General features: G+C 58.4%; 52 protein-coding genes and 1 pseudogene (2 of these 53 running past the window's edge). 25 read left to right on the top strand and 28 right to left on the bottom strand.

The annotated features are described in order from the left end of the window. Window positions 1-168, top strand: partial view of a YgiW/YdeI family stress tolerance OB fold protein gene (locus tag ACN28Q_RS19220; protein ID WP_095847814.1) — the 3' end only. Its footprint begins 231 nt before the window's first position; 168 of the gene's 399 nt are visible here — the last part of the coding sequence; its start codon lies beyond the left edge, outside the window; its stop codon occupies window positions 166-168. A gap of 43 nt (window positions 169-211) precedes the next feature. Here the strand turns inward: ACN28Q_RS19220 and ACN28Q_RS19215 are convergent, their stop codons facing one another. The 8 genes from ACN28Q_RS19215 to ACN28Q_RS19180 form a co-directional block, all read right to left on the bottom strand. Beyond that, a complete protein-coding gene (locus ACN28Q_RS19215; protein ID WP_230469423.1) occupies window positions 212-1,393 on the bottom strand; it encodes an amino acid deaminase in 1,182 nt (393 codons plus the stop codon). Window positions 1,394-1,445: 52 nt separating this feature from the next. Continuing rightward, a complete protein-coding gene (locus tag ACN28Q_RS19210) occupies window positions 1,446-2,222 on the bottom strand; it encodes an IclR family transcriptional regulator (RefSeq protein WP_230469422.1) in 777 nt (258 codons plus the stop codon). Window positions 2,223-2,256: 34 nt separating this feature from the next. Next, on the bottom strand, window positions 2,257-2,640 hold the full coding sequence (locus tag ACN28Q_RS19205) for a RidA family protein (protein ID WP_095847812.1): 384 nt from the start codon (window positions 2,638-2,640) through the stop codon (window positions 2,257-2,259). A gap of 25 nt (window positions 2,641-2,665) precedes the next feature. Then, window positions 2,666-3,445, bottom strand: coding sequence for an amino acid ABC transporter ATP-binding protein (locus ACN28Q_RS19200; protein ID WP_095847811.1), 780 nt, complete (start codon window positions 3,443-3,445; stop codon window positions 2,666-2,668). Further along, window positions 3,442-4,104, bottom strand: coding sequence for an amino acid ABC transporter permease (locus ACN28Q_RS19195; protein WP_095847810.1), 663 nt, complete (start codon window positions 4,102-4,104; stop codon window positions 3,442-3,444). Before ACN28Q_RS19195 ends, ACN28Q_RS19200 begins: the two co-directional genes overlap by 4 nt. Before the next feature lie 8 nt (window positions 4,105-4,112). Then, window positions 4,113-4,775: an amino acid ABC transporter permease gene (locus tag ACN28Q_RS19190; RefSeq protein ID WP_095847809.1), complete on the bottom strand. Its 663-nt coding sequence runs from the start codon at window positions 4,773-4,775 to the stop codon at window positions 4,113-4,115. 48 nt (window positions 4,776-4,823) lie between these two features. Next, window positions 4,824-5,681 carry a transporter substrate-binding protein gene (locus tag ACN28Q_RS19185; RefSeq protein WP_230469421.1) on the bottom strand — a complete coding sequence of 286 codons (858 nt, stop codon included), beginning with the start codon at window positions 5,679-5,681 and terminating at the stop codon, window positions 4,824-4,826. Between the two features lie 356 nt (window positions 5,682-6,037). Beyond that, a complete protein-coding gene (locus ACN28Q_RS19180; RefSeq protein WP_095847807.1) occupies window positions 6,038-6,463 on the bottom strand; it encodes a GNAT family acetyltransferase in 426 nt (141 codons plus the stop codon). 479 nt (window positions 6,464-6,942) lie between these two features. On the opposite strand from ACN28Q_RS19180, the gene amiA reads away from it, so the two are divergent. From amiA to ACN28Q_RS19165, 3 genes are all read left to right on the top strand, one after another. Further along, window positions 6,943-7,827, top strand: a complete 885-nt coding sequence (gene amiA, locus ACN28Q_RS19175) for an N-acetylmuramoyl-L-alanine amidase AmiA (RefSeq protein WP_095849099.1) — start codon at window positions 6,943-6,945, stop codon at window positions 7,825-7,827. Between the two features lie 68 nt (window positions 7,828-7,895). After that, entirely contained in the window at window positions 7,896-8,816 is a 921-nt protein-coding gene (gene hemF, locus ACN28Q_RS19170) for an oxygen-dependent coproporphyrinogen oxidase (RefSeq protein ID WP_095847806.1), read from the top strand. Further along, the gene (locus ACN28Q_RS19165; protein ID WP_095847805.1) at window positions 8,816-9,262 is read left to right on the top strand and encodes a YaiI/YqxD family protein; all 447 of its coding nucleotides are present in this window, start codon (window positions 8,816-8,818) and stop codon (window positions 9,260-9,262) included. Before hemF ends, ACN28Q_RS19165 begins: the two co-directional genes overlap by 1 nt. On the opposite strand, the gene ACN28Q_RS19160 is transcribed toward ACN28Q_RS19165, so the two are convergent. Further along, window positions 9,259-10,089 (bottom strand): ChaN family lipoprotein, encoded by an 831-nt coding sequence (locus tag ACN28Q_RS19160; RefSeq protein WP_095847804.1) that lies wholly within the window; start codon window positions 10,087-10,089, stop codon window positions 9,259-9,261. The two genes, ACN28Q_RS19165 and ACN28Q_RS19160, sit on opposite strands and share 4 nt — an antisense overlap. A gap of 231 nt (window positions 10,090-10,320) precedes the next feature. Between ACN28Q_RS19160 and mmuP the strand changes: the two genes are divergently transcribed. Continuing rightward, window positions 10,321-11,733, top strand: coding sequence for an S-methylmethionine permease (mmuP, locus tag ACN28Q_RS19155; RefSeq protein WP_095849098.1), 1,413 nt, complete (start codon window positions 10,321-10,323; stop codon window positions 11,731-11,733). Beyond that, window positions 11,720-12,667 (top strand): homocysteine S-methyltransferase, encoded by a 948-nt coding sequence (gene mmuM, locus ACN28Q_RS19150; protein WP_095847803.1) that lies wholly within the window; start codon window positions 11,720-11,722, stop codon window positions 12,665-12,667. Before mmuP ends, mmuM begins: the two co-directional genes overlap by 14 nt. A gap of 46 nt (window positions 12,668-12,713) precedes the next feature. On the opposite strand, the gene maeB is transcribed toward mmuM, so the two are convergent. From maeB to ACN28Q_RS19135, 3 genes are all read right to left on the bottom strand, one after another. Further along, a complete protein-coding gene (gene maeB, locus ACN28Q_RS19145) occupies window positions 12,714-14,993 on the bottom strand; it encodes an NADP-dependent oxaloacetate-decarboxylating malate dehydrogenase (RefSeq protein WP_095847802.1) in 2,280 nt (759 codons plus the stop codon). A 194-nt stretch (window positions 14,994-15,187) separates the two neighbouring features. Then, window positions 15,188-15,364, bottom strand: coding sequence for an Rz1-like lysis system protein LysC (lysC, locus tag ACN28Q_RS19140; RefSeq protein ID WP_165907058.1), 177 nt, complete (start codon window positions 15,362-15,364; stop codon window positions 15,188-15,190). Further along, a complete protein-coding gene (locus ACN28Q_RS19135; protein WP_095849097.1) occupies window positions 15,348-15,722 on the bottom strand; it encodes a DUF2570 family protein in 375 nt (124 codons plus the stop codon). Before ACN28Q_RS19135 ends, lysC begins: the two co-directional genes overlap by 17 nt. A 403-nt stretch (window positions 15,723-16,125) precedes the next feature. On the opposite strand from ACN28Q_RS19135, the gene tal (ACN28Q_RS19130) reads away from it, so the two are divergent. Together tal (ACN28Q_RS19130) and tkt (ACN28Q_RS19125) are read left to right on the top strand one after the other, a co-directional pair. Then, window positions 16,126-17,076, top strand: a complete 951-nt coding sequence (gene tal / locus ACN28Q_RS19130) for a transaldolase (RefSeq protein WP_095847801.1) — start codon at window positions 16,126-16,128, stop codon at window positions 17,074-17,076. A gap of 22 nt (window positions 17,077-17,098) precedes the next feature. Next, window positions 17,099-19,090: a transketolase gene (tkt, locus tag ACN28Q_RS19125; RefSeq protein ID WP_095847800.1), complete on the top strand. Its 1,992-nt coding sequence runs from the start codon at window positions 17,099-17,101 to the stop codon at window positions 19,088-19,090. Between the two features lie 104 nt (window positions 19,091-19,194). On the opposite strand, the gene ACN28Q_RS19120 is transcribed toward tkt (ACN28Q_RS19125), so the two are convergent. After that, entirely contained in the window at window positions 19,195-20,157 is a 963-nt protein-coding gene (locus tag ACN28Q_RS19120; RefSeq protein WP_095847799.1) for a sugar-binding transcriptional regulator, read from the bottom strand. Window positions 20,158-20,192: 35 nt separating this feature from the next. Continuing rightward, window positions 20,193-20,987 carry a triose-phosphate isomerase gene (locus ACN28Q_RS19115; protein ID WP_095847798.1) on the bottom strand — a complete coding sequence of 265 codons (795 nt, stop codon included), beginning with the start codon at window positions 20,985-20,987 and terminating at the stop codon, window positions 20,193-20,195. Window positions 20,988-21,236: 249 nt separating this feature from the next. On the opposite strand from ACN28Q_RS19115, the gene pdxA reads away from it, so the two are divergent. From pdxA to tkt (ACN28Q_RS19080), 7 genes are all read left to right on the top strand, one after another. After that, entirely contained in the window at window positions 21,237-22,244 is a 1,008-nt protein-coding gene (gene pdxA, locus ACN28Q_RS19110) for a 4-hydroxythreonine-4-phosphate dehydrogenase PdxA (RefSeq protein ID WP_095847797.1), read from the top strand. A gap of 35 nt (window positions 22,245-22,279) precedes the next feature. Then, a complete protein-coding gene (locus ACN28Q_RS19105; protein ID WP_095847796.1) occupies window positions 22,280-23,998 on the top strand; it encodes a four-carbon acid sugar kinase family protein in 1,719 nt (572 codons plus the stop codon). 90 nt (window positions 23,999-24,088) lie between these two features. Then, window positions 24,089-25,108 (top strand): 2-keto-3-deoxygluconate permease, encoded by a 1,020-nt coding sequence (locus ACN28Q_RS19100; protein WP_095847795.1) that lies wholly within the window; start codon window positions 24,089-24,091, stop codon window positions 25,106-25,108. A 1-nt stretch (window position 25,109) separates the two neighbouring features. After that, window positions 25,110-25,484 (top strand): PTS glucitol/sorbitol transporter subunit IIA, encoded by a 375-nt coding sequence (locus ACN28Q_RS19095; RefSeq protein WP_095847794.1) that lies wholly within the window; start codon window positions 25,110-25,112, stop codon window positions 25,482-25,484. 28 nt (window positions 25,485-25,512) lie between these two features. After that, window positions 25,513-25,971, top strand: a complete 459-nt coding sequence (gene rpiB / locus ACN28Q_RS19090; protein WP_095847793.1) for a ribose 5-phosphate isomerase B — start codon at window positions 25,513-25,515, stop codon at window positions 25,969-25,971. Window positions 25,972-25,997: 26 nt separating this feature from the next. Then, a complete protein-coding gene (tal, locus tag ACN28Q_RS19085; RefSeq protein ID WP_095847792.1) occupies window positions 25,998-26,948 on the top strand; it encodes a transaldolase in 951 nt (316 codons plus the stop codon). Between the two features lie 20 nt (window positions 26,949-26,968). After that, the gene (gene tkt, locus ACN28Q_RS19080) at window positions 26,969-28,975 is read left to right on the top strand and encodes a transketolase (protein ID WP_095847791.1); all 2,007 of its coding nucleotides are present in this window, start codon (window positions 26,969-26,971) and stop codon (window positions 28,973-28,975) included. 59 nt (window positions 28,976-29,034) lie between these two features. Here tkt (ACN28Q_RS19080) and nudK read toward each other — a convergent pair whose 3' ends face one another. The 5 genes from nudK to napD form a co-directional block, all read right to left on the bottom strand. Next, window positions 29,035-29,610 (bottom strand): GDP-mannose pyrophosphatase NudK, encoded by a 576-nt coding sequence (gene nudK / locus ACN28Q_RS19075; protein WP_095847790.1) that lies wholly within the window; start codon window positions 29,608-29,610, stop codon window positions 29,035-29,037. An 86-nt stretch (window positions 29,611-29,696) separates the two neighbouring features. Continuing rightward, window positions 29,697-30,308 (bottom strand): cytochrome c-type protein NapC, encoded by a 612-nt coding sequence (napC, locus tag ACN28Q_RS19070; protein WP_095847789.1) that lies wholly within the window; start codon window positions 30,306-30,308, stop codon window positions 29,697-29,699. A 9-nt stretch (window positions 30,309-30,317) separates the two neighbouring features. Further along, entirely contained in the window at window positions 30,318-30,767 is a 450-nt protein-coding gene (napB, locus tag ACN28Q_RS19065) for a nitrate reductase cytochrome c-type subunit (protein WP_095847788.1), read from the bottom strand. A gap of 72 nt (window positions 30,768-30,839) precedes the next feature. Then, the gene (napA, locus tag ACN28Q_RS19060; protein ID WP_095847787.1) at window positions 30,840-33,326 is read right to left on the bottom strand and encodes a nitrate reductase catalytic subunit NapA; all 2,487 of its coding nucleotides are present in this window, start codon (window positions 33,324-33,326) and stop codon (window positions 30,840-30,842) included. Then, on the bottom strand, window positions 33,323-33,586 hold the full coding sequence (gene napD / locus ACN28Q_RS19055; protein WP_095849096.1) for a chaperone NapD: 264 nt from the start codon (window positions 33,584-33,586) through the stop codon (window positions 33,323-33,325). The genes napA and napD overlap by 4 nt, the downstream gene beginning before the upstream one ends. Before the next feature lie 387 nt (window positions 33,587-33,973). Between napD and narQ the strand changes: the two are divergent. Together narQ and ACN28Q_RS19045 are read left to right on the top strand one after the other, a co-directional pair. Beyond that, window positions 33,974-35,661 (top strand): annotated as a pseudogene (gene narQ, locus ACN28Q_RS19050) (nitrate/nitrite two-component system sensor histidine kinase NarQ). A 194-nt stretch (window positions 35,662-35,855) separates the two neighbouring features. Then, window positions 35,856-36,488 carry a response regulator gene (locus tag ACN28Q_RS19045; RefSeq protein ID WP_095847786.1) on the top strand — a complete coding sequence of 211 codons (633 nt, stop codon included), beginning with the start codon at window positions 35,856-35,858 and terminating at the stop codon, window positions 36,486-36,488. A 27-nt stretch (window positions 36,489-36,515) separates the two neighbouring features. On the opposite strand, the gene ACN28Q_RS19040 is transcribed toward ACN28Q_RS19045, so the two are convergent. Then, window positions 36,516-36,794, bottom strand: a complete 279-nt coding sequence (locus ACN28Q_RS19040) for a winged helix-turn-helix domain-containing protein (RefSeq protein ID WP_095847785.1) — start codon at window positions 36,792-36,794, stop codon at window positions 36,516-36,518. Window positions 36,795-37,042: 248 nt separating this feature from the next. On the opposite strand from ACN28Q_RS19040, the gene acrD reads away from it, so the two are divergent. Beyond that, complete coding sequence (gene acrD / locus ACN28Q_RS19035; protein ID WP_095847784.1) at window positions 37,043-40,177, top strand: multidrug efflux RND transporter permease AcrD; 3,135 nt, start codon at window positions 37,043-37,045, stop codon at window positions 40,175-40,177. 159 nt (window positions 40,178-40,336) lie between these two features. Here the strand turns inward: acrD and ypfM are convergent, their stop codons facing one another. Both ypfM and ACN28Q_RS19025 read right to left on the bottom strand, forming a co-directional pair. Next, window positions 40,337-40,396: a protein YpfM gene (ypfM, locus tag ACN28Q_RS19030; protein WP_100396732.1), complete on the bottom strand. Its 60-nt coding sequence runs from the start codon at window positions 40,394-40,396 to the stop codon at window positions 40,337-40,339. Window positions 40,397-40,949: 553 nt separating this feature from the next. Further along, window positions 40,950-41,162 (bottom strand): KTSC domain-containing protein, encoded by a 213-nt coding sequence (locus tag ACN28Q_RS19025; RefSeq protein ID WP_095849095.1) that lies wholly within the window; start codon window positions 41,160-41,162, stop codon window positions 40,950-40,952. A gap of 398 nt (window positions 41,163-41,560) precedes the next feature. On the opposite strand from ACN28Q_RS19025, the gene ACN28Q_RS19020 reads away from it, so the two are divergent. The 7 genes from ACN28Q_RS19020 (at window position 41,561) to ACN28Q_RS18990 (ending at window position 50,959) form a co-directional block, all read left to right on the top strand. Beyond that, window positions 41,561-41,947 (top strand): ArsC family reductase, encoded by a 387-nt coding sequence (locus ACN28Q_RS19020; RefSeq protein ID WP_095849094.1) that lies wholly within the window; start codon window positions 41,561-41,563, stop codon window positions 41,945-41,947. Further along, on the top strand, window positions 41,944-43,071 hold the full coding sequence (dapE, locus tag ACN28Q_RS19015; protein ID WP_095847783.1) for a succinyl-diaminopimelate desuccinylase: 1,128 nt from the start codon (window positions 41,944-41,946) through the stop codon (window positions 43,069-43,071). The genes ACN28Q_RS19020 and dapE overlap by 4 nt, the downstream gene beginning before the upstream one ends. After that, window positions 43,068-43,742 carry a M15 family metallopeptidase gene (locus tag ACN28Q_RS19010; protein ID WP_095847782.1) on the top strand — a complete coding sequence of 225 codons (675 nt, stop codon included), beginning with the start codon at window positions 43,068-43,070 and terminating at the stop codon, window positions 43,740-43,742. The genes dapE and ACN28Q_RS19010 overlap by 4 nt, the downstream gene beginning before the upstream one ends. A 2-nt stretch (window positions 43,743-43,744) precedes the next feature. Beyond that, a complete protein-coding gene (locus ACN28Q_RS19005; RefSeq protein ID WP_095847781.1) occupies window positions 43,745-43,936 on the top strand; it encodes a YpfN family protein in 192 nt (63 codons plus the stop codon). 250 nt (window positions 43,937-44,186) lie between these two features. Then, a complete protein-coding gene (locus tag ACN28Q_RS19000) occupies window positions 44,187-47,477 on the top strand; it encodes a transglutaminase family protein (protein ID WP_095847780.1) in 3,291 nt (1,096 codons plus the stop codon). A 93-nt stretch (window positions 47,478-47,570) separates the two neighbouring features. Further along, window positions 47,571-50,060: a circularly permuted type 2 ATP-grasp protein gene (locus ACN28Q_RS18995; RefSeq protein WP_095847779.1), complete on the top strand. Its 2,490-nt coding sequence runs from the start codon at window positions 47,571-47,573 to the stop codon at window positions 50,058-50,060. Further along, window positions 50,057-50,959 carry a transglutaminase family protein gene (locus tag ACN28Q_RS18990; RefSeq protein ID WP_095847778.1) on the top strand — a complete coding sequence of 301 codons (903 nt, stop codon included), beginning with the start codon at window positions 50,057-50,059 and terminating at the stop codon, window positions 50,957-50,959. Before ACN28Q_RS18995 ends, ACN28Q_RS18990 begins: the two co-directional genes overlap by 4 nt. A 15-nt stretch (window positions 50,960-50,974) precedes the next feature. Here the strand turns inward: ACN28Q_RS18990 and ypfH are convergent, their stop codons facing one another. The 6 genes from ypfH to dapA all read right to left on the bottom strand — a co-directional run. Continuing rightward, the gene (gene ypfH, locus ACN28Q_RS18985) at window positions 50,975-51,661 is read right to left on the bottom strand and encodes an esterase (protein WP_095847777.1); all 687 of its coding nucleotides are present in this window, start codon (window positions 51,659-51,661) and stop codon (window positions 50,975-50,977) included. A 141-nt stretch (window positions 51,662-51,802) separates the two neighbouring features. Next, window positions 51,803-53,815, bottom strand: coding sequence for a tRNA(Met) cytidine acetyltransferase TmcA (locus ACN28Q_RS18980; RefSeq protein ID WP_095847776.1), 2,013 nt, complete (start codon window positions 53,813-53,815; stop codon window positions 51,803-51,805). Window positions 53,816-53,976: 161 nt separating this feature from the next. Continuing rightward, the gene (gene ypfJ, locus ACN28Q_RS18975) at window positions 53,977-54,846 is read right to left on the bottom strand and encodes a KPN_02809 family neutral zinc metallopeptidase (RefSeq protein ID WP_095847775.1); all 870 of its coding nucleotides are present in this window, start codon (window positions 54,844-54,846) and stop codon (window positions 53,977-53,979) included. 419 nt (window positions 54,847-55,265) lie between these two features. Continuing rightward, the gene (gene purC, locus ACN28Q_RS18970; protein ID WP_095847774.1) at window positions 55,266-55,979 is read right to left on the bottom strand and encodes a phosphoribosylaminoimidazolesuccinocarboxamide synthase; all 714 of its coding nucleotides are present in this window, start codon (window positions 55,977-55,979) and stop codon (window positions 55,266-55,268) included. 193 nt (window positions 55,980-56,172) lie between these two features. Next, window positions 56,173-57,225 (bottom strand): outer membrane protein assembly factor BamC, encoded by a 1,053-nt coding sequence (bamC, locus tag ACN28Q_RS18965; protein ID WP_095847773.1) that lies wholly within the window; start codon window positions 57,223-57,225, stop codon window positions 56,173-56,175. Between the two features lie 65 nt (window positions 57,226-57,290). Next, on the bottom strand, window positions 57,291-57,671 hold the 3' end of the coding sequence (gene dapA / locus ACN28Q_RS18960) for a 4-hydroxy-tetrahydrodipicolinate synthase (protein WP_095847772.1). Its footprint extends 510 nt past the window's final position; only the last 381 of its 891 coding nucleotides appear in the window; its start codon lies off the right edge, out of view; its stop codon occupies window positions 57,291-57,293.

The following is a 57,671-nucleotide window of genomic DNA, read 5'->3' as shown; positions in this document are numbered from 1 at the left end:
AGCTACACGTTCCGCGACGCCAGCGGCACCCTGACCGTGGAAATCGATCACAAACGCTGGAACGGCCAAACCATTACGCCGCAGGATAAAGTACAGTTGGAAGGCAAAGTAGACAAAGACTGGAACAGCGTGGAAGTGGATGTGAAAAATATCAAAAAAATACCGTAACGGCGATGATGTCGGTGGCCCTCTCGGCCACCGAAATACCCCATCAGAAATAGGTCGGCATGGCCTCCAGCAGTTGCAGATCGTCATCCACCAGGCACACCGAGCGCCATTTATCAAAGGTCAGGCACGGGTGCGACGCGCCAAACGCGATCACATCCCCCACCCGTAACCCGTGATCCGGCGGCAGTTGCAAAAAGGCGTACTGATCCATCATTTCACGCACCTGCCAGCGCGCATCCAGCAATTGCGGCACGCAGTCGGCCTCTCCGCGCCCCAGCCGATACAGGCGCAGCGGCGTCGGTAAGCCGGCGTCAAACGCCACGTCCCGTTTCCCCAACGCCACAATCGCACTGCCGGGCTCAGGCAAAGACTGTATGTGCGCCCATACTTCCATCGCCGGCAGTAAGGCGCTGCCCAGCTCCGGGTGGCGCTGCAGCAGCGCCGCCTGGGATGTTTTGTACAGCCCGTGATCGTGCACCAGATAACACCCCGGGCGCAGCAGCGGGGTAAAGTGCGCTTCAGCCCCCTGGCGTTTGAACGCTTCGGCCACCAGATCGTACCAGGCGGAACCCGAGGCGGTAACATACGGCCGCGCCAGGCCGAACTTGCCCGCCGCCAATAGCGCCACCGCCGTTTCGACCAGGTAAGCGGCAAAGCGGCGGATCCCCTCTTCCGGCCGATCGCCGTGGATCACCCCTTCGTAACCCTCGATCCCGCTCAGCACCAGCGCCGGGCTCGCCGCCACCGCCGCCAGTACCGCATCCGCCTGCTCCGGTGTGCGGCAGCCGCAGCGCCCATGCGGCACGCCCAGCTCCAGCATCACATTCAGCGTTAATCCTTGGGCGGCAAAAAATTGCCCCAGATCGCGCACGTTATCGGGATCGTCCACCAGGCAATGGAACTCCAGATCGCCTGCGCGCAGTAACCCGGCGATGATCGCCATGTTGGGCTGCCCCACCAGTTGGTTAGCCAGCAAAATGCGGCGCACACCGTGCTGATAAGCCACCGTGCACTGCACCGCCGTCGCCATGGTGATCCCCCAGGCGCCGTGCGCCAACTGGCGCTGAAACAACGCCGGGGTCATGGTCGTTTTGCCATGCGGCGCCAACCGCGCGCCATGACGCACGGCATAATCCTGCATCCAGGCCAGGTTGTGTTCCAAAGCGCGCTGGTGCAGCACCAGCGCCGGCAGGCTGATATCCGCCAACAGGCGCTTGCCGGTCACAGCCGCGCCTTTTTCCCTACTCGCTGAAAGCGTATTGTTCATCATAACCCCATCAAGTTGATGGGCTGCCGGAGAGGCGCATCTCCATCTCGCGGGCAGCCTGCAACAGCACCTGGCGATAGTGTTGATAATTCGCTTTGGCGTCGCCACGCGGCGCAACGATACAGAACGTGGCGACGCAGCGCTGCTGCTCATAAATACCTGCGGCAAAACAATGGGTATAGTTATCGGCAATGCTGTCGAAGGAGAAGAAACGCGCCTGGTGCGCCTGGCGGATCTCCTGCAGAAAACCCGCCTGCGGCATAAACTCGCCGTTGGGCAGGCGGAAGTCTTCCGGCGGGATCAGCGCCAGGATCTCTTCATCGCTCAGATGCCCCATCAGCAGGCGGCCAGACGCCGTCCATGGGATCGGCGTGTCCTCCCCCACTTCCGAAGAGATGCGGAACGGGCGATCGCCTTCGCGCATGAGCGCAACGTTGTATTTCCTGCCGTTCAGCAGGCACATCTGCGCCGTTTCCCGTGTGCTGCTAACAATCTGCTCCAGGAAGCGATCCGATTCCCGGGTAAAGTCGAAATGGTTCAGGTGCGCCTGGCCGAGGAAATACAGCTCGCGCCCCAGATACACCAAGCCATCTTTCCCCACCGGCTCCAGAATGCAGCGCTCCAGCAGCAACGCGACCATCTCATATACCGTCGATTTCGGTGCGCCAATACCTTTGGCAATATCGTGCGGGCGCAGCGGCTGGCGCTGCTTTTTCAGGAAATCCAGTATCTCGAACGCACGATCGAGCCCTTTAACCCGGCGGCGGGTATCCGGCGCAGTCATCATAAAAACCCCATTGCTCCTGTTTGGCCATTGGCGGCTATTTGGCTTTATAGGCCACGCACTCCACCTCGACCTTACAATCTACCATCATCCTGGACTGCACGCAGGCGCGCGCCGGGGCAGCGGCGGAGAAATACTCGCTGAACACCTTGTTGAAGCTCCAGAAATCGCGCGGGTCATCCAGCCAGACGCCGACGCGCACCACATGTTCCAGGCCGTAGCCCGCCTCGTGCAGAATGGCGATCAGATTCTGGATCGCCTTGTGCGATTGTTCGATAATGCCGCCGGCAACCACCTCCCCCTGCTCCATGGCGATCTGCCCGGAAACAAACAGCCAACCATCGGCTTCCACCGCACGGGCAAACGGCAATGGTTGCCCACCGGCGCCATGTTCACCGGCACCATAACGAGTAATGCTCATTGATACGCTCCTTGATTTAACCGCGTTAGAAATGTGAGTGTTTGATAAATTCTGCCAGGCGCGGTGACGCCGGGTTATTGAACAGCTGTTTGGGCGGCCCTTGCTCCTCGATTTTTCCCTGGTTCATGAAAACGATGCGATCGGAAACCTCATACGCAAAACGCATTTCGTGGGTCACCAGCAGCATCGTCATTCCCTCATTCGCCAAATCCCGGATAACCGCCAGCACTTCGCCCACCAGCTCCGGATCCAGCGCCGAGGTCACTTCATCAAACAGCATCAGGCTGGGGTTCATGGCGATGGCGCGCGCGATCGCCACCCGCTGCTGCTGCCCGCCGGAAAGCTGGCCGGGATAATGGCCCTTGCGCGCCAGCAGGCCAACGCGCTCCAGCCAATGTTCAGCACAGGCAATCGCCTGGTCTTTCGGCATTTTCTTCACCTTCAACAGGCCGAGTGTGACGTTCTGCAGCGCCGTCAGGTGGGGGAACAGATTGAACTGCTGGAACGCCATGCCGGTCATCACCCGGTGGCGAGCAATGATCTTGTCAGGGTGCCGCACCCGCTGTTGCTGACGCTGGAAATAACCGATGGGCTGATCGTTAAGGCGGATCTCGCCCTGCTGAAAATCTTCCAGCAGGTTGACGCAGCGCAACAGGGTCGTTTTTCCCGATCCGCTTGAGCCGATCAGCGTGACCACATCCCCTTTATTCATGCTCAGATCGATGCCTTTCAGCACTTCCACGCTGCCATAACGTTTGTGCAAATCACGAATATTCAGCAGCGGCGTAACGGTTGTCTGGTTCATGGGAGCCTCACGCGTTTTTCCAGATAGCGGCCAAATTGCTCAATGGAAAAGTTGATAATGAAGAACAGCAGCCCGGCGAAGGCGTAGAACTGCAGCGTCATGAAAGTACGGGCGATCACCTGTTGGGAGCTGAGCAGCAAATCGGCCACGCCGATGACCGACAGCAGCGTTGAGGCCTTCACGATTTCCGCGGCCGAGTTCACCCAGGTCGGCAGGATTTGCCGCAGCGCCTGCGGCAGTTGCACGTAGCGCAGATCCTGATAAAACGTCAGCCCGATAGCCTTTGCGGCTTCGCTTTGCCCACGCGGCACCGCCTGCAACGCGCCGCGCACGATTTCCGAGACGTGGGAACTGCAAAACAGCGCCAGCGCCAGCACGCCGGCTTCAAACGCGCCGGCATCCCATCCCAGCGCGGGCGCAATGTAAAAGCAGGCCAGCACCAAAACCAACACCGGTGTGCCGCGCACAATATCGATATACAGCCGCACCAGCGTCTGCGCCCATTTTGGCGCATAGGTCACCAGCAGGCCGCCCAGGGTGCCCAGCAGCGTGCCGCTGAGGATCGCCAGTAATGAAGAGAGGACGGTAACCACAAAGCCGTCCGCCAGGGTGGCGCGGGCCTGCCACAGTTGGTACCACCAGCTAAAGGGATCGTTCATGTTGCCTCCTATCGCACTATCGCCAGGCGCCGTTCCGCCACCCGCAACGCCGCAGCGATCAGATAACAGGTAGCGATATACAGCAGGCTGGTCACCAGCCAGGTTTCAATCACCCGGTAGCTTTCCAGGTTCAGTTTGCGGGCATAAAACGTCAGCTCCGGCACGGCGATCGACGCCGCCAGCGACGTATCCTTGAACAGCGAAATGAAGTTGTTGCCGAGCGAAGGCAGCACATTGCGCAACATCACCGGGATGATGATGTAACTTTTGATCTGCCACTCTTTCAGGCCGATGGCCTGCCCGGCCTCGCGTTGCCCGGCGGGAATGCCCAGCAGGCCGGCACGGAACACCTCGGTCAGATAGGCGCCGGCATACATCGACAGCGTGACAACGAACGATCCAATCTGATCGAGCATGATGCCCATGCCCGGCAGCGCAAAGTAAATCATCAGGATAAGGATCAGGATCGGCAGATTGCGCACCACCGTCACATACAGCGTGGCGCTCCAGCGCAACAGCGGGTTCTTCGACAGGGTGCAGAACGCCGCCAGCAGGCCCAACGCACAGCCGATGGCAATCGACAGCAGCGACAGTTCCAGCCCGAGCCACAGCCCGCCCAGCAGCAGATCAAAACTTTGCCAGACGGGTGCGAAGTTCAACGTGTAATTCATCTTGCAACCTCAATGCGCCGGGCGCCCTGCGGCCCCGGCGTGAACGCACTATTTATACTCAACCGGGAAACCAATTGCCGGCGTAGCAAGATCGCTACCAAACCATTTCTTGTAGGCAGCGGCATAGTCAGCAAAATCCACGCCGACCATCGCTTCGTGCAGTGCCGTGTTGACATAGTTCAGCCAATCCTGATCGCCACGCTTCAGAGCGCAAGAATAGGTTTGCGGGCTCCAGGCATAGTCCGGCGAATGGTAGCGGCCAGGGGTTTGTACCATCAGCCATTTGGCGGACGACTGATCGGTCGCCACGGCGTCCGCCCGCCCAGAATTGAGCGCCTGATACATCAGGTCCACGCTTTCATACTGGGAAACCGTGGCTTTGGGCAGCGCCTGATGCACCAGTTGATCGGCATAGACGTTTTGTAGCACCGCTACGCGCAGGCCATCGCCGGCGGCGTTCATATCCGCCAGTTGCAGATAGTTGCTATTGGCCAACGTCAGCAGCGCCACGCCTTCACGGTAATAAGGAATGGTGAACGCCACCTGTTGAGCGCGCTGCGCCGTGACCGTCATTGCCTGGCAGGTCATATCCACCTTGTCGGTCAGCAGGTTGGGGATTCGCGCATCCGAAGACTGCTGTACAAACCGCACTTTGGTCGGATCGTTGAACAACCCTTTGGCAACGATCCGGGCGATATCGATATCAAAACCCTGCAGTTGGCCGTCGGCGCCCTGGAACCCCCAGGGCGCGTTGGTGCTGCCGGTGCCGACGATCAGATAGCCGCGTTTCAGTACGTCATCCAGCCGGGCCGCATTCGCCTGCGCCGCGTAACAACCCAGCAGCGCCAACCCCGCCAATATGCCAACCCGTTTCATGCCTGTTACTGCCTGATTCACTTTTCCCATGGTGCCTCCAAGTAATTCCGCTATAACGGAAACAATTTCGTAACTATGGAATTAATGCAGAAAAGATGCCAAAAAATAACCAGGCAGATGCGGATTTTCTTTACCCGTTGTAAAAAAAGATCTTTTGGCAGGATCGTACCGGTTGGGAACAGGCAACACAGGCAGTAGGGCAAAACAGCAGGGGTAAACGATAGCGGGCAATTGCACCACCGGCGATCGGCCACGCACCATCATGAGGCCGTTTTAGCCCGTGGAACGATCAAATACGGAGGGAGAGTGCGAACAAGAGAAGCCCATTATGCCGGTGTGATAATGGGTGTGCCGTGTGGTGGTGCGGGCCTATGCCATCGGTGCGATCAATATTCCTGATCTTCAATCAGCCGTTTGCCCAGGCTGGTTATCCCCTGGATCTCATAGCCCAGCTTTTCATACATATCGATCACGGTGTCGTTATCTTCCCGCACCATCAATTGGATTTTGGGGCAACCGCGCGCGATCAGCTTTTTCTCCAGCCGGTTGATCAGCGCGTTGGCGATGCCGCGGCCGCGGTAATCCGGATGCACCCCGAGGTAATACGCCGAACCGCGGTGGCCGTCATAGCCGCCCATGACCGAACCGACCACTTCACCGCCCACTTCCGCCACCAGAAACAGTTCCGGATCGTGATTCAGCTTGCGCTCAATGTCCATTTCCGGATCGTTCCACGGGCGCAGCAGATCGCAGCGCTCCCACAAGGTCAGAACTTCTTCAAAATCGTCTTGCCGAAATACGCGAATTTCCATAGCCGCTCGCCATTATAAAAAAGAGTATTTCCCTGATTATCGCGTGATTATCCATATACGCAATATCAAACTGCGATTTGTGCCGCGCTGCCGCTGGATTTTCGTAGCGCAATAGCGCGCATGCGCCGAAAACAAACGTAATAAATGGAAATAGTTATCGGGTGATTGATAACGACCAATACGTATACCCTTCATACTTCAAGTTGCAGGTGTGTTGGCTTTCCTCGCTCACCCCAGTCACTTACTGGAGTAAGCTCCTGGGGACTCACTGCGTTGCCGCCTTCCTGCAACTCGAATTATTTTGGGTATATACCGTACATAGCCCAAATTGCAGGATAAAAACGCCAAACGCGTGCTTGAGCTGCGCTGGCCATACCCGGCTGCCGAAAATGGCGGGGAGAAGGCCAATGCGCCTGCAACGTGAAATAATGACGGATAGAAACGTCGCCAAACTGATTGCCGCCACGGAGAGCCATAATATGAATAAGCCGGTTGACCCTTTTTTGCGTTTCAAGCCGCTTAACGGCGCAACCTCGCGCCGCCGGCTGCTGCTTTCCGGCGTGGCGCTAGCGCTGTTCGGCAGCCCGAGCCCCAAAACGCAGGCCGGCATGCTGCGTAGCCCGCATAGCACGAGTGCCCCGGCGCCAAAAACCGCCGGCGGCATCAAGCGGGTTATGCTCGATCCGGGCCACGGCGGCATCGATTCCGGCGCCGTCGGCCATGAAGGCTCGAAGGAAAAACACGTGGTGCTGGAAATTGCCAACCACGTGCGCCGCTTCCTGCATGAGCACCCGAATATCGAAGCGCACCTCACGCGCGAAGAGGATGAATTCATCCCGCTGTTCCAGCGGGTGGAAATCGCCCACCAGCGCCAGGCCGATCTGTTTATTTCCATCCATGCCGATGGCTATACCCGCCCGGAAGCCTCCGGCGCTTCGGTGTTCGCCCTGTCCAACCGTGGCGCCAGCAGCGCCATGGCGCGTTATTTATCCAACCGCGAGAATGCGGCGGATGAAATCGCCGGCGGGAAATACAAGGAACAGGATAACTACCTGCAGCAGGCGCTGTTTGATCTGGTGCAGACCGATACCATCAACAACAGCCTGACGCTCGGCCACCACGTGTTGGGGAAAATCCGCGGCGTGCACCACCTGCATAGCCCGAATACCGAACAGGCGGCGTTCGCCGTGCTGAAATCGCCATCCATTCCTTCCGTGCTGGTGGAAACGTCGTTTATCACCAACCCGGACGAAGAACGCCTGCTCGGCACCACCGCCTTTCGGGAAAAAATCGCCCGCGCCATTGCCGATGGCGTCGTCAACTTCTTCAGTGAATTTGACGCCCGCCAGCGCAGGGCGCGCTAAGGCTGTCGCCGTGCGGAAATAACGATATACTTGCAGCCTGATCTCAATAAGGCCGCGAAGAATTCCGTATGAGTTTACCCGATATTGCTGAAGTAAAATCCTTTCTGCTGGCGCTGCAAGACCGTATCTGCACGCAGTTGGCTGAAGCCGACGGCGCTGCCGGCTTCACCGAAGATCGCTGGGTGCGTGAAGAAGGCGGCGGCGGCCGCAGCCGCGTGCTGACCAACGGCGCCGTGTTTGAACAGGCCGGGGTAAACTTCTCGCACGTTTCCGGCGCTACGCTGCCGGCCTCCGCCACCGCCCACCGGCCGGAGCTGGCGGGCCGCAGCTTTCAGGCCATGGGCGTTTCACTGGTGATCCATCCGCTGAACCCTTACGTCCCTACCAGCCATGCCAACGTGCGCTTATTTATCGCGGAAAAACCCGGCGCCGAGCCGGTCTGGTGGTTTGGCGGCGGTTTCGATCTGACACCGTTCTACGGCTTTGAGGAAGACGCGGTGCACTGGCACCGCACGGCCCAGCAACTGTGCGCGCCCTTCGGCGCCACGGTATACCCCAAATACAAAAAATGGTGCGACGACTATTTCTTTATCAAACACCGCAACGAAGCGCGCGGCATCGGCGGGCTGTTCTATGACGATCTGAACACGCCGGATTTCGCCGCCAGCTTCGCCTTCACCCGTGCGGTGGGCGACGGTTTCCTGGCGGCGTATCTGCCGATCGTCGCCCGGCGCAAGGCGCTGGCGTGGGGCGAGCGCGAGCGCGAGTTCCAGCTTTATCGCCGCAGCCGCTATGTCGAATTCAACCTGGTGTGGGATCGCGGCACCCTGTTCGGGCTGCAAACCGGCGGCCGCACGGAATCGATCCTGATGTCGATGCCGCCGTTGGTGCGCTGGGAATACAACTATCAGCCGGCGGAAGGCAGCCCGGAAGCCGCGCTGTATCGTGATTTCCTGCCGGTGCGCGACTGGCTGCGGGGGGAGCAATAATGCAAATCTGGGTTGATGCGGACGCCTGCCCGAACGTCATCAAAGAGGTGTTGTTCCGCGCCGCAGAACGCACTGCCACCACCGTGACGCTGATCGCTAACCAGCCGCTGCGCACGCCGCCCTCCCGCTTTATCCGCACCTTGCAGGTAGCGCCGGGCTTTGACGTGGCGGATAACGAAATCGTGCGCCGCTGTGAGCCGGGGGATCTGGTGATCACCGCCGATATTCCCCTGGCGGCGGAGGCGATTGAAAAAGGCGCCGCAGCGCTTAATCCGCGTGGTGAACGCTACACGCCGGCCACCATCCGCGAACGCCTGAACATGCGCGATTTTATGGATACCCTGCGTGCCAGCGGCATCCAGACCGGCGGCCCGAATACCCTGAACCAACGCGACCGCCAGCTGTTCGCCAATGAGCTGGACAAATGGCTACAGGCGAAACGCTAACGCGCCGGGGTGCGCCACAGGTAGTCGGCGCGGCGCACATCCACCTGGCTATCGCCTTCGGCCAGCATCAGCACCAGCGGCATACTGGCCGGCTGTAGATCCTGCATGTGCAACGGCACCCCCAAATCCCTGGCGGCATGATAGCCGCCGGCAATCAACAACGCGGGCGCCGGCGCCGCCAGCAGCCGCTGTGCCATCCGCCGGTCACGCTGTTGCTGGATAGCCAGCATCGCATTCAGACGCGGCGCATCGATCTTACCGCCGTGTGCCTGCCGGATGAGATCGGCCAAAGCCTGCTGCACCGCCGGTTGGGTTGAACGTGGGCCGGCTGGGAACTGCGGATGGCGGTAAAACGCCATGATTTCATCGCGGCTTAAGTTGGCGGAAAGCAGCGGATAAGGCGCCTGAATGGCGGCCATCACCACCCCGCCATACAGCGCCCAGTCCCACCCGGCCTGCCAGGCGATGCGCTGCTTAACCTGTTCACTGCTGAGCACCTCTCCCGCCTGCAGCGCGCGCTTCACCGCATCCACCTGCGCCTGCTGGCCCGGCACGAGCATCTCCATCAGCACGCTACCCTGCGGCCGCTGCCGCGGCAGGTTTTCCACCAGCCAATGCTCAATACGGTGGTGCGCCGGATTGTCATGCTTTTCACCGACGATCACCCGCTGCGCCGCCGCCAGCCGCACCAGCAGTTGCTGGGGCGCAAGCGTTGCGCCGGTATGCAAATCAACAATTGTGCCCAGGTTTGCCACACGGTTATCCGGCGCGGGCGAATGGCTACAGGCGGTCAACGCCAGCGTCACCAGCAGTAAGAGGTATTTCATCGGGGATCCTGCCACGCGAAAAAAAACGATAATACAGAGAACGGTTCTCATTTGCATCCTCTCCCTGCCCGGCGTACCGTCGGTCTGCGAGGCGCTGCGCATTGATCTCACGCCCGCAGCGGTGGTATAACCCCAGCCATTCAGACATCTATCCCTTCATACTTCAGCTTGCAGGTGGGTTGGCCTTCCCGCGGCTCGAATTATTTGGGGCATATACAGATATATATCATTATGCAATCTCCCTCCGAAGGGCAGTTCAAACGCACCATGAAAGCCCGGCATCTCGTGATGCTTTCTCTGGGCGGCGTGATCGGCACCGGCCTCTTTTTCAACACGGGTTACATCATTTCCACCACCGGGGCGCTCGGCACGTTGCTGGCCTACCTGATTGGCGCCATCGTGGTTTATCTGGTGATGCTGTGCCTGGGCGAATTGTCGGTCGCTATGCCGGAAACCGGCGCTTTCCATGTGTACGCAGCCCGCTATCTTGGCCAGGCAACCGGCTACACCGTGGCCTGGCTCTATTGGTTAACCTGGACCGTCGCACTGGGTTCCAGCCTGACGGCGGCGGGGTTTTGCATGCAGTACTGGTTCCCGCAATCGCCGGTGTGGCTGTGGTGCCTGCTCTTCTGTATCACCATTTACCTGCTGAACGTGATTACCACCCGCTTTTTTGCCGAAAGCGAGTTTTGGTTTTCCCTGATCAAAGTGGTGACCATACTGGCGTTTATCATCCTGGGCGGCGCCGCCATGTTCGGCGTGCTGCCGATGAAAGACGGCACGCCGGCGCCTTTCCTGCATAACCTGACCGCCGCCGGTTGGCTGCCGCAGGGCACCTTGCCGATCCTGATGACCATGGTGGCGGTAAACTTCGCCTTCTCCGGCACGGAGCTTATCGGCATTGCCGCTGGGGAAACTGAAAACCCGGAAAAGGTGGTGCCCTGGGCTATCCGCACCACGGTTATCCGCCTGGTGGTGTTCTTTATCGGCACGGTGTTTGTGCTGGCGGCGCTGATCCCGATGGGCCAGGCCGGGGTGGTGAAAAGCCCGTTTGTCTTGGTGTTCGAGCGCATCGGTATCCCTTACGCGGCCGATATCTTTAACTTCGTGATCCTGACCGCGATCCTTTCCGCGGCGAACTCGGGGCTGTATGCCTCCGGGCGCATGCTGTGGTCGCTGGCGAACCAAAACACCCTGCCGGCCTATTTCTCCCGCGTTAACCGCCGCGGCATTCCGTTTAACGCGCTCACCTTCAGCATGCTCGGCGGCATTTTAGCGCTGCTGACCAGTGTGATCGCCCCGGATACGGTATTCGTCGCCCTGTCTGCCATTTCCGGTTTTGCCGTGGTGGTGGTTTGGCTTAGCATCTGCGCCGCCCACTTTGCATTCCGCCGCCGGTATCTGCGTAGCGGCCAACCGCTTGCCGGGCTGAAATACCGCGCCCCCGGCTACCCGGCCACGCCGATTGCCGGCTTTGCCCTGTGCCTGCTGGCCTGTATCGGCCTGGCGTTTGATCCGCAGCAGCGCATTGCGCTGTACTGCGGCCTGCCCTTCGTGGCACTCTGCTATGCCGCCTATTACCTGACCCGCAACGGCGGGCAAAAACCACGGCTGGAAACAGGAGAACAAGATGCCGGTCAATAACCCCATCGCCCCATTGCTGGCGGGCAACAATACCCTGGTTCTGGATGGCGCGCTGGCCACGGAACTGGAAGCGCGCGGCTGCAACCTTAGCGATGCGCTGTGGTCCGCCAAGGTACTGATAGAAAACCCGGAGCTGATTTATCAGGTACATCTGGACTATTTCAACGCCGGCGCGCAGTGCGCCATCACCGCCAGTTATCAGGCTACGCCGCAGGGGTTTCTGCCACGCGGGCTGGATGAACAGCAATCGCTGGCGCTGATCGCCAAAAGCGTGCAGTTGGCGCAACAGGCGCGCGCCGATTACCTGGCACAGCACCCACAGGCCGGGCCGCTGCTGGTTGCCGGTTCGGTCGGCCCTTACGGCGCGTATCTGGCGGACGGTTCTGAATATCGCGGTGATTACCATCTGCCGCAGGCGGAGATGATCGCCTTCCACCGCCCACGCATCGCGGCGCTGGCGCAGGCCGGGGTAGATCTGCTGGCCTGTGAGACGCTGCCTTCATTCAGCGAACTGCAGGCATTGCTTGCCCTGCTGCAAGAAGAATTCCCACAGCTCGGCGCCTGGTTCTCCTTTACGCTGCGCGACAGCCAACACCTAAGCGACGGCACGCCGCTGCGCGATGTGCTGGCGCTGCTGCGCGGCAACCCGCAGGTGCTGGCCGTTGGCGTCAATTGCATTGCGCTGGAAAACGTCACGCCGGCGCTGCGTGAATTCGCCGCGCTGAGTGATAAGCCGCTGCTGGTCTACCCTAACTCCGGTGAACATTACGATGCGCAGAGCAAAACCTGGCACGCCTGCGGCGCCGGGCACGGCGGCCTGCCTGAACGGCTGGCGGAATGGCGGCAACTTGGCGCCCGGCTGATTGGCGGCTGCTGCCGCACCACGCCGCAGGATATTCAGGCGATCGCGACGCAGGTGAGCGCCCACCAATAGGCCAGAGTACAGGCGTTCCTCTGGCCGGCAGAGGAACGCCCCTCGGTTACAGCGGCTGAGTTTGTGCTTCCACCAACGCCAGAGCCACCATATTGACAATGCGGCGCACCGAAGCGATCGGCGTCAGAATATGCACCGGCTTCGCCACCCCCATCAACACCGGCCCCACGGTCACGCCTTCGGAAGAAGATACGCGCAGCAGGTTATAGCTGATACGCGCCGCCTCCATATTGGGCATGATCAGCAGGTTAGCCGAGCCTTTCAGCGGGCTGTCCGGCATCAGATCGTGGCGGATGCTTTCCACCAGCGCCGCGTCACCGTGCATTTCCCCATCAATTTCCAGATCCGGCGCCAATTGGTTAACCAGCGCCAACGTTTGCTGCATTTTGCGCGCCGACGGGCAATCGGAAGAGCCGAAGCTGGAATGGGAAAGCAGCGCCACTTTTGGCTCAATGCCGAAGCGGCGCACGGTTTCCGCCGCCATCAAGGTAATTTCCGCCAGCTGTTCCGGCGTTGGGTTGTCGTTAACATAGGTATCGGCAATAAAGGTATTGCCGCTCGGCAGCAGCAGCGCATTCATCGCCCCGGCCACGTGTGCGCCTTCGCGGAAACCAAACACGTTCTTCACCACGTCATAATGCTCATGGTAGCTGCCGATGGTGCCGCAGATCATCGCGTCGGCCTCGCCGCGCTGCAGCATGATGGCGGCAATCAGCGTGGGGTTGCCGATAACCGCGCGGCGCGCCTGTTCCTGGGAAACGCCGTGCCGTTTCATGATCTGATAGTATTCGCCCCAGTAGGCATTGAAGCGGGGATCGGACTCGTTATTGACGATCTCGAAGTCTTTACCCGGCGTAAGCTGCAGGCCGAGCTTTTTCAGGCGCATTTCAATGACGCTCGGGCGGCCCACCAGGATCGGGAAGCCCAGCCCCAGTGAAACCAACTCTTGGGTGGCATGCAACACCCGCTCTTCTTCACCTTCGGCCAGCACCACCCGTTTCAGCACTTTCTTGGCCTGGGTGAAGATCGGTTTCATAAACAGGTTGGTTTTGTAGACGAACTCGGTCAGCTTTTCGGTGTAGGCATCAAAGTTTTCGATCGGGCGCGTGGCCACGCCGGATTCCATCGCTGCTTTGGCTACCGCCGGGGCGATTTTGACGATCAGCCGCGGATCAAACGGTTTGGGGATAATGTATTCCGGCCCGAAGGACAGATCCTGATCGCCATAGGCCGAGGCCACCACGTCGCTCTGTTCCGCCAGCGCCAGATCGGCAATGGCATGCACGCAGGCCAGCTTCATCTCTTCGTTGATGGTGGTCGCCCCCACATCAAGCGCGCCGCGGAAAATGAACGGGAAGCACAGCACGTTATTGACCTGGTTCGGGTAATCGGAGCGGCCGGTACAGATAATGGCGTCTGGCCGAACTTCTTTCACCAGCGGCGGCAGGATTTCCGGTTCCGGGTTGGCGAGCGCCATAATCAGCGGGTTCTCCGCCATGGTTTTCACCATCGGCTGGGTCAGCACGCCCGGGCCGGAACAGCCGAGGAAAATATCCGCCCCGGGGATAGCGTCTGCCAGGGTGCGCTGGCCGTTGTCCTCAATGGCATAGGCAGCCTTGGTTGCTTCCATTTTGGCGTCGCGGCCTTTGTAGATCACCCCTTTCGAGTCACAGACGGTAATGTTTTGCAGCCGCAGGCCCAGCACCACCAGCAGATTCAGGCAGGCAATAGACGCCGCGCCCGCGCCGGAAGCCACCAGGCGCACGTCGGAAAGGCTCTTTTTCACCACCCGCAGGCCATTGAGCACTGCGGCGGTGGTGATGATCGCCGTGCCGTGCTGATCGTCATGGAACACCGGGATCTTCATGCGCTCGCGCAGTTTTTTCTCAATGTAGAAACATTCCGGCGCTTTGATATCTTCCAGGTTGATGCCGCCAAAGGTCGGCTCCAGCGCGGCGACCACGTCGATCAGTTTGTCGGGATCGTGCTCATCGACTTCAATATCAAACACGTCAATGCCGGAAAACTTCTTGAACAGCACGCCCTTGCCTTCCATCACCGGTTTGCCGGCCAACGCGCCGATGTTGCCCAGGCCCAGTACGGCCGTGCCGTTGGAAATAACGGCGACCAGGTTGCCCCGGGCGGTATATTTATAGGCGGCCAGCGGATCGGCGGCAATTTCCAGGCACGGGGCGGCGACACCCGGCGAATAGGCCAACGCCAGATCGCGCTGGGTCGCCAGTGGTTTGGTAGGGGATACCTGGATTTTCCCCGGTACCGGGAACTGATGGAAATCAAGGGCACTTTGCTTTAGTTTTTCATCCATTTTCGGTTCCTTAGTTCTGATATATATACCCTTCATATTTCGCAGGAAAAACACCGGCACAATAAATATGACGAGGCATATTTGATTTCAGGCGGAACCAGTATAGAGCGAGAATTATCACAAACTTTGAAGCGCCCCATAACCTGGAATAAAAACCCCATAGAAAGTAAAAAAACCGGAAATAATGGAATATCTCACTCCCCGTGCTGCGCCAGCCCGGCTCGCCAGGCGTTAAGCGTCGCCACCTGGCCCGCGCAGATTTTTAACGCGGTTTGTAATTTCAGGGTGTAGCTCACGGCATCGCCCCAGGTATCGCCCAGCAATACCGGTTGTTCACAGGGCCGGAACACCGATTCAGGGGGCAACGGCATCGTTGCCGGCGCCGGCGCGGCGCAAGAGCTCAGGCACAATGCCAGGCATAGGCTGCCCAGCGCAGGCGGTGTTTTTAATCGCTTCACGGTATTTCCTCTCTGTATTATCCCCTTGCTGGCGCAGCCATTGCTCCTGCTGCTGCTGCGCCGCCATTAACGCCCGGTTTTGCGCATCCTGGGCCTGTAAGGCGGCAATCTGTTCCTTTTGTTGCGCCAACGTTTTTTGTTGCAGCGCCGCCTGCTGGCGCAGCGTGGTTACCCGCTGCTTCAGCAGTGCGCTATATCCCCCCAGGCCAATCAGCACCAGTAATAAGGCTAATATGCCAACCCGGATAACTTTCTGTAATAAAACACTCATTTCCAGCCCCATTCCGTTAATTGCCGCGTGCGCGAAATAGGCCGCCACGCTATTTTTGCGATGGCGAAGCACAATAGCGGCCGATAAAAACCCCACAGAAGAAATATAAAATCTTCTGCCATCGTTTATTTTCACAGGTTCATTTGGCGGCGTGTAGCACAGAGATGAGTATATTTAATCCAGATTATTTATCACGTTGCGGCTGCTGTGCCAGCCGCCAGCGTGCGGTTATGGTCCAGGGATCGCAGATCCCGGCTACAATGTGTGGTATCCCATTGTTCTTATCCATCACAATAATCAGAAAAAGCGCATTTTATTTGCCTGGCTGATAAGGCAGTGTGTTCTGCCTGTGATGAAAAGAATTCTTATTTCCCTACATTGATGTTGGTCAAGGAGCCCAAAGATGAACCAATTAGACGCACTAAAAAAGTTAACGGTTGTGGTTGCCGACAGCGGTGATATTGAGTCGATCCGCCAGTTCACCCCGGAAGACGCCACCACCAACCCGTCGCTGATTCTGAAAGCCGCCGCCCTGCCGCAGTACAAGTCATTGATCACCGAGGCGCTGGGCTATGCGCACCAACAGGGCGGCAGCAAGGAAACCCAACTGGTCAACGCCAGCGACAAACTGGCCGTCAACATCGGGGTTGAGATCCTAAAAAGCGTGCCGGGCCGTATTTCAACCGAGGTAGACGCCCGCCTGTCCTTCGATCGCGGTATGTGTGTCACCAAGGCGCGCAAGCTGATTAGCCTGTATCAGCAACAGGGCATCGACAAATCACGCATTCTGATCAAACTGGCCTCCACCTGGGAAGGTATTAAGGCTGCCGAAGAGCTGGAAAAAGAAGGCATCAACACCAACCTGACGCTACTGTTCTCCTTTGCCCAGGCGCGCGCCTGTGCGGAAGCCGGCGTGTACCTTATCTCGCCGTTCGTTGGCCGTATCTACGACTGGTACCATGCCAAACAGCCGGCGGCCAGCTACGACGCCGAGCAGGATCCGGGCGTGAAATCGGTGCGCACCATTTATGAATACTATAAACAGCACCGTTACCAGACGGTGATCATGGGCGCCAGTTTCCGCCGCGTAGAGCAAATCCTGGCACTGGCCGGCTGCGATCGCCTGACCATTTCACCGAACCTGCTGGAGCAGTTGAAACAGAGCGAAGCTCCTATCGAGCGCAAGCTAAGCCCGTCCGAAGAAGGCTTCCACCAGCCGGCGCCGCTGTCTGAAGCCGAGTTCCGCTGGCTGCACAACCAGGACGCGATGGCAGTAGACAAACTGGCCGAAGGCATCCGCCTGTTCGCCGTCGATCAACAGAAGCTGGAAGACATGCTGGCCGCTGAACTGTAATTATCTGGAGCACTATACCGTTATGCCTTCACGTAAAGACCTTGCCAACGCGATCCGCGCACTTAGCATGGACGCCGTGCAAAAAGCAAAATCCGGCCACCCGGGCGCGCCTATGGGAATGGCGGACATCGCCGAAGTCCTGTGGCGTGATTACCTTAACCATAACCCCACCAACCCGCACTGGGCCGACCGCGACCGCTTCGTGCTCTCCAACGGCCACGGCTCGATGCTGATTTACAGCCTGCTGCACCTCACCGGCTACGACCTGCCGATGAGCGAGCTGGAAAACTTCCGCCAGTTGCATTCCAGAACCCCGGGCCACCCGGAATACGGCTACACCCCAGGCGTGGAAACCACCACCGGGCCGCTGGGCCAGGGCATCGCCAATGGCGTCGGCTTCGCCATCGCCGAACGCACCCTGGCGGCGCAGTTCAACCGCCCGGGCCATGACATCGTCGACCACCACACCTACGTGTTCATGGGCGACGGCTGCATGATGGAAGGTATCTCCCACGAAGTCTGCTCGCTGGCCGGCACACTCAAGCTCGGCAAGCTGACCGCCTTCTACGATGACAACGGCATCTCTATCGACGGCCACATCGACGGCTGGTTCACCGACGACACCGCCAAACGTTTTGAAGCCTACGGCTGGCACGTGGTGCGCGGCGTGGACGGCCACGACAGCGCAGCCATCAAGGCGGCGATTGAAGAAGCCCGCCAGGTGACCGACAAGCCGTCGCTGCTGATGTGCAAGACCGTGATTGGCTTCGGGTCGCCGAACAAGGCCGGCTCGCACGATGCGCACGGCGCCCCACTGGGCGATGCCGAAGTGGCCGCCACCCGTGAAAAACTGGGCTGGAATTATCCGCCGTTCGTTATCCCGCAGGACATCTACGCCCAGTGGGACGCCAAAGAAGCCGGCAAGGCCCGTGAAGCCGCCTGGAACGCCAAATTCGCCGCCTATGCGCAAGCCTTCCCGGAACAGGCCGCCGAGTTCAAACGCCGCATGAGCGGCGAGCTGCCGGCCAGCTGGCAGGCGGACGCCAAAGCCTTTGTGGAAAAACTGCAGGCCAACCCGGCCAGCATCGCCAGCCGCAAGGCCTCGCAGAATACGCTGGAAGCGTTCGGCAAGGTGCTGCCGGAGTTCCTCGGCGGCTCCGCCGACCTGGCACCAAGCAACCTGACGATGTGGTCCGGCTCCAAAGCCATCAACGAAGACCTGGCCGGCAACTACATCCACTACGGGGTGCGCGAGTTCGGCATGACCGCCATCACCAACGGCATTGCGCTGCACGGCGGTTTCCTGCCGTACTCGGCCACCTTCCTGATGTTTGTGGAATATGCCCGCAACGCGGTGCGCATGGCGGCGCTGATGAAGCTGCGCAACGTGTTTGTCTACACCCACGATTCCATCGGCCTGGGTGAAGACGGCCCGACCCACCAGCCGGTCGAGCAGTTGGCCAGCCTGCGGGTGACGCCGAACATGAGCACCTGGCGCCCGTGCGACCAGGTGGAATCAGCGGTGGCCTGGCAGTACGGTATCGAGCGCAACGACGGCCCGACGGCGCTGATTTTCTCGCGCCAAAACCTGGCCCAGCAGCCGCGCACGGCGGAACAACTGGCCAACGTATACCGCGGCGGCTACGTGCTGAAAGACAGCGACGGGCAGCCGGAGCTGATCCTGATCGCCACCGGTTCGGAAGTGGAACTGGCGGTTGCCGCCTATGAGCAACTGACGGCGACAGGGCGCCGGGTGCGCGTGGTTTCCATGCCGTCCACCGATGCGTTCGACAAGCAGGATGCGGCCTACCGTGAAGCGGTGCTGCCGGCGGCGGTCAGCGCGCGGGTGGCGGTGGAAGCAGGTATCGCGGACTACTGGTACAAGTACGTGGGCCTGAACGGTGCGGTCGTGGGCATGACCACCTTCGGTGAATCGGCGCCGGCGGATCTGCTGTTCAAAGAATTTGGCATTACGGTAGAAAACGTGGTCGCCAAAGCGAAAAAACTGCTGTAATTACGGCCACGTCTAAATAAAAGGGATACCTTTGCTCATCGGGAGCAAATAACGGGTATCCCTTCTACTTTCAGAATCGCGCATAACCAATAAGACATGCAGATTCAGAGCGCCTTTTGCAAATTGATGACGGTGCGGGCATTTGAGGCACTGGTAGCCAGTACGTCGATAACCCCAGAGCGAAGTGCACCGAGTATCGCCGTGGCTTTAGTACTTTCCGAAGCAATGGCAATAACACATGGAATTGAACGCAACTGTTCCAAACTCAAGCCAATGACGCGATCGTTCATCACGGTATCTACCGGCTTGCCCTGAATATTAAAGAAACTATACCCGGCCAAATCACCGACGACGCCCTGTTCCTGCCGAGCGGTAATAATCTCCTGCGGCGAGAACCACCCCAGTTGCACCATAAAGCTGTTTTCATTCATATCACCCAGCCCGATAAGGGCGATATCCGCTTTGCTCGCCTGCTCCAACGTGGCTTGAATCAGCCGATTTTGCATAAATGCCGTGCGCAGTTCCGGCGTCTCAACATATGCCGGGGAATATAGCGTCTCGTTAAAGCCGTTAAATTTACGCGCCAGATTCCGACAGATATGGTCGGCATCAATCAACTGGTTATCACGCTTGGTACCGCCAATGCCGCAGATAAAGCGACAATTACGTTCCGGAAAAATGCCTACATGATTCGCCACAGCGGCAACGTTCCTTCCCTGACCGACCGTTACGGTCATGCCATTTTTCAGGATCCCCGACAGGTAATTACTGACCAGTGCCGCTACCTGCTGGCGTTGCTCATCTTCATCATGATGGTCGAGTGCGATTAACGCGCGTTTGATACCAAAATTTGAAATGAATTGCTGCTCAATTTGCGAACTAAATACCGGGTGGTATTTTACATTGATCTCGACAATCCCTTCCATGCGAGCTTTCTTTAGCAACCTGCTGACTTTAATACGCGAAATACCAAAACGTTGCGCAATCTCTTCCTGAGTCAGCTCCTGGTCATAATAGGCCACGGCAATTTCGGTAAGAAGTTCATAATCGGCGTCTTGTTCAATCATCGCTTTGCGTTTCCATTTCTGATATCTCCTTAATGCTACAGCGTTTTAAGAATAAATTCCTGCTTAACGCGTTGCACAATATTGCAATAACCGGCTGCATCCCATGCGGCACGGCCGATGAATAATCCATCAATATCAGGCTGTTCCAACAATGCGATGGCATTGCCCGCATTGACACTCCCACCATAGAGCAAGGGAATTTGCTGACCTGCGCTTTCCCCAAACATTTCGCACAACGCCTGACGTAATGCCTGGTGAATTTCGCTGGCCTCTTCTTGCGTAGCCGGGACGCCATGCTCACCAATAGCCCATACGGGTTCATAGGCGACCAACGTCTGTAATGCCTGCTCAACCGTTAAGCCGTGCAACGCAATTTTCATCTGACGAATCACCGTTTCGCGCGACACCTGCCAATGTTTTTCATCGGCACTGTCACCAATACAAACCAGAGGGCGTAAACCATGACGCAAAACCGTATGTACCTTTTTATTAATTGCCGCATCTGTCTCATTGAATGCCGCCCGGCGCTCGGAATGCCCCAGTTCCACCAAGGCCGCCCCCGCCTCCACCAGCATGCTGGCGGAAATCTCGCCGGTCCAGGCGCCGCTCTCTGCTTCATGCACATTCTGCGCGCCAATCAGGCAAGGGAGCTGCCGCGCTTGCAGAAAACAGCTGACGGCGTGAATTGCGGTAAAAGGGGGAATAAAAAAAGGCTGAATACGTGGGTGAAGCTGCGCCGGTAGCTGTTCGGCCAGCGTTTCGCACCATGCTATCGCATCAGACAACGGTTTGTTCATTTTCCAACTGGTTCCCAACCAAACTTGCTTCATATCCTGGTCTCCATATCAATAAATTCAATACGTTACCTGTGATAACAGGCCTTCTAATTTCAAGCTTTTGATCTTTTTATCAGGCAATGAACATATGTTAGATCACATTTTTTCAAAAAATAATCAGTTGGCTATTTTTATGTGACCTGAATCACCGATGGTTTTCTGACCATAGAGTAATGTTTTGATCATATGATATCAATGTGAACACATGAACAAAACGCATTTTCTACTAAAGAGAGGTCTACGATGCCGCAAGAGAAAAAACCCGTTGTAGCAATCACTATTGGCGATCCTGCTGGGATCGGCCCGGAAATTACGATCGCTACCATGATGGATAAAAGCGTTTACGACGAGTGCAAACCCTTTTTGATCGGCTCCGTCCCGATTATTAAAAGAGCAATGAAGATTATGGGTTGCGACTTTCCCATTCATCACATAACCCATCCCAAGCAGGCACTATTTCGTTGGGGAACGTTGGATGTACTGGAAACCGGCGAATATGACTGCGAAAGCATTGAATGGGGTAAGGTTCAGCAACTCGCGGGCAAAATGTCGCTGGACTATGTGATGAAGTCGATCGAGTTAGGGATGGCCGGGGTGATTGACGTGGTGTCCACCGCACCGATTCACAAAGAGGCAATCAAGCTGGCAGGATGTAAATTGCCAGGGCATACCGAAATTTACCAAACGGAAACACATTCCGATTACGGTTTGACCATGTTCCATGTCCATAACCTGCGCGTATTTTTTGTCAGCCGCCACATGGCATTGAAAGATGCCTGCGACTACGCCAATAAAGAACGCGTTTTGGCCTGCGTACAACAGATCCACCATGAATTTACCGCGCTGAATATCAACAATCCTCGTATTGCAGTCGCAGCGCTCAACCCACATGGTTCTGATAACGGTCTGTTTGGTCACGAAGAGGCCGACAACCTGATTCCGGCAGTGAAAGCCGCGCAGGAACAGGGAATTAATGCCGTTGGGCCAGTCCCAGCCGACTCTGTTTTCCACCTGGGGAAACTGGGCAATTACGATGCCATTTTGTCTCTCTACCACGATCAGGGACACATCGCCTGCAAAACGCTCGATTTTGAACGCTCTATCACGATTACCTTCGGCCTACCGTTTATGCGCAGTTCCGTCGATCACGGCACCGCTTTCGATATCGCCGGCACCGGTAAGGCTGGAACCGTCAGTATGCTTGAGTCCACGCTGGTAGCGGCACGTTACTGGAAGATGAAACATCACTAATCGCTGACGTCGAAGCGCATATGAGGGACAGAGATATGGAAAAACATCTGTTGATCAGTAAAGGCTGTAAGGGCTGGGGCGGGCCACTGGCAATCGATATCAGCCGGGAAAAAAAGATAGCTTACATTACCGGCGGGTTTTGCCCCCCTGTGGTGGAGCGCTTAAGTGAACTTACCGGCTGGCCATCTGTTGACGTGTTCAAATATGGCGAGCCGCCGGAAGAGGAAATTGGGCTGGTGGTGATCGACTGTGGCGGCACGTTGCGCTGCGGGCTATATCCTAAACGCGGAATCCCCACGGTGAACCTGCATCCAACCGGAAAGAGTGGGCCGTTGGCAGAATATATCCGTGAAGATATTTATGTCTCTGGCGTCACGCCTGCCTGTATTGAAATGGTCTGGCCGCAGGGCGAAGGCGGGAAACTGGGCATCGTTGCCGACGATTTAACCGGCGCAACAACGGTAGGCGTTTTGCTTGCGCACAGCGGCCTAAAAACAGCGGCGTTTTTCGATACCGAATCGCTTTCCTGTAATGAGATTGATTATCCGGCAATGGTAGTTAGTAGCGATAGCCGCTCTTTGCCGAAAGCGGAAGCGCAACAACAGGTGAGCGCAGCAATGAAGCAACTGAAAGCCCACGGCGCTCATTACTTTACCAAACGCATTGATACCACATTGCGCGGCGGTATCGGTTTTGAAATTGATGCGATGCTGGCATTGTTACCGCTGGAAACGGTGGCGATTGTTGTGCCTGCCATGCCGCAATCGCGGCGGATCCTGGTGGGGGGCTATTCAGTAATTGACTCCGTTGCGCTATCACGAACAGATGTTGCGCACGATGTACGCACGCCAGTCACGGAATCCTGGGTGCCAGGCTTGCTGGCAGCACAAACACATCATCAGGTTGGCCATATCGCATTAACTTCGGTGATGAAAGGTGAACAGCAAATTCAACAGGATCTGCAAGAACAGCAGCAGCGTGGTGTACGGGTCATCGTGGTTGATGCAATTACCATTGAAGACGTGGACGCCGTCGCCAGCGCCGTCGTTACGCTCAACTGGAATGTACTTGCCGTTGATCCCGGCCCTTTTACCGAGCGGCTTGCCATGCGGCGAGGATTAATGCGCGAACCGCGGAAGGCTGCACTGGCTCAGCAAGCCAAAGAAAACCAACGCGGCTCTATCCTGCTCATCGCTGGCAGCGCGACGCCGGTGACAAAAAAGCAATTACAGTATTTGATCGACCATGATGATCGAGTATGCCACATTCCGGTTGATGCCGAGTTGCTGGTAGATAGAGAAAATGCCGCTGAAATTGAAATAAATCGCGTTGTACGCCTTGCACAGCAGTCTATCTCGGAACAACAGGATGCGCTTTTTGTTTTCGAATCGGCATTAACCGGACGCTTGCTTAACTTGAGTGAAGAAGAAAAACGGTTTGGATTATCACATGGCAAGGCGGCGGAAAACATCAATAAAGGATTAGGCAGTATCGTCCGTGAAGTCTTGCGCTGTTCATCCAGTAAAATAAAAGGGCTCTATATGACCGGCGGCGACACAATGGTCAATGTGCTTAAAGAGTTAGGGGCAACCGGAATCGAAATGATTGATTATGTGATTCCACAAACCGACATGGTAAGGATTATTGGCGGAGAATATGCTGGAGTAATCTGTGTCGGCAAAGGTGGATTAACAGGCCCTGAAGATATTATTACCACTATTATCGAACACATTTATAAAGAGTCTCAAAAATAATCAAAAACAACAAAACAAACTCAACGACGTAGTTGTCGTCTGGAATGTATTACGTCGTTTCATTTCTACATCCAATACATGAGTTGCCCTATGAATATTAATATTTTCGACAAAATGAACAAGGTACCAGGCGGTCTTATTATCATCCCATTGATTGCAGCCATACTCATCAATACATTTCTCCCTCAGGCATTGACCATAGGCGGCCCTACCACCGCCTTGTTTAAAGCCGGGTCAAGTGCAATGATGGGGATATTTCTACTCATTTGCGGTACATCAATAAATATTCGACAAGCCGGTTTACCCTTATATAAGGGGGCAGTGCTATTATGTCTAAAATGTTTAGCTGGCGCGCTGGCCGTATGGGCAGCAGGAACATTTTTCGGTGCGACAGGTTTCCTCGGTATCTCAACGTTAGCGCTGATCGCCTGCCTGACAAGCTCTAATAGCTCACTGTATATCGCACTATGCAGTAACTATGGTGATGCCAGCGATGCGGGGGCCATTTCGGTATTTTGCATAAAGGACGGCCCTTTTGTCACTATGATGGTTCTTGGCGTGAGCGGATTGGCCAATATCCCGTTTGCCGCGTTACTCTCCATGCTGATCCCACTACTGATTGGTATGCTATGGGGAAATCTGGATGATCGTTTTAAACAGCTGTGCACCTCGGCCCAGCCGCTGATTATCATCATTATGTCATTTGCCATCGGCGCCAACTCCAGCATTAGTACGGTATTTACCGCCGGCCTTTCCGGAATTGTGCTTGGCATTATTTCCGCACTGACCGGCATTTTATTTTACTTTCTTTACAACCTGTTTCTTAAAAAGAAAACCGCATTGGGTGCGGCATTGGGCACCACCGCCGCCAGTTCTGCGTTGACACCAGCGATGGTGGCGCAGGCGGACACCTCACTTTCTGTTTTTGTCGATGCGGCAACGGCCCAGTTGGCTACGGCAAGCATCATCACCATGTTAACTGCGCCCATATTGGTTGCCTGGTTCGACAAACGTCTTAAACAGCGAGCCCAGCTACCGGTGAATAATAAAGGGGATATAAACGATAAAGCCGGGAGCTTGACGCCACGGACAACAAAAGGAGATAAATAGCATGCCACAGTTGCTGTATTATCTGCAGATAAGTTCTGTGGGTAAATATGTCGCTAACTACCTACAGGAGAATAAATTAATTCTTTTTGCTGAACCTGTGCCCGCAGATATTGCGATGTACTGTGCCACTCATCACCGTGGAGAATTGTTAGCAGAACTCAATCCTGGCCAGGTTATGAAAACAAATGAAGTAATTTACCCAATCACGGCCGTTGGCGATGTAGCAACCGTCAACTTAAAACAGCTTGGCCATATTACCTTGAGTTTTGATGCGGCCGTTGCGCCTGAACTACCGGGCACTGTCCACCTTTCAGGTATACCACCGAGAGATATACAGGTCGGCGACAGAATCTCTTTCTATGATGCAGTGAATTAAATATGTATTGATAATTTAAGGAACCGTTATGAAAAAAATTGCTATTGGTGCAGATGATGCAGCCTATGCCTTTCGTGATGTCCTCGTCAATTATTTGACCGAGCACAATATTGGCATCGTGGATTACAGCAGTGATAAACGCCAGCATGCACGCTACTACCCCGACATCGCCCATGAGCTTGCAATGGCAGTAAAACAGGGAGAGCACGATCGAGGTATTTTAATTTGTGGTACGGGAATTGGCATGAGCATTGTCGCGAATAAAGTACCCGGCATCCGCGCGGCTTTATGCCACGATACCTTCTCCGCAGAAAGAGCGCGTAAAAGCAATAATGCACAGATTATTACCCTCGGTGCTCGTGTCATAGGGCCGGAACTGGCCAAAAAGATCATTCAAGCCTGGCTGGATGCAGAATACGAAGGTGGCACGTCCACCCCGAAGGTGGAGCGTATCGATTACTACCAAAATCAACATGCTAAAAACTAAACGGCCGACGGAAAGAGGAAAATGGTATGAATCAGTTGGAAGCGTTAAAACAATTTACCGTGGTCGTTGCCGACACCGGCGATATCAATTCAATTAAAAAATACTCACCTCAGGACGCAACGACCAACCCTTCGTTGGTTCTTAAAGCGGCGCAATTGCCGCAATATCAGGATCTGATCGTAAATGCGATCGGCAAAGCACGCCGCCAGGGCGGTAATGCTGAAACTCAGCTGATTAATGCCTGCGATCAGGTAGCGGTAGATATTGGAACAGAAGTGTTGCGCCACGTGCCGGGCCGCATTTCTACTGAAGTAGACGCCCGTTTTGCCTGGGACAGAGGAATGTGTGTCTCCCGCGCTCGCAAACTGATTCACCTATATCAGCAGAATGGCATCGCTCCCGCGCGAATTCTGATCAAACTGGCAGCAACATGGGAGGGGATCCGCGCAGCGGAAGAGCTGGAGCAAAGTGGTATCAATTGCAATTTGACATTACTGTTCTCGTTCGCGCAGGCACGCGCCTGTGCGGAAGCCGGGGTTTTCCTTATTTCGCCGTTTGTCGGGCGTATTTATGACTGGTATCAGAAGCACCAGCCGCTCGCCGACTATTCGGCCAACAATGATCCCGGCACGAAATCCGTCTGTGCAATTTACCAGTATTATAAATCACATGGTTACGAGACGGTGGTTATGGGCGCCAGCTTCAGACGAAAGGAACAAATCCTGGCGCTAGCCGGCTGCGATCGCCTGACCATTTCGCCCGCGCTACTGGATGCGTTAGCCGCTTGTGATGAACCGTTACCCCGCAAACTTAAACCTGGCTGCGTAAGCGAAACGCGTCCCAATCCGATGACCCAGGCGGAATTTCTGTGGCAGCATCATCAGGATCCGATGGCAGTGGATAAATTAGCAGAAGGTATTCGCCTGTTCGCCGCCGATCAGATCAAACTGGAAGAGATGGTTCGTCAGATGCTGTAAAACGCACATAAGGATAATCCATGAACATCGTAAAACAACAAAGGCGCTTGTGTGCAAACGCGTTAAGAACCCTCTCTATGGACGCCGTGCAAAAAGCAAAATCCGGCCACCCGGGCGCGCCTATGGGGATGGCGGACATCGCCGAAGTCCTGTGGCGTGATTACCTTAACCATAACCCCGCCAACCCACACTGGGCCGACCGCGACCGCTTCGTGCTCTCCAACGGCCACGGCTCGATGCTGATTTACAGCCTGCTGCACCTCACCGGTTATGACCTGCCGATGAGCGAGCTGGAAAACTTCCGCCAGCTGCACTCCAAAACCCCGGGCCACCCGGAATACGGCTATACCCCGGGCGTGGAAACCACCACCGGCCCGCTGGGCCAGGGCATCGCCAACGGCGTGGGCTTCGCCATTGCCGAACGTACTCTGGCGGCGCAGTTCAACCGCCCGGGCCATGACATCGTCGACCACCACACCTACGTGTTCATGGGCGACGGCTGCATGATGGAAGGTATCTCCCACGAAGTCTGCTCGCTGGCCGGCACCCTCAAGCTCGGCAAGCTGACCGCCTTCTATGATGACAACGGCATCTCCATCGACGGCCACATCGACGGCTGGTTCACCGACGACACCGCCAAACGTTTTGAAGCCTACGGCTGGCACGTGGTGCGCGGCGTGGACGGCCACGACAGCGCAGCCATCAAGGCGGCGATTGAAGAAGCCCGCCAGGTGACCGACAAGCCGTCGCTGCTGATGTGCAAGACCGTGATTGGCTTCGGGTCGCCGAACAAGGCCGGCTCGCACGATGCGCACGGCGCCCCGCTGGGCGATGCCGAAGTGGCCGCCACCCGTGAAAAACTGGGCTGGAATTATCCGCCGTTCGTTATCCCGCAGGACATCTACGCCCAGTGGGACGCCAAAGAAGCCGGCAAGGCCCGTGAAGCCGCCTGGAACGCCAAATTCGCCGCCTATGCGCAAGCCTTCCCGGAACAGGCCGCCGAGTTCAAACGCCGCATGAGCGGTGAACTGCCGGCCAGCTGGCAGGCGGACGCCAAAGCCTTTGTGGAAAAACTGCAGGCCAACCCGGCCAGTATCGCCAGCCGCAAGGCCTCGCAGAATACGCTGGAAGCGTTCGGCAAGGTGCTGCCGGAGTTCCTCGGCGGCTCCGCCGACCTGGCGCCAAGCAACCTGACGATGTGGTCCGGCTCCAAAGCCATCAACGAAGACCTGGCCGGCAACTACATCCACTACGGGGTGCGCGAGTTCGGCATGACCGCCATCACCAACGGCATTGCGCTGCACGGCGGTTTCCTGCCGTATTCGGCCACCTTCCTGATGTTTGTGGAATATGCCCGCAACGCGGTGCGCATGGCGGCGCTGATGAAGCTGCGCAACGTGTTTGTCTACACCCACGATTCCATCGGCCTGGGCGAAGACGGCCCGACCCACCAGCCGGTCGAGCAGCTGGCCAGCCTGCGGGTGACGCCGAACATGAGCACCTGGCGCCCGTGCGACCAGGTGGAATCGGCGGTGGCCTGGCAGTACGGCATCGAGCGCAACGACGGCCCGACGGCGCTGATTTTCTCGCGCCAGAACCTGGCCCAGCAGCCGCGCACAGCCGAACAGCTGGCCAACGTATACCGCGGCGGCTACGTGCTGAAAGACAGCGACGGGCAGCCGGAGCTGATCCTGATCGCCACCGGTTCGGAAGTGGAACTGGCGGTTGCCGCCTATGAGCAACTGACGGCGGCAGGGCGCCGGGTGCGCGTGGTCTCCATGCCGTCGACCGATGCGTTCGACAAACAGGATGCGGCCTACCGCGAAGCGGTGCTGCCGGCGGCGGTCAGCGCGCGGGTGGCGGTGGAAGCAGGTATCGCAGACTACTGGTACAAGTACGTGGGCCTGAACGGCGCGGTCGTGGGCATGACCACCTTCGGTGAGTCGGCGCCGGCGGATCTGCTGTTCAAAGAGTTTGGCTTTACGGTAGAAAACGTGGTCGCCAAAGCGAAAGCGTTATTGAAATAAGCACACAACCCCCCTTTACCCTGCCGTTCCTCAGGCGGGGTAAAGGGGCACCGGCGTGGCTACGCCATAATCTGGTGAATTTGCAGATACTGCAGCAGCATAATGGTTTTGCCGTCCTTAATCCGCCCATCGTCGATCATCGCCAACGCTTCGCTGAACGGCAATTCAACCACCTCGATATCTTCATCTTCAATGCCCCCGCCTGAAGTGCGGCGTTCGTTGTCCTGGTATTCGGCGATAAAGAAATGGATAAGCTCGGTAACGCCGCCCGGCGACATATAGGCTTCAAAGACTTTCTTCGCGCTCGCCACCTGGAACCCGGTTTCCTCGGCGGCTTCACGGCGCGCGCACCACTCGGGGGAATCGCCGTCCAACAGCCCGGCGCAGGCTTCCAGCAACATACCGCTCTGGTTGCCATTGACGTAGGTCGGCATACGGAACTGATTGGTCAGCACCACCGTGCCCCGCTCGCGGTTGTACAACAAAATGGTTGCACCGTTGCCACGATCGTAAACTTCACGCACCTGCTGAACGGAACCGCCATTCTTGCGTTTCAAATCAAAGGTATATTTATTCAGCACATACCAGTTATCCGACAGCAGCTCTTTCTTCACATTCTCGATTTTTGCAGACATGGGCTCTCTTCCGTTGGCGACAACACAGGAATCATAGCGCGATTCCCCCGCCCTGCGCCAAGCCAATCATGGCAAAAGCCCGCCGCTCAAAAACCATTCGGCACGTTACGCATATCCGGCAGCTTGTGCGCAATGCCCTTATGGCAGTCGATGCAGGTTTGCCCGGCGCTGATGGCCTGCTGGTGCATTTGCGCCGCCACGGTTTTCTGTGCGCTGAAGTCCATGTTATCGAAGTTGTGGCAGTTACGGCATTCCTGGGAACCATTGGCCTGCATGCGCGCCCATTCGTTGCTGGCCATCGCCAGCCGGTGCTGCTCGAATTTCTGCGGCGTATCGATCAGGCCAATGGCCTTGGCGTACAGTTCCTTACTGGCCTTGATTTTTCGCAGCATCTTCGGCCCCCACTCATGGGGAACGTGGCAATCTGGGCAGGTTGCCCGCACACCGCTGCGGTTGCTGTAGTGTATGGTGCCGAGATATTCTTCATAGACGTTATCGCGCATTTCATGGCAGCTAATGCAGAATGCCTCGGTATTCGCCGCCTCCATGCCGGTATTAAAACCGCCCCAGAACAGGATGCCGGCGCCAAAGCCCATCAGCAGCAGCGTGCCCAACGCCAGGCGGCTTGGCCGCCACCACCAGCACCACAGCCGGCTCAGCGGCCCGGCTTTTTTGTCATTTCCGCTATGTTGCACCATGGTGACTCCTTACTTGCCAAAACCCGGCAGCGGCTCAAACGTGTTGCCGACAATCGGCGCGGCATCCGTTTGCGTCACGTGGCACTGCAGGCAAAAGTAGCGGCGTGGCGCCACCTCGCCCAGCATCTTGCCATCGCTGTCCATAAAGTGCGTCGGGCTGATGCGCGGTGCGCCGGTATTGCGATAATGCGCAATGTCATGGCACTGCAGGCAACGGTTGGTGTTGCGGGTGATTTGATAGCCATCAACGCCATGTGGGATCAACGGCGGCTGGTTAACGTAGTTCAGCGCCATCCGCGCTTGCTGCCTGGGTTGTATAATCTGCCCTTCGGCCGTGCCGGCAACCTCCGGCGATGCGCCCAGATCGACGCCGTTGGCCGCCAGGGCGAAGCCAACCGCCGCCAGCGATAACAGCACGCCCCCCGCAGCCCACCATTTTTTCAGGACATTCCCCGTCATTTTTTGCTCCAGAGCAATCACACGCTATTTTTATTGAGTGCCGTTGCCCGCCAGCCAGGCGGACGAAGTGAACTAAGCTTTCTCCAGCTTCACGGCACATTTTTTAAAGTCGGTTTCTTTCGATAACGGATCGGTGGCGTCCAGCGTCAAACTATTGACCAACTGCGCCGCATCAAAAAACGGCATATACACCAGCCCACGCGGCGGGCGGTTGCGCCCGCGGGTTTCGATGATGCTCACCACGGCGCCACGGCGTGAAATCACCTTGACGCGCTCGCCGCGGCGCAGGTTGCGATCCTGGGCATCCAGCGGATGGATAAACACCACCGCCTGCGGGAAGGCGCGGTGCAGCTCGGGCACGCGGCGCGTCATGGTGCCGGTGTGCCAGTGCTCCAGCACGCGGCCGGTAGACAGCCACAGATCGTATTCCCGATCCGGGCTTTCCGCCGCCGGCTCAAAAGGCAGCGCGAAGATCACCGCTTTCCCATCCGGTTTGCCGTAAAAGCGCAGCGTTTCGCCGGCCTTCACGTAGGGATCAAAGCCTTCGCGGTAGCGCCACAGGGTTTCCTTGCCGTCCACCACCGGCCAGCACAGGCCGCGCGACTGGTGATAGGTATCGAACGGCGCCAAATCATGCCCGTGGCCGCGCCCAAAACCGGCGTATTCCTCAAATAGCCCCTTCTGGATGTAGTAGCCGAAATCGCGCGCCTCGTCGTTCAACTGTTCCGCCGGCAGTTCATCCAGGCCGAATTGATCCACCACGCCGTTGGCGAACAGTACCTCATACAACGTTTTGCCGCGGTACTGCGGATTTTGCGCCAGTAGCTCTGCCGGCCACACCTCATCGGTGCGGAAACGTTTGGAGAACGCCACCAGTTGCCAGAGATCGGATTTTGCCGCGCCGGGCGCCTTCACCTGTTGGCGCCAGAAGTGGGTTCGCCGTTCACCGTTGCCATAGGCGCCCTCTTTTTCCACCCACATGGCGGTGGGCAGGATCAAATCAGCCGACAACGCGCTCACGGTGGGGTAAGGATCGGACACCACCACGAAGTTGCGCGGATCGCGCCAGCCCGGCATTCGCTCTTCGGTAATGTTGGGGCCGGCCTGCATATTGTTATTGCACATCACCCAATACACGTTGAGCGTGCCGTCTTTCAGCGCCCGATCCTGCGCGATCGCATGCAGCCCCACCTCGCCCGGAATGGTGCCGGCCGGCACGCGCCATTTCTGCTCCGCGATCTGGCGGTGCTTTTCGTTAGTCACCACCATGTCGGCAGGCAGCCGGTGCGCGAAGGTGCCGACTTCACGCGTGGTGCCGCAGGCGGAAGGTTGGCCGGTCAGCGAGAACGGCCCGCAGCCCGGCCGGGCGATTTTGCCGGTCAGCAGGTGCAGGTTGTAGCACAGGTTATTGGCCCAAACGCCGCGCGTATGCTGGTTAAAGCCCATCGTCCAGTACGAAACCACCTTGATGTTCGGATCGGCATACAGCCTGGCCAGCGCTTCCAACTGATCCTTCGGCACGCCGCTCATCGCCGCGGTTTTCTCCAGGGTGTATTCCGCCACAAAGGCCTTGTAGGCTTCAAAGCTCATCGGCTCGGAGGCGTCGCTACCCGGATTCTTCGCCGCCTTTTCCAATGGGTGCGTCGGCCGTAGCCCGTAGCCGATGTCGGTAACGCCCTGGCGGATATTGACATGCCGGCGCAGAAAATCCTGATCGACCGCGTTGTGTTGAATGATGTAGTTGGCGATATAGTTCATGATCGCCAAATCGGTTTGCGGGGTGAACACCATGGCGTTATCCGCCAGCTCGAAGCTGCGGTGTTCAAAAGTGGAAAGCACGGCAACGCGGACATGATCGTTGCCCAGGCGGCGGCTGGCGATGCGCGACCACAGCACCGGGTGCATCTCGGCCATGTTGGAGCCCCAGAGCACAAAGGCGTCGGCGTGCTCAATGTCTGCGTAGCAGCCCATCGGCTCATCCATGCCGAAGGTGCGCATCAGCCCCACCACCGCCGATGCCATACAGTGGCGCGCGTTGGGATCGATATTGTTCGAGCGGAAGCCGGCTTTGAACAGCTTGGCGGCGGCATACCCTTCCCAGATGGTCCATTGGCCTGAGCCAAACATACCAACCGACCCCGGCCCTTTGGTCTGCAGCGCCGTTTTGAACTTTTCAGCCATGATGTCGAACGCCTGTTCCCACCCGATCGGCGTGAACTCACCTTCCTTGTCATACTGCCCCTGGGTCATGCGCAACAACGGTTGGGTGAGGCGATCCTTGCCATACAGGATCTTGGGCAGGAAATAGCCCTTGATGCAGTTCAGGCCGCGGTTGACCGGCGCATCCGGATCGCCCTGCGAGGCCACGATACGGCCGTTCTGCGTGCCGACCAGCACGCCGCAGCCGGTGCCGCAGAAGCGGCAAGGCGCTTTATCCCATTTAAGCTCATCCGCCCCGCCCGCCACCGCCTGCGCGACGGTGGGAATAACCAGCCCCGCGGCCGTGGCCGCCGCCAGCGCCGCATTGGCCTTCATGAAATCGCGACGACTGAGTTTCATGGCGTTACCTCACCTTGCTCATCCAACTGGTGATACACCAGCGATACCGCCAGCACCCCGTCCAGATTGCGTGCCGACTCAATGCGATCCAATAGCGCGCGGGCATCCGCCGCCTGCATGACGACCGCCAGTTTGCCTTGCCCGGCATCCGTGGCCGGGATTTCTGTGCCGGGGATCGCCAGCAGCGCCGGGATCAGCCGTGCGACCTTCTCCGGCCGGGCCTGAACCACCAACCCGCTGACATGCCATCCATCGTTCATTATTTTCACCCTGTTGCGCTGGCCCACCGGCTGGGCAACCCACGGCGCGGCGATTGACCAAAACGGCATTGGTTATTTTTTTTTAATAAAATCCATTGAATGGATGGGGTTAAAATAGGCGTTGAAGGTAGGGGTAGATAATCCCCATTAAGAGGTAAACAAAGAGTAGCTTGCGCCAGATCAAACTCTGTCGACCATTCGCGCATCGTGCGGCGTACAAAAAACGGCGCACCGTTATTTATTTGAATATATAGCGGTTATTTTAATCCCCCGCGCGCCAATTGCTTGATGCATATCGCGGTGATGGGGGGTAGCAAAAGTGATAATAGTGGACATGCCGCTGGCGCATACGCCGGCGCAGCCACTATAAATAAAAAGGACGCCTGCGTGTTTGTTAAACGCTCCCTGACCCGAAGCCTGGCCAAAACGCTGTTCAGCATTGTGGCGCTTTCGCTCCTCTCAACCGGGCTGGCGCTGACCACCGTTGCTGGCAGCCTGAGCGATGCCGAAGCGGTCAACATTGCCGGCTCGCTGCGGATGCAAAGCTATCGCCTGGCCTATGACATCACCAATAGCCCGAAGCAACTGCCGCAGCATCTGGCGCAATATCAGCAATCCCTGCAAGCCCCGGCGTTACTGAAGCTGGAGCGTTTTTACGTGCCTGAAGAGGTACGGCAAAAATACCAAGCGCTGCGTCATACCTGGCAGCCGCTGGCCGAGAAAATCATCGCCGGCCACCCGGAAGACTACCAACAGAACGTTGCCGATTACGTCGCGCGCATCGATAGCTTTGTTTTCACGCTGCAGCACTATTCGGAATTGAAGCTGACCATCGTGGCCGCCATCAGCGTGATGGGCTATATCGCCATCATTGGCCTGGCGCTGTTTTGCCTGCGCGTGATGCGCCGCCAGGTGGTGACGCCGCTAAAACGGCTGGTCGACGCCAGCCAGCGCATGCAGCAACGGGATTTCAACTACCCGCCGCTTGAGGTGGCACTGCCCAATGAACTGGGCGTGCTGTCGCAGGCCTTCAACGCCATGTCGGACGAACTGGCCAGGCTTTATCAGTCGCTGGAGCACAAGGTACAGGAAAAAACCGAACGGTTGCAGCAGGTTAACCGCACGCTGGAGGTGCTTTACCACTGCTCGCAGGCGCTGAGCACCGGGCACATCGAACAGCGAGCCTTTGAGCAAATTTTGCAGATTGTGCGTAAAAGCGAGCATCTGCGCTGCATCCGCCTGGAGGTGGAAGGCACGCCTAGCCCCTGGCGGTTAACCAGCGGCTCCCCACTGGCGGGGCAGGATTGGCAGCAGCAGTGCATCGAGCAGGACGGTAAACCGGTGGGCCAACTGTGCTGGCAAACCCGGCAGCAGCCACCGCACCCGCACCTGATGCAAAGCGTGGCGAACATGCTGAGCCGCGGGCTGTATTTCAACCGCGCACAAAAACAGCATATGCAATTTTTGCTGATGGAAGAGCGCGCCACCATCGCCCGTGAACTGCACGATTCACTGGCGCAGGCGCTGACTTTCCTGCGCATCCAGTTGACCATGCTCAAACGCGAACTCGCTGCCTGTTCGCCGCAGGCGCAGGGCATCATCGCCGATTTTGATCGGGCGTTGGCCGATGCCTACCGCCAGTTGCGTGAACTGCTGGCGACTTCCGCCTCAGCATTCAGGCCGCCGATCTGCATACCGCCCTGCGCCAACTGCTGGCGCCGCTAAAGGAACGGACACAGGCCCGAATCATGCTGGATTGCCTGATCCCTTCGCAGGCGCTCAATGCCCAGCAGCAGGTGCACGCGCTGCAGATCGTTCGCGAGGCGGTACTCAATGCGATCAAACACGCCAATGCGCAAGTGATTGCCATCCGCTGCGCCGTGGACGCGAACGGCAGCAACATCATCACCATCAGCGATGACGGTTGCGGCATCGCCAGCCTGGAAGAACCGGAGGGCCATTATGGGCTGACTATCATGAGTGAGCGGGCCGCCCGGCTGGGGGGAAAACTGCTGATTCAACGCCGTGCGCCAGGGGGAACGGAAATTCGGCTCACCCTACCCCCTTCTGGGTAATTGATGCCGCCAGGTGGATAAAAGGCAATGGCAATCAAGGCTGGGGAATGATACACACCGCTACCAAGAATACCGGTAACGGGTTAGTCTTGGCTAAACGGAATAGCCCTATTGGAGCAAGGCCTACAGGCGGCGCCCTAGTAGGGTGTTGACATTACATTTGAGTGGCTTTATCGGCTACAGGGAGAAATTTCATGGTAATGAAAAACTACAAGGTGGTTATCGTCGACGATCATCCACTGATGCGCCGCGGTATCAAACAGTTACTGGGGTTGGATCCGGCATTCAACATCGTGGCGGAAGCCAGCAACGGCACCGAGGCGATTGCCATGGTATTGCAACATGAGCCTGATGTGGTGCTGCTTGATCTGAACATGAAGGGCCTTTCCGGGCTGGACACGCTAAAGGCATTGCGCAATGAAGGCGTTGACGCGCGGATCATCGTGCTGACCGTCTCGGATGCGCGCAGCGATCTGTATGCGCTGATCGACGCCGGCGCCGACGGCTATCTGCTAAAAGACAGCGAACCGGAACAGTTATTAGTGGATATCCGCGCAGCGGCGGGCGGCCAGAATATCATCAGCGAAGCCATCGCGGACTACCTCTCTTCGCGCAGTGAACAGAGCAATCCCTTTGCCGAACTGACTGAACGTGAACTGGACGTGCTGCAAGAAGTGGCGCGCGGGATGTCGAACAAGCAGGTTGCCGTGCAGTTGCACATCTCCGAAGAAACGGTCAAGGTGCACATCCGCAATATGCTGCGCAAGCTGAACGTACGCTCCCGGGTCGCCGCCACGGTGATGTATCTGGAGTATAAAAACCAATAACGATCCCCCCGGCCTGCCGGGGAACCGTTAGCCGATAACCGCCAGCAACTGTTGGTGGTATCGGCTCACCCACTGCGGATCAAGCGGGCCCCAATCGTCCAACTGGTAAAAACCGTCGTTATTGCGCACGCCCTGCTGCACAAAACGCAGCGAGACGCCAAGCCCCGGCAAGGCCTTTAGCGTGTCCTGCAGCGTGCGCCGCGGCCAGCCGGTCTGCGCCATCAGGCGCGGCACATTGGGCCTTTCACTGTGGCTAATCAGCCAGCACAAATAAAGGCGGCGGGCAAATACCGGGTTAATATCCATACGCTGCTCCTGCTATTGAAAACATCCAGATAAATCCATTGAAAGGAAATTCAGTAGCTTTTTGTATTTCGTGAGTACAATTGGTAAAGCGCAGCCTACTGTTATTTACATTATCTCCATTTTTTCTCCACGCTTTCCTTATAGCTGGCAGGTAAAGTGCCATACTGTCGGCATCCTTTCAGCTAACACTTGAACGCAGTCCTGATGCGTCTTAAAGATAGAACAAGTCACAACGAGGTTCGCGCTGTATGGCCAATTTTTTTATCGATCGCCCGATTTTTGCCTGGGTTCTGGCAATTATCCTTTGCCTGACTGGCACATTGGCGATTTTTTCGTTGCCGGTTGAACAATATCCCGATCTCGCCCCACCGAATGTGCGAATCGTGGCAAATTACCCCGGCGCCTCGGCGCAAACGCTGGAAAATACCGTCACCCAGATTATCGAACAAAACATGACCGGCCTCGATAACCTGATGTATATGGCATCGCAAGGCACCAACACCGGGCAAGCCACCGTCACCCTCACCTTTGAAGCCGGCACCAACCCCAATGAAGCCTTGCAGCAGGTGCAAAACCAGTTGCAAACCGCGCTCAAGCGCCTGCCGCAGGCGGTTCAGGACCAAGGGGTGACCGTTTCAAAAACCGGCGACACCACGCTGATGATGGTGGCGTTCGTCTCCACCGACGGCAGTATGGACCGGCAGGATATCGCCGACTTTATCGTTTCCAACGTGCAGGATCCGCTCAGCCGCGTTAACGGCGTCGGCAGCATCGATGTGTTTGGCTCCCAGTACGCAATGCGCATCTGGCTCGATCCCAACAAGCTCAACAGCTACCAGCTCACCACGCAGGATGTGGTGAGCGCTATCACCTCGCAGAATAGCCAGGTTGCCGTTGGGCAACTGGGCGGCACGCCGGCGGTCGACAACCAGGCGCTTAACGCCACCATCAATGCGCAGTCACAGTTGCAAACCCCGGAGCAGTTCCGCCAGATCACCCTGCGGGTTAACCAGGATGGTTCAATGGTCACGCTGGGGGATGTCGCCACCATTGGCCTGGGCGCTGAAAACTACAACTACCTCAGCCGCTACAACAGCATGCCCGCCGCCGGCATCAACATCAAACTGGCCTCCGGCGCCAATGAAATGCAAACCGATCAGATGGTGAAGGAAAGAATCGCCGCCCTTGAGCCCTACTTTCCCCGCGGGCTAGAGGCCAAAATCGCTTATGAAACCACGCCTTTTGTTAAAGCCTCTATCCGCGATGTAGTGAAAACCCTGCTGGAAGCGGTGCTGCTGGTGTTCCTGGTGATGTACCTGTTCCTGCAAAACTTCCGCGCGACGCTCATCCCAACCATCGCCGTGCCGGTGGTGCTGCTGGGCACCTTCGCCGTGCTTTCCGCATTTGGCTACAGTATCAATACGTTAACCATGTTCGCCATGGTATTGGCCATCGGCCTGTTGGTGGACGATGCCATCGTGGTGGTGGAAAACGTTGAACGCGTAATGAGCGAAGACGGCTTACCGCCGCGTGAAGCCACCCGTAAATCCATGGCCCAGATACAGGGTGCGCTGGTCGGTATCACTATGGTGCTTTCCGCCGTATTCATCCCAATGGCCTTCTTCGGCGGCACCACCGGGGCGATTTACCGCCAGTTCTCAATTACTATCGTGGCCGCCATGGTGCTCTCGGTGCTGGTGGCGATGATCCTCACCCCGGCACTGTGCGCCACGTTGCTCAAGCCGCACACTGCGGGCCAACAGCACGGCAAACGCGGCTTCTTCGGCTGGTTTAACCGCATGTTCAACCGCAATACGCTGCGCTACGAGCGCGGCGTGGCACGCATACTGCACCATAGCCTGCGCTATATGGTGCTCTATCTGCTGTTGCTTGGGGGGATGGCGCTGCTGTTTATCAAACTGCCCACCTCATTCCTGCCGGACGAAGATCGCGGCGTGTTCAGCGTGCAGGTGCAACTGCCGGCAGGTTCCACCCAGCAGCAAACCTTGAAGGTTGTCGAAAAAGTTGAACACTATTTCATGACCAAGGAACAGCAGGACGTGGTTTCGGTGTTCGCGATCATCGGCTCCGGCCCCGGCGGCAATGGGCAAAACGTGGCGCGTATGTTTGTGCGCCTCAAGGACTGGAGCGAACGCGGGGCGGAAGGCAGTTCCTTTGCCGTGATCGAGCGTGCGACCAAGGCGCTCAACAGCGTTAAGGAAGCGCGCGTCATTGCCAGCAGCCCACCAGCCATTAACGGGCTGGGGAACTCATCCGGCTTTACCATGGAACTGGAAGATCACGCCGGCCTGGGGCACGCCAAGCTGATGGCGGCGCGCGATCAACTGTTGCAGGCCGCCGGCCAGAACCCACTGCTTTCACGGGTGCGCCATAACGGCCTGGACGATAGCCCGCAGTTGCAAATCAATATCGATCAGCGCAAGGCGCAGGCGCTCGGCGTCAGCATCGATGATATCAACGACACGCTATCCACTGCCTGGGGCTCCACCTACGTCAACGACTTCGTCGATCGCGGGCGGGTGAAACGGGTGTATGTGCAGTCCGCCGCTCCATTCCGCATGCTGCCGGATGACGTTTACAAATGGTACGTGCGCAACAGCACCGGCGGCATGGTGCCGTTCTCCGCCTTTGCCACATCGCACTGGGAGTATGGCTCCCCACGCCTGGAACGCTATAACGGCACTTCATCGCTGGAGATCGTCGGCGAAGCCGCCAGCGGCACCAGTAGCGGCACCGCCATGGCGGAAATGGAGAAGTTGGTCAGCCAACTGCCGGCTGGGTTCGGCCTGGAATGGTCGGCGATGTCGTACCAGGAACGGCTGTCCGGCTCGCAGGCGCCGGCGCTGTATGCGCTCTCTTTGCTGGTGGTGTTCTTGTGCCTGGCCGCATTGTATGAAAGCTGGTCAATCCCGTTTGCGGTGATGCTGGTGGTGCCGCTTGGGGTGATTGGCGCGCTGGTGGCCACCTGGCTGCGCGGGCTGGAAAACGACGTTTACTTCCAGGTGGGGTTATTGACCATCATTGGGCTTTCGGCGAAAAACGCCATCCTGATCGTCGAATTCGCCAACGAACTACACCACAAAGGGAAGGAACTGACGGCGGCGACGCTAGAGGCCTCGCGGATGCGCCTGCGCCCTATTCTGATGACTTCGCTGGCCTTTATTTTCGGCGTTCTGCCGATGGCGCTTAGCCAGGGTGCAGGTTCCGGCAGCCAGCACGCCGTAGGGACCGGCGTCATCGGCGGGATGATTTCCGCCACCGTGCTGGCGATCTTCTTCGTGCCGCTGTTCTTCGTCCTGGTTCGCCGGCGTTTCCCGGGCAAACAGGCCGTGCCGCCGTTGGTTGAAAGCAGCGGCGAATAATTGGCATTAAAAAAGCAGCGCCGGTGAAGGTGCTGCTTTTTATTTGAACGGTGACCCGTTCAAGATACTTCATAACATGCCCGCCATACCGTAACGGAGTAGGGGCACAGGTGAGAACGACTCAGTACAGCTTGCCTGGCGATAAACCTAACCCGGTAATCAGTTACCTAACATCTCATCAATGAAGTCTTTCCAGTTACCTAATTCACGATCAACCATGATGCATTTACAACCTCAATTATCACACGCTGCGAATTCTACGCTTATTTTTTGACCAGGTGAAGCTTTTTGGGAACGTTGCCAACCCCAGAATAGCGGGTTAACGCATATTTTCGGATTAATCGCTAATACCGTCATTCACCCTATGCCCTTCTGCGATCAACTTATCCCCTTCATACTTCAAGTTGCAGGTGTGTTGGCTTGATTACTCGGCCCATCCCTGGGCCTCTCCCCTTCGGGGCCGCTGCTAACAGCGTTCAAATCTGCTCCCGGCAGATTTGTCACTCACCGGAGGCTGGCCAGAGGCCAGGCAAATTCGTTCCTGACGAATTTGTCGCTGCGTTGCCGCCTTCCTGCAACTCGAATTATTTTGGGTATATCGCTATCACGCGAACGGATGCTTTTTTTATATGCCTGAAACGCGCGCATAACGCCGATCGGGATCACTGAATCCCGGGGAAAAATCGGCAAATTGTGACCGGTGAGCAACTTTGCCACGTTGCCGGGCAAAACGCAGGCCCGCGCAGGCAATGGCGCACAGATATGCAGGCCGCTAACGCACTTTGCGGCTGTGGAACTTGTCTTTTATCACACCGTCAAAAAACCGGCCTTTGGACACCACGGAAAGAAAGGTTTTATAGATACGTTCAGGAACCGCGCTGTATTGGTAAATTCCGTGTTCGCGAAATTCGATTTCCAGCAGGCTGCGTTTTGGATCATAACCTATAGAAATTATCCGTGATGACGAAACAGGCTGCCGCTTCAATTGCTTTTTCTCCCAGTTTAATTGCCAAAAAGACACTGCCGCTCACGGCCGGCACCTGTTTCACAGGCCGCCAGCCCAAACGCGTTAATAGATTCATTTTATTGATAGCATTAACAAATTACCCCGTTGCCAAACGGCAAGCAACCAAAAGTACGGCGAATCCCCCCAGGCAGATGCATCCTTCCCGGCAAAGCGAATAAAAGGGCTGCTTTTGGCCGCGAAAACCACCGTTTGAGCCTGGCAGGTGGTTGTTCACGGCCATAAACGTATTCGTTGTCTGGATCTGGCCCTGGTTTTCCCGCATTATCTCTCCCATCGCCGAGCAGCATCGTTTTCTTGCGGCTTTGCCGCCGGTTGCTCAGTCCTTATTCGACGATAATTTAGGTAGCATTTTCGCCATGGCAGACAAACCACAACCAACATCGCTTACCCTCTACGGCATCAAAAATTGCGACACCATCAAAAAAGCGCGCCGCTGGCTGGAAGAACAGGGCGTAGCCTATCAATTCCACGATTACCGCACCGACGGGCTGGATGAGCCCCTGCTGCGTGATTTTGTCGCGCGCCTCGGCTGGCAACCGTTGCTCAACACCCGCGGCACCACTTGGCGCAAACTGGACGAAACGCAGCGCAACGCCTGCGATAACGCCGACGCAGCCATCGCCCTGATGCTGGCGCAGCCGGCCATCATCAAGCGCCCGTTGCTGGATGACGGCCACGGCCATGCCCTGCTCGGCTTCAGCGCCGATGCTTACCAGCAATATCTTTCCGAGGTAAAATCATGACCTGCCCTGTTATCGAGCTGGCGCAACAGTTAATCAAGCGCCCGTCCCTGAGCCCGCGCGACGAAGGCTGCCAGGCCATCATGATCGAACGCCTGCAGGCCATTGGCTTTACCGTTGAACCGATGGATCTCGAAGATACCCAGAACTTCTGGGCCTGGCGCGGCGAAGGCCAAACGCTGGCGTTCGCCGGCCATACCGATGTGGTGCCAAGCGGCGACGAAAGCCTGTGGGCACACCCGCCGTTTGATCCCACCATCCGCGACGGCATGCTGTACGGCCGCGGCGCTGCGGATATGAAAGGATCGCTGGCCGCCATGGTGGTCGCCGCCGAACGCTTTGTCGCCGCGCACCCCGATCACCAGGGGCGGTTGGCGTTCTTGATCACCTCTGACGAAGAAGCCAACGGCACCCACGGCACGGTCAAGGTTGTCGAAGCCCTGATGGCGCGCAACGAGCGCCTGGATTACTGCCTGGTGGGCGAGCCTTCCAGCACCGAGCACGTCGGCGACGTGGTTAAAAACGGGCGCCGCGGCTCCATCACCGCTAACCTGCGCATCCACGGTATTCAAGGGCACGTCGCCTACCCGCACCTGGCGGATAACCCGGTGCACCGCGCCATGCCGGCGCTCAATGAGCTGGTGGCTACCGAATGGGATCAGGGCAACGCCTTCTTCCCGCCCACCAGCATGCAGATCGCCAATATTCAGGCCGGCACCGGCAGCAACAATGTGATCCCGGGTGAACTGTTCGTGCAGTTCAACTTCCGTTTCAGCACCGAACTGACTGATACCCAGATCAAACAACAGGTGGAAGATCTGTTGGAACGCCACAAACTGAACTACAGTATTGATTGGCGCCTGTCTGGCCAGCCCTTCCTCACCACACGCGGTGCGCTGGTGGATGCGGTGGTAAACGCGGTTGAGCACTATGCCGAACGCACCCCGCAGTTGCTGACCAACGGCGGAACCTCCGACGGGCGGTTCATTGCCCGGATGGGCGCACAGGTTGTGGAACTGGGGCCGGTTAACGCCACCATCCACAAAGTTAACGAATGCGTCAACGCAGCCGATCTTCAACTGCTGAGCCGCATGTATCAGCGTATTATGGAGCAGTTGATCGCATGATCACCCCAGAGATGCTCACCGGGCGCAGCACCGGGCATCTGGCGCCCCTGGTGGGCAACCATCGCCTGCAGCCGCAGGCGGTCGCCGCCTTTTGCGCCATGCAGCAGGCGGCCCAGGCCGCCGGTTTTGATCTACAACCGGCCAGTACCTTTCGTGATTTTGAACGCCAGCGGGCCATCTGGAACGGCAAGTTCCGCGGCGAACGCCCGGTGCTGGATCACAACAGCCAGCCCATCGACATCACACCGCTTTCCGATGCCGAACGCTGCGAAGCCATCCTGCGCTGGTCTGCGCTGCCGGGCGCCAGCCGCCATCACTGGGGCAGCGATCTGGATATCTATTCCCCGGCGCTGCTGCCGGCAGGCCAAAAGCTGCAACTGGAACCCTGGGAATACCTGCAGGGCGGCTACTTTTACCCGCTCACCTGCTGGCTGTCGGAAAACATGGCCGACTTCGGCTTCTACCGGCCGTTCAGCGGCGAGAGCAGCGGCGTGGCGATGGAGCCCTGGCATCTGAGCTACCGTCCCTTGGCGCAGCAGGCCGAGCATTTGTTGACGCCGGCGCTGCTGCTGGCCGCCTGGCAAGATAGCGACGTCGCCGGTGCTGGCTGGCTGGCGCGCCACTTGCCCTCCATTTTTGCGCGTTTTATACGCCCTGAAGAGAAGAAATAACTATGCACTGGTTAGCTGATTACTGGTGGATCATTCTGCTGATCCTGGCGGGGATGATCATCAGCGGGATAAAAGAACTGCGCCGCGTCGACGTAAAAAGCTATTTGGCCAATAAACCGACCTTGCCGCCGCACCGCGATAACAACGCGAAGTGGGACGACGACGAAGACGATCAACCAAAGAAAAAACCCTAACCCTGAGCGCCGCGCTTGCCCGGCGGCGCCCTTTCTCTGCGTAAAAAGAAGTCGACTTCTCAAAAGATTGCCTCTAGATTTAACTCTGATTGGTTAATGTGATGATAATCACACTCCCAGCAGTTAAAACGGTCTGGATCCAGACGGGGGTTCATCCAACCAACTCACCCACCACGGTAACGGTTCTCGCAATGGCGTCGGCACATGGATGCCAGATAATTTCAGATTTCAAAATTCTGAGGCTCGAGCTATGGCTATTAATATTGCGCTAAACCACGTGACCGAATATCGCTATGACCGCCGCATCAATCTGGGTCCCCAAGTCATACGCCTGCGCCCCGCTGCACACTGCCGCACCCCCATCCTGGCATACTCGCTGAAAGTGATCCCGGAAACGCACTTTATCAACTGGCAGCAGGATCCCAACGGGAACTACCTGGCCCGGCTGGTGTTTCCGGAACCCACCGAGCATTTCCGGGTAGAAGTGGATATGCGGGTTGAAATGTCGGTGATTAACCCGTTCGATTTCTTCCTTGAGCCGCAGGCTGAGCAGATCCCATTCAACTATTCCGCCGAACAAAAAATCGAGCTGGCGCCCTATCTGCAATGCCAGCCGCTCACGCCAACGCTGGAAAGCTACCTGAGCACCATCCCCAAAGCGCCGCAGCGCAGCGCCGAATTCCTGGTGGCGCTCAACCAACAGTTGCAGAATCACATCGGTTACACCATCCGTATGGCGCCCGGGGTGCAAACGCCGGAAGAAACCCTGACCCTGCGCAGCGGCTCCTGCCGCGATTCCGCCTGGCTGCTGGTGCAGATCCTGCGCAACCTGGGCCTGGCCGCCCGCTTTGTCTCCGGCTATCTGCTGCAACTGACGCCGGATGTAAAATCGCTCGATGGCCCTTCCGGCCCGGAGGCTGACTTTACCGATCTGCACGCCTGGACCGAGGTTTATCTGCCCGGCGCAGGTTGGATTGGGCTGGATCCGACCTCGGGACTGTTTGCCGGCGAGGGGCACATCCCGCTGGCCTGCACGCCGGAACCGTCCAGCGCCGCGCCGATCAGCGGCCTGCTGGATGAATGCGAGTGCGAATTTGAACACCGGATGGAGATTACCCGAGTCGATGAAGTGCCACGGGTGACCAAACCCTACAGCGAAGCACAGTGGCAGGCGATCAACGCGCTCGGCTACCAGATCGACAGCGATTTGCAGGCCAACGATGTGCAGTTGACCATGGGCGGCGAGCCGACGTTCGTCGCCGTTGACGATCCCGACGGCGCCGAATGGAATACCGATGCGCTGGGGCCGACCAAGCGCCTGCGCGCCGCAGAACTGTTTCAGCGTATGCGTGAACACTATGCGCCAGGCGGGCTGGTGCACTTTGGCCAGGGGAAATGGTACCCCGGCGAACAGTTACCGCGCTGGTCGCTCAACTGCTTCTGGCGCCGGGACGGCCAACCGATCGCGGTGCCGGCCATGTTCGCTGACGAAACCCAGGATTATGGCGTCACGCCAGCGCTGGCCGCCGATTTCTTGCAGCGCATCGCACAATATCTGGGCGTTGACGGCAGCGATATTTTCCCGGCCTATGAAGACACCTTCTATTACCTGTGGCGTGAGCGCAAACTGCCGGCCAATGTCGATCCCTTTGATTCACGCCTGGACGATCCGCTGGAGCGCGCGCGATTGCGCAACGTCTTCGAACAGGGCCTGGATGCGGTGATCGGCCACGTGTTGCCGCTGGCTAAGGAAGAAAATCAGCCATGGCGCAGCGGCCCGTGGTTCCTGCGCGAGGAGCGCTGTTACCTGCTGCCGGGGGATTCAGCGCTGGGCTACCGCCTGCCGCTGGATTCGTTGCCCTGGGTGCAGAAAAGCGATTACCCGTATATTCACAGCACCGATCCGCACCAACCGTTCCCGTCGCTGCCGGCCTACCAACAGTTGCGCCAGCAATATCGCGACAGCACGCCAGGCGCCACAGAGCCACAGCCGCCCATCCCGCGCCCGGCGTTGCATCAGTCGGCCGACGGCCTGGCCCGCACGGCGCTGTGCGCAGAGCCACGCAATGGCATTCTGTATCTGTTTATGCCCCCCACCCGCGCGCTGGAAGATTACCTGCAACTGGTGGAAGCCATCGAAGCCACCTCACTGGCACTCGGTATCCCGGTGGTGCTGGAAGGCTATGAACCGCCGGGCGATCCGCGCCTGACCAACTTCCGCATCACCCCCGATCCCGGCGTGATCGAAGTGAATATTCAGCCGGCCGCCAACTGGAGCGAACTGGTGGAGCAAACCACCTTCCTGTATGACGCGGCGCACCAGTCACGCCTGACGACGGAAAAATTCATGCTCGACGGCCGCCATACCGGCACCGGCGGCGGCAACCATATGGTGATGGGCGGTGCCACCCCGGCACAAAGCCCGTTCCTGCGCCGCCCGGATCTGCTGCGCAGCCTGATCGGCTTCTGGCATAACCATCCGTCGCTGTCCTACCTGTTCTCGGGGCTGTTTATCGGCCCCACCAGCCAGGCGCCGCGGATTGATGAAGCGCGCAACGATTCCGTATATGAAATGGAGATCGCCTTCAGCCGCTTCCCACAGCCCGAAGAAACCTCGCCGCCGTGGCTGATCGACCGCCTGCTGCGCAACCTGTTGATCGACGCCGCCGGCAACACCCACCGGGCTGAGTTCTGTATTGATAAACTCTACTCGCCGGATGGGCCAAGCGGCCGCCTGGGCCTGCTGGAGCTGCGTGCCTTTGAAATGCCGCCGCATGCGAGAATGTCGCTGGCGCAACAGTTGCTGCTGCGTGCACTGCTGGCCCGTTTCTGGCAGCAGCCCTATCAGCCGCAACGGCTGCGCCGCTGGGGCACCGAACTGCACGATCGCTTTATGCTGCCCCATTTTGTGCGGCAGGACTTTAACGATGTGCTGAGCGAACTGGGCGAATTTGGCTACGCATTCGATCCGGGCTGGTTTGATGCCCACTTCGCCTTCCGCTTCCCGCAGCACGGCGAATTCTGCGCCGATGGCGTTCAGGTGCAAATCAGCCATGCACTGGAACCGTGGCATGTGATGGGTGAAGAAGGTGCAATCGGCGGCACCGTGCGCTATGTTGATTCATCGGTGGAACGGCTGCAGATCAGAGTGACCGGGCTCAACGACGATCGCCACCTGATCACCGTTAACGGCCAGCCAGTGCCGTTACAGCCTACCGGCAACGTCGGCGAAGCGGTCGGCGCAGTGCGCTACCGGGCCTGGCAACCCGCAGCCTGCCTGCATCCGACCATCGGCGTGCAAGTGCCGCTGACCATCGAACTGGTGGACAACTGGATGCAGCGTTCGCTCGGCGGCTGCCAGTATCACGTCGCACACCCGGGCGGGCGCAATTACGATAGCCACCCCGTTAACGCCTATGAAGCGGAAGCCCGCAGGCTGGCGCGTTTCTTGCACATGGGTCATACACCAGGAAAAATGACGGTTGAACCGCAGCCGCGCAACCCGAACTTCCCGTTCACGCTCGATTTGCGCTGGCATTAATGCCGCCGCCAGCCGAAACCGGGAATAGGTCGGCTGGCGGCAGTCAGGCGTTGCCTGGTGCAAAAGCCTAAGGAAAACGGGAAAGTAACCTCTATGCCGCAATCACTTTTTACCCGCTACCAGTACTCGGACGCGCACTATGACGAGCTGTTTGCTGCTGATGGTCATTTTCGTCCGCACTGGCAGCGCTTTGCCGATGAACTGCACGCCTACCCCGATGAACAACTGCAAAGCCGCCTGAACCATGTGGCGCGCCAGATCTTCGAAAATGGCGTGACCTACAACGTTTATGCCGATCCGCAGGGGGTTAAACGCCCCTGGGAGCTGGATCTGCTGCCGCAGATCATTGCGCACGAAGAATGGCAACAGATTGAATCCGGCATTATGCAGCGCGCCGAGCTGATGAACCGTATCCTGGCCGATGTCTACGGCGGCCAAACGCTACTGCGCGACGGCCTGCTGCCGCCGGCGCTGGTGCATGGGCACGCCGGCTTCCTGCGCCCGGCCCACGGCATCCCCTGCCCGGATAACGTTTACCTGCACCTGTACGCCGTCGATCTGGCGCGTTCGGCCGACGGCCGCTGGTGGGCGATTTCCGATCGCGCCCAGGCGCCTTCCGGCGCCGGCTACGCGCTGGAAAACCGCACGGTGATCTCCCGCGCCTTCCCGGAACAGTTCCGCGATCTGAAGGTTCGGCGCCTGAATACCTTTTTCCGCACGCTGCAGCAAAGCCTGCGCCACTGGGCGCCGAGCAGCGCCGGCGAAGGCGGCACGCCACGCATTGTGGTGCTGACCCCTGGCCCCTATAACGAAACCTATTTCGAGCACGCCTATCTGGCGCGGCACCTGGGCTTCCCGCTGGTGGAAGGGCAGGATTTGATGGTTTCCCAAGGCTGCGTCTGGCTAAAAACGCTGGACGGCCTGCAGCGCGTACACGTGATTCTGCGCCGCCAGGATGACGACTTCTGCGATCCGCTCGAGGCCCGCCCCGATTCTTCGCTGGGCATCCCCGGCCTGATGCAGGCGGCGCGCGAGGGCCAGGTGCTGATCGCCAATGCGCTCGGCTCCAGCCTGATTGAAACCGGCGCGCTGTACGGCTTTTTACCTAAACTGTGTGAGCAGGTGCTCGGCCAACCGCTGCTGCTGCCGTCCGTCGCCTCCTGGTGGTGCGGGGAAAGCGCCGCGCTGGAAACCGTGCTGGATAACCTGCCCAACCTGATTATCAAAGGGGCTTTCCCGCAGTTGCGCATCAAAACCTGCACCGGCAGCGATTTAAGCAGTGATGAACTGGCCCGCTTGAAACAGCGCATCCGCGCGCGCCCGTATAACTATGTGGCCCAAGAGTCGATCAGCCTGTCGCAGGCGCCCGGGCTGTCGCCGCGGCCGCCCTACCAGTTACATAACCACGCCACCTGTCTGCGGGTGTTTGCCGTCGCCAGCCCGGACGGCTATCGCGTTATGCCCGGTGGGCTGACGCGCATCTCCGGCCCCAACAGCCGCCAGATCGTGACCATGCAGCAAGGGGGGGGCAGTAAAGACACCTGGGTGCTGGCGCCGCCTTCATCCCCGACGCCGCAGTTGAACGTGGCGCCGCAGGCGTTGCCGCCGGCCAGCCACACGCTGTCGACCCGCACCATTGAAAACCTGTTCTGGCTGGGCCGCTATACCGAGCGCTGCGATAACATCGCCCGTCTGTTGCGCACCACCTTCACGCTGCGGCTGGATGAAGACGAAGGCAGCGAAGCCCAGCACGCGGCGGTGATGCAGTTGTGCCAGCACTATGGCCTGCTGCCGGACGACAGTGAGCAGCCGCTTGATACCTTGCCGCCGCAGCAGTTGAACGCCCTGCTGCTGGATGCGCTGTTTAATCCGGAAGTACCCCACGGCTTTGCCGGCACGCTGCAACAACTGCTGCGCATCGGTTTTAACCTGCGTGAACGGCTGTCGTTGGATAACTGGCGGGTGCTCAACCGGCTGGCGAAAGAGCTGGAACAGCATCATCAGGCGCAGCGCTGGAACCTGGCGGAAGCGCTGGCGGTACTGGATCAGGCTATCGGCTATATGATGGCGCTTTCAGGCTTTGCGCTGGATGGCATGACGCGCGATGTAGGCTGGCGCTTCCTCAGCATCGGCCGCCGCCTTGAGCGCCTGCAGCACGTCAGCCAGATGCTGACGCTGGTGCTGGAAGAAGACGCGATCCGTCAGGCGGATCTGGAATGGTGGCTGGAACTGAGCGACAGCATCATCACCTACCGCTCCCGTTACTCGCAGCGCCCGGAGCTGGCAACCGCCCTGCCGCTGTTGGTCACCAACCAGGAAAACCCGCGCGCGCTGATGTTCCTGCTCAAAGGGCTGGTGGACTATTTGCAGAAGCTGAGTGCGCAGTTTGGGCCGTTTACCGACGGCACGCTCTTTGAATTACCCCAGCAGATTGCCGGCCTGGATGACCACCGGTTGGCCGAAGAAGGCCGCCTGCCAGTGATTATCGCAACGCTCCGCGAAGCGCTGGATACGCTGTCCGATCGGCTCAGCCTGCGGTTTTTCAGCCATGGCCCCCACTACAGCATCGGGAATGAAGAATGAGCCAGACGCCCCTCGCCAACGGCGGCTGCCGTTACAGCGTCAGCCACGTGACCGAATATCAATACAGCCTGCCGGTATCCCAATCGCGCCAGTTGCTGCGGCTATCGCCGCGTAACCTGGCCTGGCAGCAATGCGATAGCGCCCGCATACAGGTGGATCCGCTGCCGGATGAATGGTTTGAACTGAACGATTTTTTTGGCAACCATCTGGCGCAGTTCGCACTGCATATGCCGCATACTCGCCTCAACGTGCGGGTGGATTCTGAAGTCTGCGTGCTGCCGCACACGGCGCAATATGCGCCGCAAGAGAGCCTGCCCTGGGAGCGGGTTTGCCAACAGCTCGCCGCCGGGGGCACAGAGATGCTCGATCCGATTCAGTTCCTGTTCCCTTCGCCGTTTATCCCGATCGATAACGCGCTAAGCCGCTATGCCATGCCAAGCTTTACGCCAAACCGGCCGTTGCTGGCGGCCCTGTTGGAATTTACCGAGCACATTTTTACCGACTTTAGCTTTGATCCCACCGCCACCACGATCGCCACGCCGGTGGAAACCGTGCTGCAGGAAAAGAAAGGGGTCTGCCAGGATTTCGCCCATTTGCAGATCGCCTGCCTGCGTTCGATTGGGCTGGCGGCGCGCTACGTCAGCGGCTACATTCTGACCCAGCCGCCGCCAGGGCAAGCGCGCATGATCGGCGCGGATGCTTCCCACGCCTGGGTTTCCGTGTTTTGCCCGCCTTACGGCTGGGTGGATATCGATCCGACCAACAACCTGCTGCCGGATACACAGCACGTTACCGTCGCCTGGGGGCGGGATTTCGGCGACGTCAGCCCGATGCACGGCATTATCTTCGGCGGCGGTGCGCACACGCTGGAGGTGCAGGTCACCGTTATGCCGCAGTAACGCCGCGCGGCGGCGTCAGCGGAAAGCGATCAGCTCGCCGCGTTTACCCGCCAGAGCTTCATCCCAGTAGCGCTGCGGCACATAAAAGTGCAGGCGCTCCAGCGCGCTGTCCATCATGCCCTGGTTAATGGCATGCCCCACGCCTGCTTCAACATCCAGCGTAAAGTCGCAGCCGTGTGTCCGCAGGCGCTGTGCCGCCGCCTGGGCGTGTTCGGTGCTAATCGTCGCGTCGTCGGCGCCGTGGATCAAGTGCACCACGCTGTCGCCCAGCCCCCGTTCCGGCAGGGCGGCAAAGCGCCCGCCGAAGGCCACCGCGCGCCCGGCCAGTTTGGCTTCGGCCTTCAGCGCTTCCAGCACCATGATCGCCCCCTGCGAGAACCCCACCAGCGCCGTCGCCGCATAGCCCACGCCGCTGCGCTGCTGCCAGTCGCGAACGCTGCCGATAAACGCCGGCATCGCCTGCGCCACGCGCTCAATGCGGTTTTCTTCGGTGATATCCTGCGGCGAGAACCACTGGCGGCCGCTGTCCTGCCCGGCAGCCGGGCTGCCGATGCTGACCACCTGCGCGCGCGGGAAGGCTTCGGCGAAATAACGGCCGATCTCCGCCATCGACGCAGGGTTGTCACCCACGCCGTGATACAGCAGAAACAGCTGTTCGGCCGGTACCGTTGGGTTTTGGACTACGACGTATTCATGTTTCATCAGTGGCTCCTTAGATCCGGCTGCGCTCAACGGCCGCGCTACGCCAAAAGGTTAGCCGGGCGCCCTGGCCCGGCGGCTGTAAACCACTATACGCCGCAGCGATCGCAGGAAAATCGGGTTTTATTGAACAAGTCTTTCCATTTATTGCAACGACTGGCTCCAGCGCTGCCAATACTGACAGTGTTCCGGGTTCAGTTGCCGCAGCGCCTGCGCCACCTCTTGCCGCCAGCGGCGCAGCAACGCCTTATGGCCGCTTAACCCAAACCGGGCGACGCATTGCGTCACCGGCAACTGTTGCTGCAGATGGGCGTATAACGCCGGCATCGTGTGTTCGCCAATCAGCAGCAGGCGCTGCAGCGCCCCCAGGCTGGCCTCCAGCGGCCGATGGGCAAAGGCAAAGCCCGCCAGTTCGCGCCAATCCTCTTCGGCCAGCGCCGGATCGCCGTCATCGCCGGGCAGTTCCAGATCCACCTCGATCCGCTGGCGCAGCCAGCGCCAGTTGCGCACCAACTGTTTGTGCGCAGCCTGGCACAGTTGCACGCCCTGCTCACTAAGCGGCAGTATCGCCATCGCGGTATAGCAGCCGCTACTGGCTTCCCGCTGGCTGCCAATTCGCACCAGTTCAAAGCCGCAGGCTTGCCAAAACCGCCACAGCGGTGCGGTATAGCCAAAGCTGACCGAAATAAAATCCAGCCCCTCGGCCCGCCGGCACTGTTGGTGCACCAGCGCGCGGGCGCTCCCCTGGCGGCGCAGCGCGGGCAATATGGCGATGCGCGTAATACGCCGCGAACGCAGCGTCGGCGCCCACCATAGCCCGCCGTGCGCCGCCAGCGATTGCGCCACCAGGTTGCCACGCGGCCGCCGCCGGCCGGCCCACACCTCATGCGCCAGCGCCGCATCCAACCCGCCTTCCTCCACCAACCATAACGCCCCCACCACGCTGGTCGCCGCCGTAGCCACGCTAAAATGCATGCCCGGCGCATCCATCAGGCGGCGCAGATCCAACGGTGAAGTGCGATAGTGCGCGCTGCAAAGCAGCGCATAAAACTGGGTTAACCGTTGCGGATCGGCGCACAGCTCGGCCTGCGTCAACGGCGAATACACGATGGTCTCCGCCGCCGGCGACCATGGCGGCTGCTCGTTGAACAACAGCGCGTTATCGATCGCCCGCTCCAACGCATCCCCCGGTGCCCAGCGCATCGGCTGTTGCAGCGCCAGCGCCTGCCACTGCGGCAGTTCGGCGCAGAACTTCAGCAAAAATCCGCGCCCGGTGCCTTCGTAACCCTGCACCGTGGTAGTCAGCAACACCCGCGGGAAATAACGCACCAACGCCTGCAGCAGCGGGCCGGGGATGGCTGCCGCCTCATCCACCAGCAGCCAGCCCGCCGCCCCGGCACCGTGGGCCAGGCAGTGCGCCAGCAGCGCATCCGGCGCCCAGAAGTGCGCCCGCCCCTGCGCCCACTCACAGGCCACTTCGGCAGCGGCGCGGCTTGGCCCGGTGATCCAACACGCTTCCGCCGTGCCGGCCATCAGCATGCCGGCCACCGTTGACTTGCCGCGGCCACGCGCGGCGGTCAGCACCCAGATGCCCCGTTGCGCACCGTGCAGGCGGCGCAAAATGGCCTGTTGTTCCACCGTTGGCGTGCCGGCCGGCGGCTGCCAATCCGGCCTGGCCGGCAAGGCGGGCAGCGCCGGCTGCTGCCCCTGGCGCCAGATAGCCACTTCGCCATCCGCCTGCAACTGCCGCTGCAAGTGCGTGATAAAATGCGCCGTGGCAATCGGCTGGGCGCAATCACCCCAGCGCAGGCTATCGCCATCGGGCAACTGCGCCCATTGTTCCCAGGGCGGCACCAGCAACAACAGCCAACTGCCGGCGCGCAACGTGCCAGCCAATTGCGCCAGCGCCTCCACGTCCAACCCTTCGCCGGCGTCAAAGACCGCATGCAACCGCTCTTGCCCCAGCAAGGTATGCACCGCACGCGGCGCCAGCGGCAGCACGCCGTCCGGCGCCACCGCGCCGATCCACGGCCAGTCGCCGGGCATCTCCGCCGCCAGTTGCTGCGCCTGGGCGCGGCACCACGGCGCCTCACCGCTTAGCACCAACAGCCGCCGGATGCCCTGCCGGCGCATTGTTTGTTGCATCACCTGTAGCATCAGAATCTGAACCCGGATACGAAAAGAAAATGCCGGTGGCAAGCACCGGCATTACGCGAGGCTGTGTCCCGCAATAGGTCATGATGCCGTCGTTACGTCCAAAGCCCATCATCAAGGCAGAGGGCGGGCTTCAGGGCACTATTACGGGACACAGCCTGGAATCAGCGGCTGGCGAAAGTATTGCACTGGCCAGGATCGCCGCTGTCAAAGCCGCGTTTAAACCAGGTATAACGCTGCTGCGACGTGCCGTGGGTAAAGCTGTCCGGCACCACGCGCCCCTGGCTTTGCTGTTGCAAACGATCGTCGCCGATCGCCTGTGCCGCATTCAGCGCTTCTTGCAGATCCCCTTCTTCCAGCATCTGCTGCTTCTCGGCGTATTGCCCCCACACGCCGGCAAAGCAGTCGGCCTGCAGTTCCATCTTCACCGACAGGCGGTTAACCTCGGCCTGCGAAGCCCCTTGCTGTTCCTGGCGCACCTGGCGCTCAATCCCCAGCAAATTTTGCACATGGTGGCCAACTTCATGCGCCACCACATACGCCTGGGCGAAATCACCGCCGGCGCCCAGTTTGTTTTTCATGTCTTGATAGAACGACAGATCGATATACACCGTACTGTCGGCCGGGCAATAGAACGGCCCCATCGCCGCCTGGCCGGTGCCGCAGTTGGTCCGGGTCGCGCCGCGATACATCACCAGCTTGGGCGGTTGATAGGTTTTGCCCATCTTTTGGAAAACTTCTTTCCAGTTGTCTTCGGTAGAGGCCAGCACCACCGAGGTAAACTTCGCCAGTTCATCATCTTTCGGGCTGATCGAGGTGCTTTGCTGGCTTTGCGTGGTAGTGACATCCCCGCCGTTCAACAGCGGCGTCAGATCAATACCGTAATAACCGGCCACCAGCACCACCACCAGAATAACCAGGCCGCCCTTGCCGCCGACCGGCACGCGCAACCCACCGCCACCGCCGCCAATACCGGAAGACTGCCCGCGACGATCCTCAACATTGTCGCTTTCGCGACGCCCTTGCCAACGCATAGCTAAACTCCAGAGTAAATTGTAATAATCACAGGGAACCGCATTCATTATAAATGCATGGCGGCAAAGAAAAGGCAGAATTTTTCTGGAAAAGCAGGCAAGCAGAGTAGCGGGGCGCGCCGGCGGCGGCACCCCGTAACGAAAAGGGGTGTTAGGCTGTGTCCCGCAATAGGTCGTGGTGCCGTCGTTGCGTCCAAAGTCCGTCATCAAGGCTTCGGGCGCAGGGCATAGTGGGCCTATGTTCAAGCCCGATAACGCAGAGGACGGGCTTTGGGGGCACGACCCTCCGGGCTGGGGCCATTGGGCCGCGCTCCTGCGTTGCTCGCCGTTTATTTGGGCCCGCCAAACCTCACGGCTTGCGCCTTGACGCGCAGCCCAATGACCGCCAGCGGCACTCACGCACTATTACGGGACACAGCCTAGTCAAGCTTCACGCCGATGCGGCGCGCCACTTCTTCATAGGCTTCGATCAGGCCGCCCAGGCTCTGGCGGAAACGGTCTTTGTCCATTTTGTCCAGGGTGTTTTTGTCCCACAGGCGGCTGCCGTCTGGGGAGAATTCGTCACCCAGCACCACTTCACCGTTGAATAGGCCAAACTCCAGTTTGAAATCAACCAGGATAAGCCCGGCATCGTCAAACAGCTTGCTCAGCACGTCATTAGCTTTGTAGCTCAGCTCACGCATGCGCGCCAGGTGCGTTTTGCTCACCCAACCGAAGGTTTCGCAGTAGGATTCGTTGACCATCGGATCGTGCATGGCGTCGTTTTTCAGGAATAGATCGAACAGCGGCGGGTTCAACACCATGCCCTCTTCCACCCCTAAACGTTTCACCAGAGAACCGGCCGCGCGGTTACGGATCACACACTCCACCGGCACCATATCCAGCTTTTTAACTAGCACTTCATTATCAGACAGCAGGCGCTCCATCTGGGTGGGGATACCCGCTTCCTCCAGCTTGCTCATGATGAAGTGGTTGAACTTGTTGTTCACCATGCCTTTGCGATCGAACTGCTCAATGCGTTGACCATCCAGTGCTGACGTATCATTACGGAATTCCAGCACCAGCAGATCGGGGTTTTCAGTGGTGTAGACGGTTTTTGCCTTTCCGCGATACAACTCAGCTAGCTTTTGCATCTTAACTTACTCCAGTGATGTGACACTCTGTGACAGATATACCCCGCATCTTCAGGCCGCGGCCTGAAACCTGTTGAGTATAAGACTTGAACCAACAAATTCTTTCGCGCTCAGGCCCACTATTGTGCCAAACCTGCCACGCAAACGATACCGTCCAGGCGAAACAAAAAGGGGCCGCAGCCCCTTTTTTGATTTATTTCGCGCTGGTTTGGCGAAACGCAGTCTGGAACGCCGCCACCAGAGCGTCATTTTGCGCCTGGGTTAACGGTTTCCCTTTGCTGTCGATGAACTGCAGGCTGGTGCGGTTGTTCAAATCGCCGACCTGCAGTTTGTAATCGCCTTCGCGCAGTTCAGGATCGGACGTGCCCAAGGCACTCCAGTCGCCGCTGCTCAGGGATTTGTAAGTGACGGCAACGGTGCCTTGCGGACGGCTACGATCGCCAACGCGCATGCCGACTTTTTCCAACGCCGGCGGCAGACGATCCCAAACTACCGTGTACGGCGCACGCACGATCAGCAGCGGCAGGCCGGTTTCATCCGCGCCGCTTTGCACGTCCAGCGCGCCGAATCGGTTAGCGGTTTGGTTGTTGGCCTGATTGTCCAGCTTATCCAGGCCTTCAACGATGGTGTTCATCATCATGCCGTTATAACGCTGGATTTCGGTCGCATCGGCCACCGGCTCCGTTTTACCCTGCTGCTGCAGGCCGACAGACTTCACGATCAGCGCCTGCTGATAACCCTGCTGCTGCACGGTGATCTGGTAACGGCCTTCGTACTGGTTGTCTTCATCCAGACGGTTCCATTTAACCCAATCGGTGGTCAGCGTCTGCGCGCCATCCTGACGGGAGGCAATCGCGATGTTCTTGCTCTGCAGGATGCCCACCACGCGCGACCACAGGTTCTGGTTTTGCGGGCTGTTTTCCAACAGCAGCGTACCGCTGTCCGCGGTGTATTGCGCACGGGAGCCGCTCAACAAGGCCAGCGGCTGCACCGGCGGCCGGATATCCAACTGCTTGCCAAGCTGCCCGGTGCTACGGGCCGATGGGACATCATAATTGCCGTTCTGCACCGGCAGGATCATACCGGCGGGCGCGTTAATCGTTTTTAGCGGCGCCGCATCGAGGTAGGACTCATCGCCGCTGACCTGGCGTTTGTACCGCTGGTCGCTGGTACAGGCCGCCAGCATCATCACCAGCGAAATACCCACGACTTTTGCTACCGTCGACTTTTGCAATGAATAGATCATCAAATCTCCCTAAGAGTGATATCCCCATAAACGCGAAGCTGCAGCAACTATGGCTGCGGCCCCCGTTAATGAGGGTATAGCAAACCGGCGCTTTTCAGCGCACGCTCCACTACCGGACGGGCAGCTTCGGTCAACGGCGTCATCGGCAGACGCATCGTATCGGTTGCCATCAAACCCAATGCCTTACAGGCCCACTTAACAGGAATTGGGTTTGCTTCTACAAACAAATCCTGATGCAACGGCATCAAGCGCTGATTCAAACGGCGCGCCTCGGCTAAGTTGCCTTCGGCCGCCAGCCGGCAAAGCTGCGCCATTTCACGCGCGGCCACGTTGGCCGTGACGGAAATAACCCCTTTGCCGCCCAGTTGCATAAAGTCCAGACCGCTGGCGTCGTCGCCGCTCAGCAGGATGAAGTCTTTATCATCAACCAGCTCTTGGATCTGACT

Origin of the sequence: Gibbsiella quercinecans (genome assembly GCF_002291425.1) — a bacterium.
Classification (GTDB): domain Bacteria; phylum Pseudomonadota; class Gammaproteobacteria; order Enterobacterales; family Enterobacteriaceae; genus Gibbsiella; species Gibbsiella quercinecans.
The sequence above is the reverse complement of the archived record's forward strand: the minus strand, read 5'-3'. Positions and strand labels throughout refer to the sequence as shown.

Bases quoted from the DNA above. Each gene is read 5' to 3' on its own strand.
- napC (WP_095847789.1), bottom strand. From the start codon at position 30,308: ATGGTGCAACATAGCGGAAATGACAAAAAAGCCGGGCCGCTGAGCCGG.
- lysC (WP_165907058.1), bottom strand. From the start codon at position 15,364: ATGCCGTTGCCCCCTGAATCGGTGTTCCGGCCCTGTGAACAACCGGTA.
- ypfJ (WP_095847775.1), bottom strand. From the start codon at position 54,846: ATGCGTTGGCAAGGGCGTCGCGAAAGCGACAATGTTGAGGATCGTCGC.
- ACN28Q_RS19040 (WP_095847785.1), bottom strand. From the start codon at position 36,794: ATGGATATTAACCCGGTATTTGCCCGCCGCCTTTATTTGTGCTGGCTG.
- amiA (WP_095849099.1), top strand. From the start codon at position 6,943: ATGAATAAGCCGGTTGACCCTTTTTTGCGTTTCAAGCCGCTTAACGGC.
- tkt (WP_095847791.1), top strand. From the start codon at position 26,969: ATGAACATCGTAAAACAACAAAGGCGCTTGTGTGCAAACGCGTTAAGA.
- ACN28Q_RS18980 (WP_095847776.1), bottom strand. From the start codon at position 53,815: ATGCTACAGGTGATGCAACAAACAATGCGCCGGCAGGGCATCCGGCGG.
- ACN28Q_RS19045 (WP_095847786.1), top strand. From the start codon at position 35,856: ATGGTAATGAAAAACTACAAGGTGGTTATCGTCGACGATCATCCACTG.
- napD (WP_095849096.1), bottom strand. From the start codon at position 33,586: ATGAACGATGGATGGCATGTCAGCGGGTTGGTGGTTCAGGCCCGGCCG.
- ACN28Q_RS19195 (WP_095847810.1), bottom strand. From the start codon at position 4,104: ATGAACGATCCCTTTAGCTGGTGGTACCAACTGTGGCAGGCCCGCGCC.
- ACN28Q_RS19005 (WP_095847781.1), top strand. From the start codon at position 43,745: ATGCACTGGTTAGCTGATTACTGGTGGATCATTCTGCTGATCCTGGCG.
- bamC (WP_095847773.1), bottom strand. From the start codon at position 57,225: ATGATCTATTCATTGCAAAAGTCGACGGTAGCAAAAGTCGTGGGTATT.
- ACN28Q_RS19100 (WP_095847795.1), top strand. From the start codon at position 24,089: ATGAATATTAATATTTTCGACAAAATGAACAAGGTACCAGGCGGTCTT.
- napA (WP_095847787.1), bottom strand. From the start codon at position 33,326: ATGAAACTCAGTCGTCGCGATTTCATGAAGGCCAATGCGGCGCTGGCG.
- ypfH (WP_095847777.1), bottom strand. From the start codon at position 51,661: ATGAAACATGAATACGTCGTAGTCCAAAACCCAACGGTACCGGCCGAA.
- nudK (WP_095847790.1), bottom strand. From the start codon at position 29,610: ATGTCTGCAAAAATCGAGAATGTGAAGAAAGAGCTGCTGTCGGATAAC.
- tkt (WP_095847800.1), top strand. From the start codon at position 17,099: ATGCCTTCACGTAAAGACCTTGCCAACGCGATCCGCGCACTTAGCATG.
- tal (WP_095847792.1), top strand. From the start codon at position 25,998: ATGAATCAGTTGGAAGCGTTAAAACAATTTACCGTGGTCGTTGCCGAC.
- ACN28Q_RS19190 (WP_095847809.1), bottom strand. From the start codon at position 4,775: ATGAATTACACGTTGAACTTCGCACCCGTCTGGCAAAGTTTTGATCTG.
- ACN28Q_RS19210 (WP_230469422.1), bottom strand. From the start codon at position 2,222: ATGATGACTGCGCCGGATACCCGCCGCCGGGTTAAAGGGCTCGATCGT.
- ACN28Q_RS19160 (WP_095847804.1), bottom strand. From the start codon at position 10,089: ATGAAATACCTCTTACTGCTGGTGACGCTGGCGTTGACCGCCTGTAGC.
- hemF (WP_095847806.1), top strand. From the start codon at position 7,896: ATGAGTTTACCCGATATTGCTGAAGTAAAATCCTTTCTGCTGGCGCTG.
- ACN28Q_RS18995 (WP_095847779.1), top strand. From the start codon at position 47,571: ATGCCGCAATCACTTTTTACCCGCTACCAGTACTCGGACGCGCACTAT.
- purC (WP_095847774.1), bottom strand. From the start codon at position 55,979: ATGCAAAAGCTAGCTGAGTTGTATCGCGGAAAGGCAAAAACCGTCTAC.
- pdxA (WP_095847797.1), top strand. From the start codon at position 21,237: ATGCCGCAAGAGAAAAAACCCGTTGTAGCAATCACTATTGGCGATCCT.
- ACN28Q_RS19135 (WP_095849097.1), bottom strand. From the start codon at position 15,722: ATGAGTGTTTTATTACAGAAAGTTATCCGGGTTGGCATATTAGCCTTA.
- maeB (WP_095847802.1), bottom strand. From the start codon at position 14,993: ATGGATGAAAAACTAAAGCAAAGTGCCCTTGATTTCCATCAGTTCCCG.
- ACN28Q_RS19185 (WP_230469421.1), bottom strand. From the start codon at position 5,681: ATGGGAAAAGTGAATCAGGCAGTAACAGGCATGAAACGGGTTGGCATA.
- ACN28Q_RS19165 (WP_095847805.1), top strand. From the start codon at position 8,816: ATGCAAATCTGGGTTGATGCGGACGCCTGCCCGAACGTCATCAAAGAG.
- ACN28Q_RS19105 (WP_095847796.1), top strand. From the start codon at position 22,280: ATGGAAAAACATCTGTTGATCAGTAAAGGCTGTAAGGGCTGGGGCGGG.
- ACN28Q_RS19205 (WP_095847812.1), bottom strand. From the start codon at position 2,640: ATGAGCATTACTCGTTATGGTGCCGGTGAACATGGCGCCGGTGGGCAA.
- rpiB (WP_095847793.1), top strand. From the start codon at position 25,513: ATGAAAAAAATTGCTATTGGTGCAGATGATGCAGCCTATGCCTTTCGT.
- ACN28Q_RS18990 (WP_095847778.1), top strand. From the start codon at position 50,057: ATGAGCCAGACGCCCCTCGCCAACGGCGGCTGCCGTTACAGCGTCAGC.
- ACN28Q_RS19095 (WP_095847794.1), top strand. From the start codon at position 25,110: ATGCCACAGTTGCTGTATTATCTGCAGATAAGTTCTGTGGGTAAATAT.
- ACN28Q_RS19180 (WP_095847807.1), bottom strand. From the start codon at position 6,463: ATGGAAATTCGCGTATTTCGGCAAGACGATTTTGAAGAAGTTCTGACC.
- dapE (WP_095847783.1), top strand. From the start codon at position 41,944: ATGACCTGCCCTGTTATCGAGCTGGCGCAACAGTTAATCAAGCGCCCG.
- acrD (WP_095847784.1), top strand. From the start codon at position 37,043: ATGGCCAATTTTTTTATCGATCGCCCGATTTTTGCCTGGGTTCTGGCA.
- ACN28Q_RS19120 (WP_095847799.1), bottom strand. From the start codon at position 20,157: ATGATTGAACAAGACGCCGATTATGAACTTCTTACCGAAATTGCCGTG.
- napB (WP_095847788.1), bottom strand. From the start codon at position 30,767: ATGACGGGGAATGTCCTGAAAAAATGGTGGGCTGCGGGGGGCGTGCTG.
- mmuM (WP_095847803.1), top strand. From the start codon at position 11,720: ATGCCGGTCAATAACCCCATCGCCCCATTGCTGGCGGGCAACAATACC.
- tal (WP_095847801.1), top strand. From the start codon at position 16,126: ATGAACCAATTAGACGCACTAAAAAAGTTAACGGTTGTGGTTGCCGAC.
- ACN28Q_RS19010 (WP_095847782.1), top strand. From the start codon at position 43,068: ATGATCACCCCAGAGATGCTCACCGGGCGCAGCACCGGGCATCTGGCG.
- ACN28Q_RS19115 (WP_095847798.1), bottom strand. From the start codon at position 20,987: ATGAAGCAAGTTTGGTTGGGAACCAGTTGGAAAATGAACAAACCGTTG.
- ACN28Q_RS19020 (WP_095849094.1), top strand. From the start codon at position 41,561: ATGGCAGACAAACCACAACCAACATCGCTTACCCTCTACGGCATCAAA.
- ACN28Q_RS19200 (WP_095847811.1), bottom strand. From the start codon at position 3,445: ATGAACCAGACAACCGTTACGCCGCTGCTGAATATTCGTGATTTGCAC.
- mmuP (WP_095849098.1), top strand. From the start codon at position 10,321: ATGCAATCTCCCTCCGAAGGGCAGTTCAAACGCACCATGAAAGCCCGG.
- ACN28Q_RS19000 (WP_095847780.1), top strand. From the start codon at position 44,187: ATGGCTATTAATATTGCGCTAAACCACGTGACCGAATATCGCTATGAC.